The 40389-nt window shown below is 58.7% G+C and carries 34 protein-coding genes (1 of these 34 only partly in view); 18 read left to right on the top strand and 16 right to left on the bottom strand.

Annotated elements, in window-relative coordinates; translation table 11 throughout:
* Positions 1-44: 44 nt before the first annotated feature.
* Positions 45-845, bottom strand: coding sequence for a class I SAM-dependent methyltransferase (locus RBB47_RS15490; protein WP_305986730.1), 801 nt, complete (start codon positions 843-845; stop codon positions 45-47).
* Positions 846-993: 148 nt separating this feature from the next.
* On the opposite strand from RBB47_RS15490, the gene gloB reads away from it, so the two are divergent.
* The 3 genes from gloB to RBB47_RS15475 all read left to right on the top strand — a co-directional run bounded on the left by gloB (position 994) and on the right by RBB47_RS15475 (position 2616).
* A complete protein-coding gene (gene gloB / locus RBB47_RS15485; protein WP_305986729.1) occupies positions 994-1776 on the top strand; it encodes a hydroxyacylglutathione hydrolase in 783 nt (260 codons plus the stop codon).
* 123 nt (positions 1777-1899) lie between these two features.
* The gene (locus tag RBB47_RS15480; RefSeq protein WP_305986728.1) at positions 1900-2115 is read left to right on the top strand and encodes a hypothetical protein; all 216 of its coding nucleotides are present in this window, start codon (positions 1900-1902) and stop codon (positions 2113-2115) included.
* A 57-nt stretch (positions 2116-2172) separates the two neighbouring features.
* On the top strand, positions 2173-2616 hold the full coding sequence (locus tag RBB47_RS15475) for a cupin domain-containing protein (RefSeq protein WP_305986727.1): 444 nt from the start codon (positions 2173-2175) through the stop codon (positions 2614-2616).
* Between the two features lie 223 nt (positions 2617-2839).
* Here RBB47_RS15475 and ftsY read toward each other — a convergent pair whose 3' ends face one another.
* Genes ftsY through dapF form a run of 3 tightly spaced genes read right to left on the bottom strand, consistent with a single transcriptional unit; the run spans position 2840 to position 6331 of the window.
* Positions 2840-4129, bottom strand: coding sequence for a signal recognition particle-docking protein FtsY (gene ftsY / locus RBB47_RS15470; protein WP_305986726.1), 1290 nt, complete (start codon positions 4127-4129; stop codon positions 2840-2842).
* A 28-nt stretch (positions 4130-4157) separates the two neighbouring features.
* Positions 4158-5426, bottom strand: a complete 1269-nt coding sequence (gene mtaB, locus RBB47_RS15465; protein ID WP_305986725.1) for a tRNA (N(6)-L-threonylcarbamoyladenosine(37)-C(2))-methylthiotransferase MtaB — start codon at positions 5424-5426, stop codon at positions 4158-4160.
* Complete coding sequence (gene dapF, locus RBB47_RS15460) at positions 5423-6331, bottom strand: diaminopimelate epimerase (protein ID WP_305986724.1); 909 nt, start codon at positions 6329-6331, stop codon at positions 5423-5425. The genes mtaB and dapF overlap by 4 nt, the downstream gene beginning before the upstream one ends.
* A 78-nt stretch (positions 6332-6409) precedes the next feature.
* On the opposite strand from dapF, the gene RBB47_RS15455 reads away from it, so the two are divergent.
* Positions 6410-6694: a hypothetical protein gene (locus RBB47_RS15455; RefSeq protein WP_305986723.1), complete on the top strand. Its 285-nt coding sequence runs from the start codon at positions 6410-6412 to the stop codon at positions 6692-6694.
* A gap of 11 nt (positions 6695-6705) precedes the next feature.
* On the top strand, positions 6706-7188 hold the full coding sequence (locus tag RBB47_RS15450) for a hypothetical protein (protein ID WP_305986722.1): 483 nt from the start codon (positions 6706-6708) through the stop codon (positions 7186-7188).
* A 52-nt stretch (positions 7189-7240) separates the two neighbouring features.
* Here RBB47_RS15450 and RBB47_RS15445 read toward each other — a convergent pair whose 3' ends face one another.
* Entirely contained in the window at positions 7241-7780 is a 540-nt protein-coding gene (locus RBB47_RS15445) for a L,D-transpeptidase (RefSeq protein WP_305986721.1), read from the bottom strand.
* A gap of 192 nt (positions 7781-7972) precedes the next feature.
* On the opposite strand from RBB47_RS15445, the gene RBB47_RS15440 reads away from it, so the two are divergent.
* Together RBB47_RS15440 and RBB47_RS15435 are read left to right on the top strand one after the other, a co-directional pair.
* On the top strand, positions 7973-8656 hold the full coding sequence (locus RBB47_RS15440) for a response regulator transcription factor (RefSeq protein ID WP_305986720.1): 684 nt from the start codon (positions 7973-7975) through the stop codon (positions 8654-8656).
* 25 nt (positions 8657-8681) lie between these two features.
* The gene (locus RBB47_RS15435; protein WP_305986718.1) at positions 8682-9188 is read left to right on the top strand and encodes a Crp/Fnr family transcriptional regulator; all 507 of its coding nucleotides are present in this window, start codon (positions 8682-8684) and stop codon (positions 9186-9188) included.
* Positions 9189-9192: 4 nt separating this feature from the next.
* On the opposite strand, the gene RBB47_RS15430 is transcribed toward RBB47_RS15435, so the two are convergent.
* Both RBB47_RS15430 and RBB47_RS15425 read right to left on the bottom strand, forming a co-directional pair.
* Complete coding sequence (locus RBB47_RS15430) at positions 9193-10803, bottom strand: alkaline phosphatase family protein (RefSeq protein ID WP_305986717.1); 1611 nt, start codon at positions 10801-10803, stop codon at positions 9193-9195.
* Between the two features lie 77 nt (positions 10804-10880).
* Complete coding sequence (locus tag RBB47_RS15425; protein ID WP_305986716.1) at positions 10881-11558, bottom strand: glutathione S-transferase family protein; 678 nt, start codon at positions 11556-11558, stop codon at positions 10881-10883.
* Positions 11559-11690: 132 nt separating this feature from the next.
* Here RBB47_RS15425 and RBB47_RS15420 point away from each other — a divergent pair, with 132 nt between their 5' ends.
* From RBB47_RS15420 to RBB47_RS15410, 3 genes are all read left to right on the top strand, one after another.
* Positions 11691-12734, top strand: coding sequence for a TAXI family TRAP transporter solute-binding subunit (locus RBB47_RS15420; protein WP_305986715.1), 1044 nt, complete (start codon positions 11691-11693; stop codon positions 12732-12734).
* 63 nt (positions 12735-12797) lie between these two features.
* Positions 12798-15143: a TRAP transporter large permease subunit gene (locus tag RBB47_RS15415; RefSeq protein ID WP_305986714.1), complete on the top strand. Its 2346-nt coding sequence runs from the start codon at positions 12798-12800 to the stop codon at positions 15141-15143.
* Complete coding sequence (locus RBB47_RS15410) at positions 15127-16671, top strand: sulfatase (protein ID WP_305986713.1); 1545 nt, start codon at positions 15127-15129, stop codon at positions 16669-16671. Before RBB47_RS15415 ends, RBB47_RS15410 begins: the two co-directional genes overlap by 17 nt.
* Before the next feature lie 35 nt (positions 16672-16706).
* Here the strand turns inward: RBB47_RS15410 and RBB47_RS15405 are convergent, their stop codons facing one another.
* The 4 genes from RBB47_RS15405 to RBB47_RS15390 form a co-directional block, all read right to left on the bottom strand.
* Complete coding sequence (locus RBB47_RS15405) at positions 16707-18557, bottom strand: EAL domain-containing protein (RefSeq protein WP_305986711.1); 1851 nt, start codon at positions 18555-18557, stop codon at positions 16707-16709.
* Positions 18558-19001: 444 nt separating this feature from the next.
* Positions 19002-19607 carry a 3-isopropylmalate dehydratase small subunit gene (gene leuD / locus RBB47_RS15400; protein WP_305986710.1) on the bottom strand — a complete coding sequence of 202 codons (606 nt, stop codon included), beginning with the start codon at positions 19605-19607 and terminating at the stop codon, positions 19002-19004.
* 82 nt (positions 19608-19689) lie between these two features.
* Complete coding sequence (gene argC, locus RBB47_RS15395; protein WP_305986709.1) at positions 19690-20640, bottom strand: N-acetyl-gamma-glutamyl-phosphate reductase; 951 nt, start codon at positions 20638-20640, stop codon at positions 19690-19692.
* 89 nt (positions 20641-20729) lie between these two features.
* Positions 20730-21296 (bottom strand): peroxidase-related enzyme, encoded by a 567-nt coding sequence (locus tag RBB47_RS15390; protein ID WP_305986708.1) that lies wholly within the window; start codon positions 21294-21296, stop codon positions 20730-20732.
* 94 nt (positions 21297-21390) lie between these two features.
* Here RBB47_RS15390 and RBB47_RS15385 point away from each other — a divergent pair, with 94 nt between their 5' ends.
* Together RBB47_RS15385 and RBB47_RS15380 are read left to right on the top strand one after the other, a co-directional pair.
* A complete protein-coding gene (locus RBB47_RS15385) occupies positions 21391-26202 on the top strand; it encodes an NAD-glutamate dehydrogenase (RefSeq protein WP_305986707.1) in 4812 nt (1603 codons plus the stop codon).
* Positions 26203-26281: 79 nt separating this feature from the next.
* Positions 26282-27679, top strand: coding sequence for an MFS transporter (locus RBB47_RS15380; protein ID WP_305986706.1), 1398 nt, complete (start codon positions 26282-26284; stop codon positions 27677-27679).
* 40 nt (positions 27680-27719) lie between these two features.
* Here the strand turns inward: RBB47_RS15380 and purH are convergent, their stop codons facing one another.
* The 4 genes from purH to htpX all read right to left on the bottom strand — a co-directional run bounded on the left by purH (position 27720) and on the right by htpX (position 33839).
* Positions 27720-29336, bottom strand: coding sequence for a bifunctional phosphoribosylaminoimidazolecarboxamide formyltransferase/IMP cyclohydrolase (gene purH, locus RBB47_RS15375; RefSeq protein ID WP_305986705.1), 1617 nt, complete (start codon positions 29334-29336; stop codon positions 27720-27722).
* Between the two features lie 105 nt (positions 29337-29441).
* Entirely contained in the window at positions 29442-31199 is a 1758-nt protein-coding gene (locus tag RBB47_RS15370; RefSeq protein WP_371932794.1) for a heparinase II/III family protein, read from the bottom strand.
* Positions 31200-31349: 150 nt separating this feature from the next.
* The gene (locus tag RBB47_RS15365) at positions 31350-32726 is read right to left on the bottom strand and encodes an RsmB/NOP family class I SAM-dependent RNA methyltransferase (RefSeq protein WP_305986704.1); all 1377 of its coding nucleotides are present in this window, start codon (positions 32724-32726) and stop codon (positions 31350-31352) included.
* 150 nt (positions 32727-32876) lie between these two features.
* Entirely contained in the window at positions 32877-33839 is a 963-nt protein-coding gene (gene htpX / locus RBB47_RS15360; RefSeq protein WP_305986703.1) for a zinc metalloprotease HtpX, read from the bottom strand.
* A 167-nt stretch (positions 33840-34006) separates the two neighbouring features.
* Here htpX and RBB47_RS15355 point away from each other — a divergent pair, with 167 nt between their 5' ends.
* Together RBB47_RS15355 and RBB47_RS15350 are read left to right on the top strand one after the other, a co-directional pair.
* A complete protein-coding gene (locus tag RBB47_RS15355; RefSeq protein ID WP_305986702.1) occupies positions 34007-34270 on the top strand; it encodes a DUF1674 domain-containing protein in 264 nt (87 codons plus the stop codon).
* A gap of 20 nt (positions 34271-34290) precedes the next feature.
* The gene (locus RBB47_RS15350; RefSeq protein WP_305986701.1) at positions 34291-34806 is read left to right on the top strand and encodes a hypothetical protein; all 516 of its coding nucleotides are present in this window, start codon (positions 34291-34293) and stop codon (positions 34804-34806) included.
* A gap of 1 nt (position 34807) precedes the next feature.
* On the opposite strand, the gene RBB47_RS15345 is transcribed toward RBB47_RS15350, so the two are convergent.
* A complete protein-coding gene (locus RBB47_RS15345; protein ID WP_305986700.1) occupies positions 34808-35467 on the bottom strand; it encodes an SGNH/GDSL hydrolase family protein in 660 nt (219 codons plus the stop codon).
* Positions 35468-35639: 172 nt separating this feature from the next.
* Here RBB47_RS15345 and RBB47_RS15340 point away from each other — a divergent pair, with 172 nt between their 5' ends.
* The 4 genes from RBB47_RS15340 to RBB47_RS15325 form a co-directional block, all read left to right on the top strand.
* Positions 35640-36863: an aminotransferase class I/II-fold pyridoxal phosphate-dependent enzyme gene (locus tag RBB47_RS15340; protein ID WP_305986699.1), complete on the top strand. Its 1224-nt coding sequence runs from the start codon at positions 35640-35642 to the stop codon at positions 36861-36863.
* Positions 36860-39613: a DNA translocase FtsK gene (locus tag RBB47_RS15335; protein ID WP_305986698.1), complete on the top strand. Its 2754-nt coding sequence runs from the start codon at positions 36860-36862 to the stop codon at positions 39611-39613. Before RBB47_RS15340 ends, RBB47_RS15335 begins: the two co-directional genes overlap by 4 nt.
* Before the next feature lie 93 nt (positions 39614-39706).
* Entirely contained in the window at positions 39707-40360 is a 654-nt protein-coding gene (locus tag RBB47_RS15330) for an outer-membrane lipoprotein carrier protein LolA (RefSeq protein WP_305986697.1), read from the top strand.
* A protein-coding gene (locus RBB47_RS15325; RefSeq protein ID WP_305986696.1) for an ATP-grasp domain-containing protein crosses the window boundary here: on the top strand, positions 40357-40389 show its start. Its footprint extends 957 nt past the window's final position; only the first 33 of its 990 coding nucleotides appear in the window; its start codon is at positions 40357-40359; its stop codon lies beyond the right edge, outside the window. The genes RBB47_RS15330 and RBB47_RS15325 overlap by 4 nt, the downstream gene beginning before the upstream one ends.

Raw genomic sequence — 40389 nt, 5'->3', positions numbered from 1 at the left:
GGGGGTGGGCGGCACATCCGGGCCAAACGAACGGAACCGGCCACTCACGGCCGCTCCGTCGCCTCGCGGGACATCGACACGCTTTGCGGCCGCACTGCTCTGACCGGCTTCAAGCCGGTGGCCACGCCTTCTGGAATAAACACCGGCCGCAACACCCGCAGGCGGCTTCTCTTGCCATCGGCCGGAAGGCTTTGGAAAACGACCTTTTCCGCCTCGACGACGAGAACACCCCCAAAGACTGGCCAGATCCGACGGCCGATGCCTTCCCAGGTCCGGGCTGCCTTGAGGATTGTCCTTGCCTTGGAGGGCGGCATGAACAGGGCTTCCTTGTCTTCCACCACATTGAACTGGCAGCTCTTCAGAAGATCTTTCAACTGGCCGCCGGAATAGGGTCTGCCATAACCGAAAGGCGACAATTCCGACTGCGCCCACAGGCCGCGGCGGTTCGCAACGACCGCAATCAGCCGGCCCCCCGGTGCGAGCACGCGCCAGGCTTCCTTCAAGACCGCCTCCGGGTCCGAGCAATGATCGAGAGCATGCACCAGCATGAGCCGGTCGAACGAAACGTCGGGAAACGGCAGGGCGGAATCTTCCACCAGCGTACAGGCGCTATCCCGTTCCCTCGGCCACGGGACCGCTCCCTGAGGCGCAGGCATCGCTGCGATTGCCCGCTCAACATCCTCCAGGTAAGGCCGCATGAAAGGTCCGGCGTAACCCACGCCCAAGAGCCTCTGACCCTTCAGTTCCGGCCACATTTCCCGAATTGGCGCGCCGATCAGGCTTCTGAGCAACCGCCCGAGCGGAAGATCATAAAAAGCGCGCAAATGGACAACATCGAGATACATGAGGGCACGGACTCACAATCGGGTTCAATTTGGTTTGAGGCAGATTGCTCCTCTTTGAGGACCGAAAGCAGCGCTTCCCGTCTTGCCCTCCGGTTCTCTGTTTGCCACTGTGACAAACGACAAGTCAATCATTTCGGGAGCCTGCGTCATGGCCTTGAGCGACACGACCGAGATCCATCAGTTCACCTGCCTCAGCGACAATTTCGGTGTTCTCGTGCATGACAGCGACAGCGGCACGACCATCGGCATCGACGTTCCGGATGCAACGCCTTACGAAAAGGCGCTCTCGGAAACCGGTTGGGAGCTGACCCATATTCTGATCACGCATCACCATTTCGATCACGTTCAGGGCTTGGGTGAACTGAAGACCAAGACCGGTGCGACCGTTTATGGTCCGGCGCGTTCCCGGCAGAAAATTCCGCAAATCGATCGCCCCGTCGAAGACAGCGACCATGTCCGGTGTGGTCCTTACGAGATCAAGGCAATTGCGACGCCGGGACACACGCTCGATCAGATTTCCTGGTTCATTCCCGACATCAAGATGGCCCATACCGGGGACACTCTGTTTTCCCTAGGCTGCGGTCGGGTGTTTGAAGGCGACAAAGAGATGATGTGGTCTTCGCTTGCAAAGCTGATCCGCGAGCTGCCCGACGACACCACGATTTATTGCGGACACGAGTACACCGTGGCGAACGCAAAATTCTCGCTGACCATCGAGCCGGGCAACGCGGACCTGAAAAAGCGCGCGGACGAAGTCGCACTATTGCGCGCCCGCGGCGAACCGACACTGCCAACGACGATGGCGCTTGAGAAGGCAACCAACCCGTTCCTGCGCGCGGGCGAGGCGTCGGTTGCAGAGGCTCTCGGCATGGTCGGAAAGCCGGCCGCAGAAATCTTTGCGGAAATACGCACACGAAAGGACAACGCTTAGCGGCATTTCTTTGCCGATCGTTCCACCGGCAAAAATACTGAGACCGTTTCTGCGCGACGAACCTTAAATCGTTCCTTTCTGCCCCCATATGCAGGTGATTGTGATCATGTAGGGGCAGAATCCATGACACCCGCAAATACCGAGATATCCACCTCACGCACTGCCGAACAGCGCGCACAGGATGTCGTTCACCGCATTGTCAGCCAGGCCGAGGCAATTCCCATGCACCACGGCGGAGGCCATAAGTTGGACATGCAGGTTCTGTATGAAGAAGTGGTTGCCGCACTGCGCGAAACCATTGACGATCTTGCCTATTGTTCGGAAACAAATCCATCGTAATAGAGAGGCCACTTCAGGCCTGTCTCGATCCCTTCCGCAGACTGATCTAGAAATCCGATGTCCTTATCCCCGACCCTGACGGCAGACGAGGTCGTCGACCTTCTCAAGATGGACCCCCATCCAGAGGGCGGTTTTTATGTCGAAACTTTTCGTGACACCGTCACCGACAAGACCGGGAGAGCGGCCTCCACGCTGATCTACTTTCTCCTTCCGGAAGGTGTCCTGTCGCGATGGCACAGGGTCGACGCGGTCGAGACCTGGCACTGGTATGCCGGTGCACCTCTGGAGCTTTCCGTCAGTTCCGACGGCAAGGACAAGCAGGTTTTGAAACTCGGCAACGACCTTGCCGCAGGTGAGCGCCCGCAGGGCATCGTCCCTCGCCACGGCTGGCAACAGGCGCGCTCACTCGGCGCCTGGACCCTTGTCGGCTGCACGGTGGCGCCGGGTTTCCAATTCGACGGATTTGAAATGGCGCCGGAAGGGTGGGAGCCGGGAGACTGATTCAGTCGCGGTGTTTCTGATCCCAGTTCGGCAATGCTTGCACCCTCTCATCGTCACCCCGGACGACCGCAGGGAGATCCGGGGCCCACTCGTTCCTAGAGCGGCCGTAGGGATCAAAAACCGGTTTGAAGACCCGGACATTTATTGCGCCTGTTTGAACAGACGGACTGGAGAGTAGGCCCCGGCTCTGCGCTTCGCTGGGCCGGGGTGACACCAGAGCAAATCACGCAAGCCCTGCGATCGCGCTGGCAAAGTCCTTCGCGGAGAACGGTTCCAGATCATCCACGCCCTCACCAACACCGATGAAATGCACCGGCAGGCCGTGCTTGGCGGCGATCGCAACCAGAATGCCACCGCGGGCGGTGCCGTCGAGCTTGGTCATCACAAGCCCCGTAACACCCGCCACCTTGCCGAAGATTTCCACCTGGTTGAGCGCGTTCTGGCCTGTTGTGGCGTCCAGCGTGAGGAGCACCGTGTGCGGTGCGTCCGGATCATGCTTCTTGATCACGCGGATCACCTTTTCCAGCTCGTCCATCAGCTCGGCCTTGTTCTGAAGGCGTCCGGCGGTGTCGATCAGGAGAATGTCGACCTGCTTTTCGATCGCGTCCTTCATCGCGTCGAAGGCAAGGCCCGCCGCATCAGCACCCGTGTCGCGGGCAATGACTTCGGCACCCGTGCGCTCGCCCCAGATCTTGAGCTGTTCAACGGCCGCAGCGCGGAACGTGTCGCCCGCTGCGAGCATAACCGTCTTGCCTTCCGAGCGCAGCTTTTGCGACAGCTTGCCGATGGTCGTGGTCTTGCCCGTGCCATTGACACCGACCATCAGAACCACGTGAGGCTTCTTGCCGGTGTCCAGATCGAGCTCCTGCGCGACTGGCTCCAGTACTTTCTCGACCTCTTCCGACAGGATTTCCCGCACTTCTTCCGGTGAGATTTCCTTGTCATAGCGGCCGTCGGACAAGCGCTCTGTGATTGCCATCGCCGTATCGACACCGAGGTCGGCCTGGATCAGGATGTCCTCCAGCTCCTCCAGCATCGAAGCGTCCAGCTTGCGCTTCGTGAAGATGGAGGTGATGCCCTCGGTCAGCGAGGCGGAGGAACGGGACAGTCCGTTCTTCAGGCGCTGGAACCAGGAAAGTTTCGGTTCTTCGGGTGCCGGCTCCGGATCGGCCGGCGGCTCGATCTCCGGATCGGTCTCCGCATCCAGCGACACATCCGTCGGCAGAATGTCTTCCGGCGGCAACGGCTGCGTTCTGAAGGACGACATCTGAGAGCCGAGACTCTGAGCAGCATCCAACTGATAGGACGGCATCGGCTGGTTCAGCGACGCAACCGGCCTGACTTCCATCTCCGTGGACAGCTCCGGTTCGCTTTCGCCTTTAGGGGCATCGGCAGGGGTTTCAGATGGAAGTCCGTCACCAGCGGTTTCCTCAACGGCGGTCTCCACCTGCTCTTCCGGCTTGTCTTTGCCGCCGAAGAGCCGACCCAGAATTCCGCGTTTTTTCTCGCTCATATGACCGCCTTGATGAACCGGCAGCCCATCAGGCCGCCTCTGATAGTCCTTCGCCCAAAAGATGTCGACCGGTATGGCCGATGATACGCGTTTCGACAATCTCGCCAGCTTGTCCGCCTGCCAGTTCGACTTGGGTGAACTGCTCAGTCCGCCCGAGGCCTTCCTTCTCGATCAGAACCGGCCGGAGCTTGCCTGTCTCGCCGACAAGATGCTTTACGAGCGCCTGCTCTCCCTTGGCTCTCAGCCGCGCACCACGGTCCTTGACGACCGCACGCTCAAGCTGAGGCATGCGCGCAGCAGGCGTGCCCGGACGCGGCGAGAACGGAAAGACATGCAAATGGGTCAGCCCGCATTCGTCGACAATCTTCAGGGAATTTTGGAACATTTCTTCGGTTTCGGTCGGGAAACCGGCAATGATATCCGCGCCAAAGACCACATCGGGGCGCATCCGCCGGACGTCTTCACAGAACCGGATCGTGTCTGCCCTGAGGTGGCGGCGCTTCATCCGCTTCAGGATCATGTCGTCACCCGCCTGAAGGGACAGGTGGAAATGAGGCATCAACCGCTCGTCGCCGGCGATCGCCCGCATCAGGTCCTCATCGGCCTCGATGGAATCGATGGAGGAGAGCCGCAGGCGTTTCAGGTCCGGAACCATTTTCAGGATTTTGGCTGTCAGCGTCCCGAGCTTGGGCGTGCCCGGCAGGTCCGCACCGTAGGAGGTGATATCGACGCCGGTCAGAACAATCTCGTTGTAGCCGTTGCCGACCAGGCGCTTGATCTGGTCGATCACCACACCCATCGGCACCGACCGGGAATTGCCCCGGCCATAGGGAATGATGCAGAACGTACAGCGATGATCGCAACCGTTCTGAACCTGGACAAAGGCACGGGCGCGGCCGGTCAGACCGTCGATCAGATGACCGGCGGTTTCCTCGACGCTCATGATGTCGTTGACGCGGACACGCTCGGTTTCCGAAATGCCGAAGGCAACCACGTCCTGGTAGGACTTGCGCTCCAGCTTCTCGGTATTGCCGAGCACAAGGTCGACTTCATCCATTTCGGAAAAGGTTTCCGTCTCGGTCTGGGCGGCACAGCCGGTGACGATGACGCGTGCGTCCGGGTTGTCACGCTTGGCCTTGCGCACCGCCTGGCGCGCCTGGCGGACCGCTTCGCTGGTGACGGCGCAGGTGTTGATCAGGATCGCGTCCTTGAGACCGGCAGCCTCCGCTTCGCGCTTCATCACCTCCGACTCATAGGAGTTCAGCCGGCAGCCAAATGTGACCACATCTACGCTCATGAAGCCGCTCCGGCCTCCTCGGCATCTCCTGCGGCGGTTTTGTGCCACTCCAGCGTTTCAAGGTCGATTTCGCCCTCGAACTCGATTTCCGTGACACCCGTCATCAACACGTGGTCATCGCTTTCGCGCCACTCGATGCCGATGGGCCCGCCTGGCAAATGAATGGTTGTCTTGCGGCCTGTCTTGCCGTCGCGCGCGGCGGCAACGCCCGCCGCACAGGCAGCCGTTCCGCAAGCCAGGGTCAGGCCGACGCCGCGTTCCCAGACCTTCAGGCGGATCTGGTTGTCATCAAAGACATGTGCCAGCGAAATGTTGGCGCCTTCCGGAAAGATCGGATGATGTTCCAGAAGCGGACCGAACCGTTCCAGCTCATAGCCCTCGACATTGTCGACCCAGAAGATCGCATGCGGATTGCCCATGTTGACAGCAGCCGGCGTATGCAAAACCGGATCGTCGATGGGACCGATCTGAAGTTCGATGGCACGCGTGTCGGCAAATTCCTCAGCAAGCGGAATATCCTCCCACTGAAGCCGCGGCGGTCCCATATCGACGGTAACGCTCTTCGGACCGTCGGTATCGAAGGCATGCAGAAGACCGGCACCTGTTTCGATCGTCACCAGATCCTTGCCGGCCTCTTCCATCAGCAACCGGCCGATACAGCGGGTCGCATTGCCACAGGCCGACACCTCGCCGCCGTTCTGATTGTGAATACGCATGAACGCGTCGACGCCAAGCGAAGACCGCTCAACGGTGATCATCTGGTCGAACCCAATGCCGCTTTCCCGATTGCCAAGCTGCGCAATGACCTCCTGGGAGAGACGCAGCGGTTGTTCACGCACGTCCCAGACCACGAAATCGTTGCCGAGGCCATTCATCTTTAAAAAGGGTCTGATGTCAGACGCCATACCGGGTGCACTTCTATCGGGTTGATGAGGTTGAGATCGGTTTTTCGCGATCAATCGACACTATATGGCGGAAAATGCATGAAATTACCAGTGGGGCGCAATGTCAGAGCAGCCATGCGTGACAAGCAGTCGGTTGCTGCTCGATCGCGAAACCGCGTCGAAAGTGTCGTTAGCCTTCGCCTGCGCCATTCAGACATGGCTTTGTACCGAAACAAAACGGCCCGTCCGCGTCCTTTCGATTTATCATCTGATGGTGGCACCGGAGAATTTCAGCGCAAACAGGTTCAAAACATCTTTGTGATGGTGATTACAGCCACCGGACGCAATCTATGCCAGCTTCAGCTTATCAGAGTAACCAGCTGAGGACAGTCAAAATGCGCGACGTTACAGAACAGGAAGCTCAGCGATTAATCAGTTTTGCGACTGACCGTCTCGGGCGACAGGAAGGAAACGGCCAGTGCTGGACGCTGGTCAACAATGCTTTCTCGACTCTCGGTTTTCACAAGCCGTCTGCCACTTATAACTGGGGACGCGAAATCGAACAGTTGGCCAATGCCCGTCCGGGAGACGTGTTTCAATTCAGAAATTTCGAGGTCACCACCCGCGTTGAAAACGACGAGGGTTATGAGACCGAAACCCAGTCACGGGGCGATCCCCGTCACACGGCCATCCTGGAAAGCATCGACGCAAACGGTGTTGCAACATTTCTGGAATGTAATGTGAACGGCAGTTTCAACGTCCAGCGCAATCGCTTCCGTCTGAGCACTGCGGATCTGGACGACGGTGAAGGCACACGCACGACCGTGCGGGTCAGCGGCAGTTTCACCATTTATCGGGCCAGAAAATCCGGTGACTAGGGCACGGACCCCTTCACTTAACTGAACAACCTGAACGGCCGCGGGTCCGCGCTTAGGCGCGGATCGACATGCGAGCGCCCGGTCCGGTCATTTCCAGCAAAAGCTGCATGTGTTCCGGCGACACGGCGACGCAGCCTTCCGTCGGCGAATAGGTCTCGCGCGCGATGTGAAAGAAGATCGCGCTGCCCTTTCCTTTCACAGCGGGAAACATGTTGCAGTCCAGCACGACCACGACGTCGTAGAGCCGGTCATCGCGCCACATTTTCTCGTGACCGGCAGGAAAAGGCAGCGTGACCGGCCGGTTGTAAAGCCTGTGCCCCGGATCATCGCACCAGCCGGAGAGCGGCGTTAGCGGTTCAGCGGGCAGCTTTGTTTTTGGCGGCAGGCCTTTGTCCGGCCGGTAGTAGACATGAATCAGCTCAAACGTGCCGGCCGGCGTAGCACCGTCGCCCTCTTTTTTTCTCGTTACAATTCCCGACCTCCCGAGAGCACACGGAACCGTGATCGAACCAAGCCGCAGAATTCCTCTGGTTCGCTCACGGGGACTGGCGCGCACTTCCAGAGTTTCCGCCGGTTTTCCAGAATTAACCATGCACACGTTCCCAGTCCCGTAATTGCCAAAACAAGGCATTGATAAACCAGCTCTAAACCCCGCGTGAAGAAGATTTGACGAATGCCTGCTTGTGCGACGAGTATTTCCCACGCACATAGAGGCAGGAACACGCATGTGACGTTTGCACAAGTTGGCGTGATCAATTTGAGACTTTTGGCGAGGACCGTACCCATGACCGCCCGCACAATCCTGATTGTCGATGACGATACCGAACTGCGCGAAGCGCTGGTTGAACAACTCTCCCTTTATGATGAGTTTGAGACCATTCAGGCAGACTCGGCCACTTCCGGCATCGGCCTTGCCAAGGATGAACATGTCGACCTGCTCCTGATGGATGTCGGCCTGCCCGATATTGACGGCCGCGAAGCCGTCAAGCTGCTGCGCAAGAACGGCTTCAAGGCGCCGATTATCATGCTGACCGGCCATGACGGTGACAGCGATACGATCCTCGGACTGGAAGCCGGCGCCAACGACTATGTCACCAAGCCTTTCAAGTTCGCCGTCCTTTTGGCCCGCGTGCGGGCGCATCTCCGTCAGCACGAGCAGAGTGAAGATGCAACATTTGCGATTGGCCGGTATTCCTTCCGCCCCGCTGCGAAGGTGATGCAGGACGACGCCGGCGGCAAAGTCCGTTTGACGGAGAAGGAAACGTCGATCCTCAAGTTCCTGTACCGCGCTGGCGAAAAACCGGTCACGCGCGATGTCCTCTTGCACGAGGTCTGGGGCTATAATTCCGGCGTCACGACACACACGCTTGAAACGCATATCTACCGCCTGCGTCAAAAAATCGAGCGTGATCCGTCCAATGCCGAGCTTCTGGTCACAGAAGCCGGTGGATATAAGCTTGTGCCGTAACGTGTAATCAGCGTAAATCTTGGGCATGAGCCTTGCCCAAGACATTGCGATTCTCAAACAAATACCGATGCTTTCGGACTTCCAGGACGATCAGCTGCGTCTGCTCGCCTTCAGCGCCGAAAGCATGGAGTATCAGGACGGCCAGTGCCTGTTCGACGAAGGCGAACGGGCCGATGGTGGTCTGGTAATCACAAGCGGCAGTGTCAGCCTGAAAACCAAGGGCGAGGACGGCTTTGAAGAAGTCGACCAGGTCGGTGAGGGGACCTTGCTGGGTCAGACCGCGCTATTGACGGAAAACAAGCGTCCCTGCCGCGCGGAAGCCGTCGGGACCGTGACCATCATCCGCATCCGGCGTGCGCTGTTCAAACGCATGATCCAGGAATATCCAGAACTTGCCCAGCGCCTTTTTGAACAGCATTCGCTGAAGTACCGCGCTACGATTGCAGCCTTGCGGCCCATCGGCGAAAAAATGTCGGAACTGGAGCAGCTCAACGCTGAGCGGCGGGTCCGGGACGACGCCAAGGGCGAGTGAGTTTTCAGCGCGAGATGTGCGGAGGCATCTTTAAGCCGTCGGCCTCGAGTTCTTCCTGATCCCAATAGGCGATGTAGATCCCTTCCGGTTCCCGGGCGTCGGTCATTTTTTCGATGATCTCGGGGGCGCGGGTAATCCGGGTGTGGTGTTGGCGCGCCCAATCGAAATGCAGCGCTTTCAGGCGCTCGACCTCTCCCTGATGGTCGGAACTGTCGCCGAGATCGTATAGTTCCTGCGGGTCGGTGGCGAGATCGAAGAGCATCGGGCGCATCTTTTCGACATGGATGTATTTCCACCTCCCGTCAAAGACCATGACCAGCCTTGCATCACTCTGGTCAACATTGACGGCGCGTCTGGCGTCGCGGGTCGCATAGTCATATTCGGAGATACAATGGTCCCGCCACACGGTTTCCTCGTCGTGCAAAAGTGGCTGAAGCGATCTTCCCTCGAAGATATGCGGTTTCTCTGGGCCTCCGAAAAACTCCTGGAACGTCGGCGCGAGATCGATCCCTTCCACCAGCGCGTCCGTCGCCGAACCGCGCGTTGCATCCGCTTCGGCGCGAGGGTCATACACGATCAAGGGGATCCGGGCCGAGCAGTCATAAAACAGGTCCTTTTCGCCCAGCCAATGGTCGCCCATGTTGTCACCGTGATCGGAGCAAAAGACGATCATGGTGTCCTTGTCGCGTCCGCTTTCTTCAAGGTAGGCAAACAGGCGTCCCAGATTGTCGTCGAGTTCCTTGATGAGGCCCATATAGACGGGCGCAACGATATCCCGGACATTGTTGCGTGCGAAACTCCTGCAGATCCGCGTCTCCGCCCATGTCCGCATCAGGGGATGGCTATGCTCTTCGGCGCGGCGATTGACGGGCGGCACGTCGGCTGTCGAATAGAGATCGTTGTAGGGTGCCGGAGCCAGATAAGGCCAATGCGGCTTGATATAGCTGAGATGGCAGAGCCAGGGATTTTCCCCCTGTGATTCGATAAATTCGATGCCGCGCGTGGTTAGCCATGCGGTCTCGGAGTGCTCTTTCGGAACCCTTGCCGGCAGCGGCGCCGTCTCCAGCAGCCAACCGGACTTGAGCGTGCCATCCGGCGCGATGGCCGTATTGGCCCACTCTTCCCACGGCGTCTCACCGCCCATATTGTGGTCGCGCAGATATTGCTCGTAATCCTCGGCGTGCCGGTTCTTGTCCGTTGCTGCATTCGTACCGTCGTCGCGAACAAACACCTCGAAACCGCATTCACTCACCAGCGCACCAATTGTGCTTTCCGGCTCGATCCCGAGGCGTTTCATCCCCTCTTCGTCCGCCCGCATGTGCGTTTTGCCGACCAAGGTGCTGCGCACGCCGATGTCCCGCAGATGATCTCCGAGCGTCGGTTCTCCCACACGCAGCGGAAACCCGTTCCAGGTCGCTCCATGGCTTCTGACATAGCGGCCCGTGTAGAAACTCATCCTGCTGGGACCGCATATCGGTGACTGGACATAGGCTCGCTCGAAACGCACGCCCCTGGCGGCAAGACGATCGAGATTGGGTGTCTCGATATGCGTTGCTCCATAGCAGCTCAGATAGTCCCAGCGAAGTTGATCTGCCATGATCCAGAGTACGTTCATCTGATGTCCAACTTATCTGTATGAAATTGCAGCTACTCTAGGGTACGGGCTAATAAATGAAGCCGATTTGGCATGGACTATCGTGGAGCGACGTAAAGGCCTTCCGCCTTCAAAATCTCCACATTCCTGGCTTCACGCTCCATGGCCCTTTGAACCGCGGACCGCTTGTTGCTGAGCTCGAAATGCCGCTGGATATTCGCATATGTGTTGCCAGGATACCCGACGCCGGTGATCCGGCCCCACACCCAGTAAAGATATCCGTCCACGGCGGACCATTCATCACCATACCACCAGGGGCCGTCCGACAGGCGTGCATCGATCATGTCCATGACTTTGTTCATGGCATCAACGGCAACCGGCCGCACGATTTCAAAAGAGAGCGCCTTGTCTTCGATGAACTTGAGCGGCATGGCAACCCGCGTGACGATGGGATGCACTGTTGCTGAAAAAAACGAGAGATCGGCCGTTTGCCTGAAGGCTTCCAACGGCCCTGAGGTCTTCGGCATCAGCTTGGCGTCTGGAAACGCCGCATTCAGCCAGCTCAGGATGGCCACATTTTCCGTCAGCGGCTCATTGTCGATGAGCAGCATCGGCACTTTGCCCTTCGGATTGAGCTTCAGGTATTCGGGCGTGTTCTGCTGTTTGGCGGCTGTGCGCACCAGTTCTGTTTCGAATGGCACGCCGATTTCTTCCAGCGCGATGGTCGGCACGCGGGCGCAGGTATTTGGTGCAACAAAAAGCTTCAGTTCAGGCATTGAATCTATCCATAATACCTTTATTAATATCAGAACAAGGAAAAAGTCGATATTTTTGACCTCATTCTGACCCGCTTACTTAGGCGCGCCGGGCCATGGGTCAAATCAAACATCACCTTGGGAGGAACAAAAATGTCTCGAAACATCTTGATGGGTCTTGCCGCCACGCTGTGTCTGACGGCAAGTGTGCAAGCGCAGACGATCTTGACCGCTGAAACCGCAGCCCCCAACACAACGCCCGGAATCTCGGTTATTTCCCTTTCTGAAGCCGCCGCCAAGGCCGGGATCGCCGACATTCAGGTGACGTCGGGCCAGACTCTCACGAACTCGGTCCAGAATGTCGCCGAAGGCAAGACCGACATCGCAGCGGCGCCGTTCATCCTGCCTTTCCTGCTGTCCAAGGGTGTCGGGCCTTATGCGGGTCTCGGGGCGGAAAAGGGAGCGGAACTCGCAGACAATCTGGCGGTGCTTTACACCTACCGGATATCGGTGCAGGGCCTTTTTGCCTATGACAGCGCAAACATCAGCGGATGGGACGATCTTGAGGGCAAGACGATTTTCAATGGTCCTCCGCGCGGCGCGGCGCTCACCAATGCAAGACTTCTGATCAAGACCAATACCGGGCTTGAAGAAGGCAACGGATATAACGGCGTTCAGGTGAACTGGGGTCAGGCCGTCAAGACGATGCAAGACGGCTCGGCCGACGCATTTGTTCTGCCCATGTCCTTCCCGGACCCGCGCGTGACTGCCGGTCTTGCCTCGGGCAACATGACGATTTTCTCCGTCTCAAAGGATGTCTATGACAGCGAAGCCTTTGAGAACGTTGCCAAACTGCCGGGAACGGTGAAATTCTCGATGCCGGTTGCCGACATGGGATATGGTGAAGGCGTTTCGATCATTTCGGAAGACGACACCTTCCGCGGCCCGGGCACAGTGGGCGCCGACATCGTCAACAAGAGCATGGATTTCGACCTGGCCAAATCTTTGACAGCGGCCTTTATCGAAAACATCGAATCCATCTATCACGCAAAGGCCCCATTCATGCCCGTCACCTGGCATGGAGAGACCGACATCGCGGTGACGGACATGTGTGGCCCGAACCCGCTCAAGTATCATCCGGGAGCCGTCGCAGCCTGGGAAGAGGCCGGCTACTCTCTGCCTGACTGCGCAAAGTAAGTCGTTTCATATTCGGCTGGGCATTCGAGATGCCCGGCCGAAGGCAGGCGGGCGAGACGCGCGATGGCAGATGTTTTAAGCGAATCAAGCAGACGCGGTAGTTTCGCCCTGAGGCTGCTTTACTTCATTTCCCTGGCAATGGTTCTGGTGGGGCTTGTCAACTCTACGCCCGGGATTCCGGGATATGACGACCTGATTGCCAGCGTGACGGGGCAGGATGGAGCGAAGCTGCGCAAGTTCCCGTTCGAATGGTTCTACCCCCTTTTCTTCTCGCTGATGATGCTGATCGTGGTGCTGCGGCATTCCATGTGGCGCGACTGGCAAAACAAGAGCAAGGCCCGGCGCAATTTTGGACTGATGCTCGATTTTGCCCTCGTGATCATGGCCATCACGATCTCATTGACGTACCTGGTTGAAATCGAGTCCGTCTGTCTGGTCGACCGGATCACGGGCGACCGCGCACGGCTGATCGAGGAAAGCCTGGCAGCCGCGGCAGCGTTCAACGAAAGCCTCGGGCTTGCCGCCCCGACAACTGTCGAAGATCCTCAATGCGTCAACACGACCGGCGGCTGGCTTGTCCTGATCGTTGGCCTCGCGATTGTTGTTTTCCTGTCCTACAACGTCAAGGTCTGGGGCTTGCCGCTGGTGCTCGTCGCAATTCTGGTCGCGGCCTACACCATTTTGACTGTCCTGGTCTGGTATGTTTACGGCGCCGACGACATCAACAAGTATTTCGTCACAAAGCTGGCGGGCGAACCGCGCATGCTCGCCGACGGACGGCCGCGCGTCCACGACGTTCTGGTAAACAACTCGTCCGGTCTTCTGGGACGTTTCATGGACATCGTCCTGAACACGATTTTTCCGTATCTGGTTCTCGGCTCCCTGTTCGGGAGCTCTGCCGGCGGCCGCTCCCTGATCAAGCTCGCCTTTCGCTGGACCCGGAATTTGCGCGGCGGACCGGCACATGCGGCCATTGTCTCGTCGGCGGTATTCGGCACGATTTCCGGCGGGCCGATCGTCAACGTGCTGTCAACCGGCGTTCTGACCATCCCGATGATGTTGAAGCGCGGTTTTTCCAAGGTGTTTGCAGGTGGGGTCGAGGCAGCGGCATCGTCCGGCGGGTCGATCATGCCCCCTGTCATGGGCGTCGCCGCCTTCATTCTGGCCTCACTGACAGCAATCCCCTATTCCAGCGTGATCGTCGCTGCCATCATTCCGGCCCTGGCCTATTTCTACTGCCTGTTTTTGTCGGCAGTTTTCCAGTCGCGGAAGCAGAACATCACCGCAATTGGCGAAGTCACGGATGATATGATTCTGCACCGTCAGGATTACCTCAATCTCGTGATGATTTTCGGGCCGATCCTTCTGATCCTGTTCCTGTTGCTGACCCCCAAGGATGCAGTCGGATGCGGGCTTTTGGGTGGTCTTTTCGGCGCAGAGCGCGTCTTTACCGATGCCGGTTGCCAAGTGCAGAGCCTGAGCTGGCTACAGCAGACTATCCAGAATTCCGCCGGGTCGGCCGGCGCGGCAGGCTGGTGGGCAGTGATGCTGTTGCTCGGCCTGTTGTTCCTGGATCCGGAGGTTCGCGCCCGGCCGAGAAAAATCGTGGATGCCCTGTCGAATGCCGGCATTCTGATTTCCACGCTTTACCTGATGTTCCTGGCCGTATCGATCATCGACTTCTGCCTCTCCTTCACCGGGCTGCCCGTCTTCTTGTCGCTCGATATCCTGGCATGGCTGAACAGTCTCGACCTTGGCGGTAGTGGCTCGACGTTCATTCAGTTTGTCGCCCTGCTTCTGACGATGCTGCTGGCTGTTCTGCTCGGTATGGGCATGCCCGCCGTTCCGGCCTACATCAACGCGGCCCTCTTGATGGGGCCGGTGCTCGCGGGCCTCGGACTGTCCCTGTTCACATCGCACATGTTCATCTTTTACTTCGCCGTTGCCAGCGCGATCACGCCCCCCGTGGCCCTGGCGGCCTTCGCAGCCGCCACGATCACAAAGGCAGAGCCCATGTCCACGGCATTTTCCGCGGTAAGATCGGGGATCGTGATGTTCGTCGTGCCGTTCCTCTTTGCCTTTTATCCGGAACTGCTTTTGATCAGCGAAGCCGTTCTCGATCCGCAGGCAACGGGCGGCAGTGTCTACCTCGACGGCTATGACGGCCAACTTCACGTAGGCGCAATGGTCTTGCTTTTGGGGCGATTGCTGGTTGCGCTCTACCTGTTGTCCTCGGCACTGGCGGCCTTTGACCGAAAGCCGTTGGCGTCCTGGGAAATAGCGGTCCGTTTGGGATTGGCAGTGCTCCTGATGTTCAAGACAGAAGCGGTCTGGATTGGCGGAGCGGTTGCCACCGTTCTTTATCTGATCTTCCACCACCGGCCGATGTCCCATGCCAAAGCGACCTGACTTCATCGTCTTCATGACAGATCAGCACAGGGCCGATTATCTGGGCTGTACCGGCCATCCGGTTCTCAAGACGCCGCACATCGATGCGATTGCGTCAGCGGGAACGATCTGGGACCGGTTCTATGTCGCAAGTCCGGTTTGCATGCCGAACCGCGCGAGCTTCATGACCTGCCGAATGCCTTCAAGTCATGGTGTTCGACTGAATGGACTGCCGCTCGACACGCGGAACGTGACCTTCGTCGACCTGTTGCGGGATGCTGGTTACAAAACAGCGTTGATCGGAAAAAGTCATCTTCAGACGTTTTCCGGGCAACCGGCTTCGCTCAATCGACCGGAAACACGTCCCGGGTTCCATCGCGCGTTGGGGCCTCTGTCAGAAGCCACCCGCCACAAGCTGGCAGAATATCGCTCAGAAGACCCCAACAACGACGAATACAAGACGCCGCTGCCGTTTTACGGCTTCGACCATGTGGAACTCGTCACCCGGCATGGCGACCGGTGCCTCGGGAACTACCGTAACTGGGTGCTGGAACGGGACCCGGATGTCGACCGTTTGCTCGGCCGTCAAAACCAATTGCCGCACGACTATGTTTGTCCTCAGGCGATCCGGACCGCCCTTCCCGAGGAGCTCTATTCCACAAGCTACATTGCTGAGCGCGCCAGCGCCTGGCTGGACGCGAACGCAGGAGGTGATCATCCTTATTTCCTGATGGTGTCATTTCCCGACCCCCATCACCCCTTCAACCCGCCCGGCCGCTACTGGGATATGTACAGTCCATCCGACATGGAAACCCCCGCGGTTTTTGGACTGAACGACTGGGCGCCTCCGCCGCACGTTTCAAGCGTGCTTGAAGATCGCGAAACCGGTCGTGCGAACCCCTCGACTTACGCGGTGCTCGGGGTGAACGAGCAGGAGGCACGCGAAGCAAGAGCGCTTACGTGCGGCATGATTTCAATGATCGACGAAGCCATCGGGCGTGTGCGGTCCGCAGAAGGCGCAACGGACGCGGTGACCGTCTTTACGACGGATCACGGCGACCACCTGGGCGACCACAAGATGCTGTTCAAGGGACCTGCCGCCTATGAAGAGCTGACGCGGGTTCCCTTTATCTGGTCGGATCCGGATAGCTCCGGACCTGAGCGGACGGACGCGATTGGACAGACCCACGACATCGGCACAACCATTCTGGAGCGTGCGCGCGTTGAGCCGGCCATCGGCATGCAGGGACGGTCGCTTCTCTCCGGAAGCCGGGACGCGGCATTCATTCAATACGACCATCAGAAGATCAATCGGGGCCTCGGTGTTTCGCCGCGCATCCATACTCTGCGCGACCGGGACTGGAGGCTTTCGATGATCGATGGCGTGGATTGGGGAGAAATGTACAACCTTCGGGAGGATCCGAACGAGCTTCGGAACCTCTGGGACAATCCCCAGCACGCAAAACAGCGCGCCGAACTGATCGAAAGGCTGGCGCGGCTGGAAATTGCCAATTGCGACCGGATGCCTTTCCCGACCTCACAGGCCTGATTGCCGGAATTTCGGCGTTGATCAGGGCTGCCGGCTTACGCGGACAGTCCGGAGCGGCGCATTCCGTGTTCTGCCGCATTCGGCGACCAGAACAAGCCCCTCGTCTCAATCAACTTGTTATGCAGGTCGCTCGCAGACATCGGCTTTCCGAAGTGGAAGCCCTGCAGATAATCACATTCCATGTCACATGCTAAACGCGCGTGCATTTCCGTCTCGACACCTTCGGCAACAATGCTCATGCCAAGGCTTTTGCCGATACCGATAATGGAGGCCACCAGCGCACGGGCGGTCTCATTTTCGACGATCGGCTGAATGAACTGCCGGTCAATCTTCAAGACGGCAGGTCTGATCTTCAACAGCCCCTGCACGGAGGCATGACCCGTTCCAAAATCGTCAAGCGCAACGGTGACACCGAGCTCCCTGAGCTCGTTCAGGGTCCAGTGCACGACATCGCCAATTCGCTCCAGATAGACCGACTCAAGGATCTCGATTGCGAGCCTTTCCGGATTGATGCCGGATCGTTTGATGTCGTGAATGAACGTCGGATCCGCCAACCGGCCTGAAGAAACATTCACCGAAACGCGGGGAACGTCGACGCCGGAACGGTCGAATTTCGCAAGCATGTCAGGCAGGTAGCTGAATGTAATCTCGTCGATCCGTTTCAAGATCCCGATGCTTGCAGCGGTATCGAGAAACGCCGCAGGCGACAACAGGCCCCTTGTTGGGTGCGCCCACCGCACAAGGACCTCAGCGCCTGTGATCCGGCCCGTGACGGCGTCTATTACCGGCTGGAAGAACGGCAAAAACTCACGTTTCTCGCAAGCAACAAGGAGGTCCGAGACCAAACGCTTTGACGCAATTGCTTCGGCGTGCATCTCTTGCGTAAAAAATGACCACCGTCCTCTGCCTTGCGATTTTGCGTGATAAAGCGCCATGTCGGCATCGGCGACCACTTGTTCCGGTATCTCCATTTTCGCATTCGCGATTGCAACACCAACGCTTGCGCTGCAAAAGGTCGACTTGCCCTCAAAGGCAAATGGCGCATGCATCTCCTGAACGATCGCATCGGCAAGACCGCTGATATTCAAGGCGCTGTCGCCCAGTGGCTTCAGGACGACAAATTCATCACCGCCCAGACGCGCGATTAGATCGGCCTCATCTGTCAGCCGGCGCAACATGTCGGCGACAGAAATCAGCAGTCTGTCTCCCGCGTCGTGACCGAGTGTGTCGTTGACGGACTTAAAGCGGTCCAGGTCGATGTAGAACACCGCGAAGTCCGATCCGCCATTTTTGAGATTTCCGATCCAGGACTTGAGCTCGACCTCGAAATGCCGCCGATTAGCAAGGCCCGTCAGCGGATCTTCCTTCGATTCCTTCACGACTGATTTTGCAAGTTCATGAAGACGCGCGTTCTCCTTTTCGAGTCGAAGTATCGTCTCGGCAAAGTCAGCGATCTGCCCTGGCCCCACGGTCTTCGCTTCAAGGTTCTGGCGCATGACGGGTTCCAACGGCCGATCTTCCAACTCAAGGAGGGAACACAGCCACCATCGATCGCCGGTCGCAGGGTCTGACAGCGGTGTCCAGCTCATCTTCTGCCAATATTGTTCCCCGGACTTTCGATTGTTGAGGACCCTTACGGAAAACTGCTCCCAATTCATCAGTTTCTCGATGATGTTGAGATGGTCTCCCTGCTCCATGCTGCGTCCGATCAGGACGGTTCCGCGCCGTCCAAGGATCTCGTCGAAGCCATAGCCGGTGATTTTGGTGAAGGCCTTGTTGCACCACTGAAGTTCCATGATTGCGCCGTCTTCATCACACGCCAATGCAAGCGCCAGCCCTTCGGAGCACTTGTCGGTAACTTGGTCGAGTATTTGCGTCGGAATCATGTACGACCCTCAAAACATCATTCACTTAGAAGAACATCAAGAGATTAGACAATTGCTAATTTGTATCGAATGACAGTTCTCAGGTTGTACTCTAGGTCAGAATACAAGTATTAATATGCTATTTGCGCTATTTGTCTTGCGCAGCGACTTCTCACAACGACTGTAAGTCGGCTTACTTCCTGAAAAAAGGTGAAAAAACCGTCAGCGACTGTTCAAAGGTTCACTGGCAGAGTCAGGCTTACTTGCAATTTGGGTGGTGCACTATTCGGCATGTTGTCATGGCCCTGCCATTTCTGAAGCCACGTGCGGTAACGCGGCTTTGTTCCGGTCCAAGGCAAACGAATATGCCCCGCATCCGTCAAGACGGTACGGGGCACATTGCATGGGATCCCACGGAGACGTCAGGCGGAAGGCGCTGTCATCAAACCCGCCGACTGCTTCAAATTAGACCCAGGGACGGCTGTCGCCGAGTTTTCCCTCGTAAGTGTCGATCTGCTCTTCCTTCGCCATGGTCAGGCCGATGTCGTCGAGACCATTGATGAGGCAGTGTTTGCGGAAGTGGTCGATCTTGAAGGCGATATCGCCACTTTCAAGGCCGCGGATTTCCTGGTTTTCAAGATCGATCGTCAGCGTGAAGTTGGCGCCGCGCTCGGCTGCGTGCAACAGGGTTTCGAGTTCGTCTTCCGAAACCTGGATCGGAAGAATCCCGTTCTTGAAACAGTTGTTGTAGAAGATGTCGGCGAATGACGTGGAAATCACGCAGCGGATGCCGAAATCCAGAAGCGCCCAGGGCGCATGCTCGCGGGACGATCCACAACCGAAATTGTCGCCTGCAATCAGGATCTTGGCATCGCGATAGGCGGCCTTGTTCAGAACGAAATCGACATTTTCCGAGCCGTCATCGTTGGTGCGCATTTCGTGAAACAGTGCGGATCCGAGACCGGTTCTCTTGATGGTCTTCAGAAACTGTTTCGGAATGATCATGTCCGTGTCGATGTTCACGATCGGCATGGGTGCCGCGACACCGGTCAGCGTCTCGAATTTTTCCATTTTTCTCTCCCGAAAGGTCAGTGCCGCGCGATCACCGCGAGCCAGGCAGTCTAGGGTATGGACTCATAAATGAAGCCGTACCCTACGCCGCAAGGCTCGTGGTCTGATCGACGCCGAGCATCAAGTTGAGGTTCTGGACAGCCGCGCCTGACGCGCCCTTGCCCAGATTGTCGTAGACCGCGATGATCGCCGCTTGCGCACGCGCATCATTCGCGAATACATGCAGTCGCAACAGGTTGGTGTCGTTGACGGCCTGCGGATCCAGGAATTCGGCACGTTCCAGGGCCTCGAGCGGCGCCACATCGACGAAACTGTTGTCCGTTTCCGCGTAGTGGTCGGCCAGCGCCGCGTGCAATTGCTCGCCAGTGGGAACCTTGTCCAGACCGGCCAGGTTCAATGGCACCACCGTCAGCATGCCCTTGTAGTAGTTGCCGACAGACGGCGTGAACAACGGCGCGTTTTCCAGCAGCGCATATTTCGTCATTTCCGGCAGGTGCTTGTGATTGAAGCCGAGCGCGTAAGGCGCAAACACATTTGCGTCGGCGCCGCCGCCTTCATAATCGGCGATCATGCCCTTTCCGCCGCCGGAATAGCCTGAAATGCCATGGAAATTCAGCGGAAAGCCGCTTGGCAGCAGATCGGCGGCGACAAGCGGGCGCACGGCGGCAATCAGCCCCTGCGGCCAGCATCCCGGATTGGTGACGCGCATCGCCGATGCAATGACGTCGCCCTGGTTCGGTTCCATTTCGGCAAAGCCGTAGGTCCAGCCGTCGGCGACCCGGTGTGCGCTCGACGCATCGATCACGCGGGTGGTATCGTTTTCAATCAACGCGACACTTTCCTTTGCCGCCGCATCCGGAAGACAGAGGATCGCAATATCAGCCTCGTTGAGAAAACCGGCCCGGGCGCTGGTGTCTTTCCTGCTTTCCTCGGGGATGGAGATCAGTTCCAGATCGCGGCGCATGGCAAGGCGCTCGCGGATCTGCAGACCCGTCGTACCGGCTTCACCATCTATGAATACGCGCGCAACCATCGCCCGCTCCTCTCCACTCGCTGAGCAAAATCGAGAGCGTCATACACCCAATCGGCGTTCTTGTCACCGATTGCGAGCAGGACCAGACCTCAACGGGCCCTTGAGTGATACTCATCATTCGGTCGCATGTCGCTTGCGGCGGCCACCCGGTTGCTCATGTTGAAGAAGGCCGCTACGGAGGCAATGTCCCATATGTCCCGGTCACTGAAGCCGGCATCGCGCAGCGCCTGCCGGTCGCTTTCCAGTATTTCCGCCGGCCTTTCGGTAAGCTTGACGGCAAAGTCGAGCATGGCCCGCTGGCGTTCACTCAAATCGGCGACGCGGTAGTTCATTACCATCAGTTCGCCCAGGGCCGGATCGCCGGACAGTTCCCGCACAGCCGAACCATGCGCGGTCAGGCAGTAGAAACAACGGTTGACGGCGGATACCGCAACGGCAATCATCTCCCTCTCAAGCTTGGTGAGACCACAATCCGCCAGCATGAGGTCGTTATACATGTCGGTGAATGCACGCAATTTCGTTTCATCAAAGGAATACGCCTTGAGCACATTGGGGACCAAACCCAGCTTCTCCTCGCACAAATCGAAATAGGCCAGCGTTTTTTCGCTTAATGATTCATTTGAATCGATTTGCAAGGCCGTGACTTTACTTGACAATTTGCCCCTCCCGTCATGAAGATTTTTATGTCGCTGCAATACAAAATCATATCAAGCAGCTGAGCCACAACTAAGATCGCCTAGGGGGATAAAAATGCCGGACAAACACGACGTCGAGAAACTCAAACTCATCGACGCGGTCCACGACAGCCTCACGGAGGAAGATCCTGCCCTGGCGGAGTTTGCCAGCGCGTTCTTTGACAGGGCGGCGGCGGAAGATCTTGTCGCCTATTCGGCGGAGGAACTGACCGGCTTCGTCAAGGAGGCCTGGCTGGATTTTCAGGTTCACGACCTCGGCACGCACCGGGTCAGCATCACCAATCCCACAGCTGCCAAAAAGAACCCCAAGATCGACAGCCTGACGGTCATCGAGATCGTCAACGACAACATGCCGTTCCTCGTTGATTCCGTGATGGACGAGCTCCAGGGCAGCAAGCTTGAAGTTCATCTTGTCCTGCACCCCATTTTCATTGTCGAACGGGACGAGTCCGGCAAGCTGATCTCATCTGTCGCCCGCAAGAAGCCGCCCAAGCGCAAGGACCGCCAGGAAAGCCTGATCCATATCCATGTAACGCGGATCGATTCGGAAGAAGCCCGTAACGCACTGCAGGAACGTCTCGACAATGTTCTCAGTTCCGTGCGCTCGGTGGTCAATGACTTCAAGCCGATGCAGGAACGGCTGGCAGAGGCGATCGATACCTTCAAGACGACCCAGATCCCGGGAAGCAGCGACGATCTGTGGGAAGCCATCCACTTTCTGGAATGGATGGAAAACAACAACTTCATCTTCCTCGGCATGCGCGAATACCGCTTCGAAGGCGGTGTTGACGAAGGCGAATTGTCGCCGACGGAAGGAACCGGCCTCGGCCTGTTGACCGATCCCGATGTCCGTGTCCTGCGGCGCGGATCCGAATACGTTCAGATCACGCCCGAAATCCGGGAATTTCTCAAGAATCCGGAACCGCTCATTATCGCCAAGGCAAATGTCAGGAGCACCGTCCACCGCCGCGTCCACATGGATTACGTCGGTGCCAAGATTTATGACGATGACGGCAACCTGACCGGTGAGTTGCGCATCGTCGGCCTGTTTGCCTCAACGGCTTACACTGAACCGACCAACACGATCCCGTTTCTGCGCCGGAAAGTGGCAAGCGTTCTGGCGCGCGCGGGCTACGGTTCGGAAAGTCACTCCGGCCGGGCGCTCAGAAACGTTCTGGAAGCCTTCCCCCGCGACGAGCTCTTCCAGATCGACAGGGAACGGCTCTACGACTTCTCCATCGCGATCCTGCAACTGGACGAGCGTCCGCGCATCCGGGTGCTGTCCCGTCCGGACAAATTCGACCGGTACGTTTCCATCCTCGTTTTTGTGCCGCGTGACCGTTACTCGACCGAAGTCAGGATCAACATCGGCACCTATCTGGCGTCAGTCTACGAAGGCCGGCTGTCCGCATGGTATGTGACCTATCCGGAGGGACCGCTTGCGCGGGTGCATTACATTGTCGGGCGCGACAAGGGCGAAACACCGACACCCCCGCAAGAGGAACTGGAAGCTGCCGTCGCGGACATGGTCCGGACATGGTCGGACAGTGTTCGAGATGCCCTGAACAAGGAATTCCCGCCCGTTCAGGCGCGGCAGCTGACCGAACGCTACGCATTGTCGTTCCACGGCGGCTACAAGGAAGTCTACAACGCCCAGTCCGCCGTCTCCGACATCGTCAAGCTCGAAACGCTGGCGGGCCTGGATGATACGACGATTACATTCCACCGACCGCAAGGAACCACGAACCAACGTCTGGCGCTGAAGGTCTATCATTGCGGCGCCCCCATTCCGCTGTCTGCCCGCGTTCCGCTTCTGGAAAACATGGGCTTCAACGTGATCAACGAGCGGACCTACCGGGTAACACCTGCAGATACCCCGCTGTCCTATCTCCATGAAATGACACTGGAAAGCCAGACCGGCGAAGACTTCGATCTGCCGCAGGAATTGCAGGTCAGGCTTGAAAGCATGTTCATGGCCATCTGGAAGGGCCGTGCCGAAAATGACGGCTACAACCGTCTGGTCATGACGGCCGACCTCGCCTGGCGCGACGTCGCCGTGGTGCGGGCGTTGTCGAAATACCTTCGCCAGACCGGTATTCCCTTCTCCGAAGACTATATGTGGCGGACGCTCAACAACTATCCGGCGATCGCGGCAAAACTGGTGGAGCTGTTCCACCTGCGCTTCAACCCGGATGTCACCGAAAAGGACCGGGAGCTGGGCTCCGAGCGGCTTGCAGGCGAGCTTACCGCCGACCTTGAAGACGTCTCCAGCCTCGACGACGACCGCATCCTGCGGCGTTTTCAAAACGCCATCAGCTCGATCCTCAGAACGAATTTCTACCAGCTCGACAAAAACGGTCAGCCAAAGCCAACCTTCGCGTTCAAGATCAACAGCCGGGAGATCGACGATCTGCCGCAACCGCGGCCCTTCCGGGAAATCTTCGTTTACAGCCCGCGGGTCGAAGGTGTGCATCTGCGCTTCGGAATGGTCGCACGAGGCGGACTGCGCTGGTCTGACCGGCCGCAGGACTTCAGGACCGAGGTGCTGGGACTGGTCAAGGCCCAACAGGTCAAGAATGCGGTGATCGTTCCCGTCGGCGCGAAAGGTGGCTTCGTGCCCAAACAACTGCCGCCGATGAGCGACCGGGAAGCGTGGTTCAAGGAAGGAACGGAAAGCTACAAGATCTTCATCAACGCGCTCCTTGATGTCACCGACAATCTCGACGAGGACCGCGTTCTGCCGCCCGAGCGGGTGCAGCGTTTCGACAGCGACGATCCCTATCTGGTGGTCGCAGCGGACAAGGGCACGGCAACGTTCTCAGATACCGCCAACGGTATTTCCGAAGGCCGACATTTCTGGCTGGGCGATGCCTTCGCCTCCGGCGGCTCCGCCGGGTACGACCACAAGAAGATGGGCATCACGGCGCGTGGCGCCTGGGAGGCGGTCAAGCGCCACTTCCGCGAAATGAACCGGGACATTCAGACCGAGCCCTTCACCGCGGCCGGTGTTGGTGACATGTCGGGTGATGTCTTCGGCAACGGCATGCTGCTGTCCAAGGCAACAAAGCTCGTGGCGGCATTTGACCACCGCGACATTTTCATCGATCCGGATCCCGATCCGGCCAAGACCTGGGATGAGCGCAAGCGGCTGTTCGACATGGGCCGCTCGTCGTGGAAGGACTACAACACCGACCTGATTTCCAAGGGCGGCGGCATCTTTTCCCGACAATTGAAGTCCATTCCGCTGTCTCCGGAAATCCAGGGCCTGCTCAATCTGGAAAAATCCAATGCGACGCCCCAGGAAGTCATGATGGCGATCCTGAGGATGAACGTGGACCTGCTCTGGTTCGGCGGCATCGGCACCTACATTCGAGCAACCACCGAGACAGACGCCGACGCAGGGGACCGCGCCAACGACCCGATCCGGATCACGGCACCTCAGGTCGGAGCAAAGGTAATCGGCGAAGGCGCGAACCTGGGCCTGACCCAACTCGCCCGCATCGAATTCAACAAGAAGGGCGGACGCTGCAACTCCGACGCGATCGACAATTCCGCCGGTGTGAATTCCTCCGACATGGAGGTCAACATCAAGATTGCGCTCGGCGCCGCTATCAAAACGCAGAAGCTCTCCCTTGAAAATCGGAACGAGCTGTTGGCGGAGATGACTGACGAAGTCGCGGATCTCGTTCTGAGGAACAACTATCTTCAAACCCTCGCAATCTCCATGACGGAACTGCGCGGCATGGAGGACTTCGGCTTTCAGGTGCGCATGATGCGCCAGCTTGAGCAGGCGGGACTTCTGGACCGTGTCGTGGAAGAGCTTCCCGACGAAGCGACCTTGCGGGAAATGCGCAAGGCCGGACAATTGCTGACCCGGGCCGAACTCGGCGTCCTTTTGGCCTATGCCAAAATCACGCTTTACGACTCGCTGCTTGAAAGCACGGTCCCGGACGACGCCTATCTGGCAAGAGAACTGTTCCGCTATTTCCCGGATCAGATGGCCACAGCCTACGAGGACGAAATCAACGGCCATCGCCTGCGCCGGGAAATCATCGCGACCATGCTCGCCAACTCCATGATCAACCGGGGCGGCGCAACGTTCCTCACCCGGTTGATGGACCAGACGGGTGCGACGCCGACCGAAATCGCACAAGGATTTGTCGCGGTGCGCAACAGTTTCGACCTGACCGACCTTAATTCGGAGATTGATGCGCTCGACACGAAGATCGACGGCGGCCTTCAGCTCGATCTTTACACCGAGGTCCAGTCGCTGCTTCTGGAACGCGTCGTCTGGTTCAAGCGGAACGTCAATTTCGACAAGGGCTTGTCAGCGGTCGTGGAACGGTTCCGGACCGGCATCTCCGACCTGCGCAGCCGTCTTGAAACATTGATACCGGAAGAACCCGCGGCGATCCTGAACGAGCGTGCCGCGGAGTTTGAATCCAAGGGCGTGCCTGCCTCGCTCGCCAGGCGGATCGCCTGGCTGTTGGCCGAACAGGCCATACCCGACATCGTAATCGTTGCCGAGGAAACGGAGGCGGATCTCGAGACGGCGGCAATGGCCTACTATCAGGTCGCTCACCATTTCAAGATCGGCAACATGCACGAACTCGCCAGCAACCTGGAGGTTCGCGACTATTACGACGGACTGGCGCTCGACCGCGCTCGCGCAACCCTGTTCTCGGCACACCGGGCGATCGCCAGTGCTGCCATCAGGGCCGGAAGCTTCGCGAACTGGCTTGAGGAACACGAGGGCGAAGCCGCAAGCCGGCACGGCGCCGTCATGGAAATTCTCGACGGTGGCCTCAGCGTTTCCAAGTTCTCCGTCGCGGCCGGCCTGCTTGCGGAAATTTGCGGCACTGCGTAGTGCCCAAAGCATGCTATGAGTGAACGAGGCCGGCAGTCCCGCTGCCGGCTTCTTTGTTGCCGACAGCCAAGGATCTGAAATGGCATCTGTTTCTGGTGCTTTGCCTCAAAAAACGGACCGGCGAGCGATTGTTTCCTGGGCTCTGTTTGACTGGGCGGCACAGCCGTTTTTCACCCTGATCACAACCTTTGTCTTTTCACCCTATTTCGCCTCGGTTCTGGCCAAGTCTCCGGAACAGGGACAGTCGCTTTGGGGCTTTGCCACCGCAGCCGCGGGTCTCGGGATTGCGCTGATGGCACCGATCCTGGGATCTGTTGCCGATGCCACCGGGCGGCGCAAGTTATGGATCTTTGTTCTTTCGATCCCGTTCGTCATTTGCTGCTGGATGTTCTGGTACGCCGCCCCAGGAGGGTCGAACAGCATTGCCATTGCCCTGATCGCCTTTGCAATCGGCACTTTGTGCATCGAAATTGCGACAGTCTTCAATAACGCGATGATGCCCTCGCTCGTGCCACATGAGAAGATCGGCCGCCTGTCGAGTTTCGGTTGGGCAACGGGCTACGCCAGCGCGCTGGTCACCCTTGCAATCGCACTTTTGCTTTTTTCAGCGAACGCGGACACCGGGAAGACGCTCGCCGGCATTAGTCCCGTTCTCGGTCTGGATCCGGCGACACAGGAAGGAGACCGGGTGACAGGGCCCTTTTCGGCTGTCTGGTACGTGATCTTTGTGTTGCCGATGTTTTTCTTCGTTCCCGATGTCGCTGCAAAAGAAAAGATCGGACCGGCGGTTCGAAGAGGACTGTCTGAATTGGCCGCCAGTTTCAAGCAGGCCAGGGCAAACAAGAATATCTTTCAGTTTCTTGTCGCCAACATGATCTTCAAGGACGGGCTGGTCGCCCTGTTCGCCTTCGGCGGTATTTATTCAGCCGGACAGCTTGGCTGGGGGTCGATCGAAATCGGCATATTCGGGATCATCGTGATCATCACGGGAATTGGCGGCCTCTTGCTGGCCGGCAGTCTCGACGACAAGTTCGGCGCAAAACCCGTTCTCATTGTGTCACTGGTCGTTCTCATGGTGTGCGGTCTCGGCATGGTCTCCATCGACAAGACGACCGTGTTCTTCTTTATTCACACCGAGGCAGCGCCGGCCGGGGCGCAATTCGCGTCTCTCCCGGAACAGATGTTCATTGGACTTGGCGCCGTAATCGGTGCCGCTGCGGGTCCCTTGCAGGCGTCTTCCCGCAGCCTGTTGATACGGCTGGCGCCGCGCGAACACATGACCCAGTATTTCGGCCTGCTGGCTCTTTCCGGCAAGGTGACCAGCTTTCTGGCTCCGCTCGCCGTCGGCATCGTCACGGCGCTGTCCGGAAGCCAGGCCGGCGGCATGTCGGTCGTGCTTGTCTTCTTCGCGGTTGGCCTGGCGCTGATGATCACGGTGAAGGAAAGAACAGCGCCGGCCTTTTCTGAAGCCTCGTGACGCCAAACCCAGTCGCTGACGTCGCAAGAGTGCCGAATTATCAGTGACGGAAGTGGCGCATGCCTGTCAGAACCATGGCAAGACCTGCTTCGTCCGCAGCCGCAATGACATCGTCATCGCGCATGGAGCCGCCCGGCTGAATGACCGCCGTCGCACCAGCTTCGGCTGCCGAGAGCAATCCGTCTGCGAACGGAAAGAACGCGTCCGAAGCAACCACGCATCCCTTGGTCAGCGGCTCGCTCAGGCCCGCTGCCTCCGTTGCATCCAGGGCCTTTCTGGCGGCAATCCTGGCCGAATCCACCCGGCTCATCTGCCCGGCGCCGACACCGACGGTCGCCCCGTCCCTGGCATAGACGATGGCATTGGACTTTACGTGCTTTGCAACCCGGAACGCGAATTTCAGGTCCGCCAGTTCCTGCGCGCTCGGTGCACGCTTGGTCACCACCTTCAGGTCGAGATCGTCGACCACACCATTGTCCCGGGACTGAACCAGAAGGCCGCCGGCGACCGACTTTACGAACAGCCCTTTGGCGCGGGCATCCGCAAGACCGCCCGTAACAAGAAGCCGCAGGTTTTTCTTGGCTGCGATCACCTCGCGGGCTGCTTCGTCAGCGTCCGGCGCAATGATCACTTCGGTGAAGGTTTTGACGATTTCTTCGGCGGCCTCCGCATCCAGCGTCCCGTTCAGAGCAACGATACCGCCAAAGGCCGACACCGGATCACAGCGCAGTGCTTTTTCATAGGCCTGCCTGAGGCTCGCCCCTTCCGCAACACCGCAGGGATTCGCGTGCTTGATGATGGCGACGGCGCTGGTGCGGGCCGGATCGAACTCGCTGACCAGTTCGAAGGCTGCATCCGTGTCGTTGATATTGTTGTAGGAGAGCGTCTTGCCCTGCAGCTGCCTGGCGGTCGCAACACCTGGCCGGTTTTCACCGGTCTTGTAAAAACCCGCCGACTGATGGGGGTTCTCGCCATAGCGCATGACCTCGGCAAGCGAACCGCCAACGGCGCGATGCGCCGGCGTGGCGTCCTCGAGCTGATCGGCCATCCAGTTGGAAACGGCGGCATCATAGGCAGCCGTGCGCGCAAATGCTTTCAGGGCAAGCCGCTTGCGAAGAGCGACCGGCGACTGGCCGTCATTGGCGTCCATTTCCTCGATCACCGCGCCATAGTCGGCCGGATCGGTTACCACCGTGACATAGGCATGGTTCTTGGCCGCAGCGCGGGTCATGGCCGGCCCGCCAATGTCGATGTTTTCAATCCCCGTTGCATAGTCGGCGCCGGAAGCGACCACGTCTTCAAACGGATAAAGGTTGCCGCAGAAGAGATCGATGCCGGTGATGCCATGTTCGCCCATGGCCGCCACGTGATCCGCATCATCCCTAATCGACAGCAGGCCGCCATGGACCATCGGATGAAGGGTTTTGACGCGTCCGTCCATGATCTCCGGAAAGCCTGTGACTTCGGAGATGTCCAGAACCTCAAGCCCCGCCTCCTTGAGCGCCTTGTAAGACCCGCCCGTTGAGACGAGTTCCACGCCGCGGTCGGAAAGCGCCTTTGCAAATTCGACAAGTCCAGTCTTGTCGAATACGGAAAGGAGCGCGCGTTTGACGGGCACCAGTTCGGGAACCGGTACGGCTTTGGACACAATGGCCATGAGTTTGCCTCGCAAGTGGGAACGATCGGGGAGTTCGACGTCGCCCTACCACGTCTTCAGGCAAATCGGAAGGTTCGAGGGAGCCTGATTTCTGTGCGTCCCTGGCTATTCCTCAAACGGCAGTTCGCCGAGATCATCGAAATCGCTCGTGCCGCGCCGGCTTAGCTTGGCTGTCGCGGTCTTTCTGAACTGCCACCCGACCGCAGGCACCTCGAGCAACGACCCGGATATCACGATCTGGTCCGTTTTCCTGTGTCCGAAGACATCCGACAGATAAATGCTCTCTTCCAGCGCGATTTCACAGCCCGGCGCCTCGAACTCCCAGGCTTCGCCATCGCGGCAAACCAGAAGAACCGCCGAACCGCCACGCAGCATCGACGTTCTGAGACCGGGATGCAGATGGAAACGAAGAGCATAGCGGTGCTCGGGGTCGACGGGCTCGACGGCCCGCAACGTGTCGATGCCATCGAGGACGGTGCCGTCACCGGACAGGCGTACGTCCCGCTCATGCACGACGTTGAACTCAGGGACATAGCCGTCATGCGACGCAGTGATGCGGCAACCTGCCTGATCGTCTTCCCGTTCCATCGAGACGGTGGAGGGGCCAGACAGGATCGGTGCGCCAAGCAGTCGCCCGAACGGCCTTTCTGCCAGGAAGCGGCAGGACGAGGTGTCCTCGATCGTGATGGTGGAATGCGCTGCGGTCGAGCGGCTGACCTTGCGCCAAAGTGGGTTGGATTTCGCCGAGACGCCGCAATTGACAACGATCCTGTTCGCCGCGGACGAAAACTCAAAGGACAGGCAGCCGGCATGGGCATCGCCTGAAACGGCAAGGGCCGGGACTGGCCCCGTGTCCATCAAGACGACGGAACTCGCCCCGCTGAGCCGCTGGTAACCCGAATGCGGCGCGTTGAGCGGCGGCGCTCCCCGTGCATCATCATAGGCGAGGATTGTGGCCACGAGATCATTCGGCGTGGAGCCCATGCCATTGAAATGGCCGAGCGTGCCGTCGCCATGGCGGAAGAAGCGCAGCAGTGGCATCATCCTGTCGACGGATTGCAGCATGGCAGGCGGCATTTCGAGACCCTGCGCGACAAAGGCCTGCCTCACTGGCAGAAGGTCCGCCAGAATGTCGATCAGAGCCTTCGGGTTCCGTGAGATGTGACCGCCGTCCGGAAGGATCTGCCGCGTCAGTTCGTGCTCCAGCCGGCGAATGCTCTGACGCGCAAATCTTCCTTGTCCCGCCATGGAAATACAGGCGGACGCCACCGCCAGCGATGCCCTGAGGCGAACGACACCGTCTTCGGTTTCATTGATGGTCTGGCGAAGATAGCGGACCTGACGCGCGAGGGACTTGACGAATCTGCGGTAAAACTCGTGATCGCCGTCCTGCAGGATGAACGGCGAGTGTGCCAGCCAGGACAGGATCCTCTGGGTCACGACCGGAGCCTCCCAGCCGATCGAATGGCGGCGGCCGCAAAACTTCATCCAGTCCTCGACCAGGACGCGGGCGTTCTGGCGCGCGATCTGGCTGTCGGACGCCCTCAGATCCCTGAGCCAACCGAAACTGTGAAGCTCCCGCTGCCATTCGTCATGAACCGCGTTCATCTCGAAGGGCGAGCGCCCTTGCGTCTCCACGAGATGTCCGGAAAACAGGAATCGGCCGCCGTATATGTCTGCGGCGTTGGTTTCATCGGCCGTACGAAGATCCTGGGGCGCGATAAGCAGGCGCGCGGGCACAGCCGAAAACGGCTGCAGGCGGAAGAACGGACCGCCATGCATCCATTTCAGGGTACGGTGCCAGACATGCAGGGCCACGAGTCGCCAGATTCGGCTTCTCTCGTTGAGGCTTGCAATATTCACCAAACCATCCCCAATACTGATGGCCTACGCGCAACTATCGTGAATTCTCCGGTACTTAGAGCTTCTCTATCGCTTTCTATTCAAAAAAACGGATCATTAAGGTTAGCATTTCGTTGACGCAAAGATTGCTAGGGAACGGTTTAAGCTACGTTAAGACCGCCTGAATCGGGCCGCAAAGAAGCCGTCCATGCCAACGTCCTCAGCGCCGCTGCCCGCGGCGTGGCACGGCAGGCAGCGCAAATATCCATCTGCCGTGACACAGTGATCCAGGCCCCCGATCTCCTCGGCCTGGACAGGCACACGTTCAATCTTGCCGGCCTGACGCTCCAAAAAGGCGTTCGCCTGGTCTTCACCTTCGGCGGTCTCCAGCGAACAGGTGCAATAGACGATCAAGCCACCGGGCTTGACCCAGCCAAGCACCCGGTCGAGCAGATCCTTCTGAATTTCGCTCAGTTTTTCGATGTCATAGGGTTTCTTGATCCAGGCGACGTCCGGGTGGCGCCGGATCGTTCCGGTTGCGCTGCAAGGTGCATCAAGCAATACCGCATCGAAAGGCGCTTCCGGCTCGAAGGTTCGGATGTCGGACGCGACCGTTGTAACGTTCAGTCCGAGACGTGACATGTTTTCTTCCAGGCGCTTCAGGCGGCCCTTGGATATGTCCACTGCGGTCACGTCAGCCCCGGCAGCGGCAAGTTGAGCCGATTTACCTCCAGGTGCTGCACAGAGATCGGCAACTCTTAGCCCTTCGATGTCGCCCAACAGCCGCGCGGGCAAGGCCGCCGCCGCATCCTGGACCCACCAGGCACCTTCCGAAAATCCTTCGAGCGCGTCGATCGCCCCTTTTCTGGTGAGCCTGACACTTCCCTTGCCGACAAGGCGGCCACCCAGTTTGTCGGCCCAAGCCTCCGGATCGGACTTTACGCTCAGGTCCAGTGCCGCCTCAGCCCGATGCGCGCGCGCGATCGCGCCCGCTGTCTCCAAGCCGTAACCGTCCTTCCAGCTCTCCCAAAGCCAATCGGGGGTGTTCAAAATGTCCGGATCGAGATCGTCAGTGATGTCGTCCCTTTCGCGCCCGAGACGCCGCAACACTCCGTTGACCAGCCCCTTGTAAGGCCGCGCCCGGCGATCCAGTCCCGCATGATCAACCGCGAGCGAGACGGCGGCGCGGTCCGGGACGTCGAGAAAGAGCATCTGGGCAATCGCAACATGCAGAATATCCAGCACACGGCCGGTTTTTTCAGGTATCGGCCGGTCAAGCAACCGGTCCAGTATTTCCGAGATCTCGCCGCGATGGCGTAGCGCTGCGCCAACGATAGCCCGCACGAGCGACCGGTCGTTGCCGGCCAGCGACCGAAACCCGGAGTGACCGGAGCCGACGTCCAACTCGCCATCGAGAGGCCGCTTCTTGTGAACGACATTCCCGAGAATGTCGGCGGCCACCTTGCGGGCGGCAAATCCCGGCTTGTCCTGTCGGCCGGCTTCCTGACTTTCAGAATGAACAGGTTTTTTGTTTGCGCGACTGCTCAAAGAGTGTTCCTGACGATTGACCGCGCTCTTGCGGTGAAAGCCGAGCGCCGCAGACCGGGCTTCCGGCTGCGGCGCAATGTATGCATTCTAAGTCCAAGACAGCGCTGGGGAAAGAAGTTTGTTCTTCAGACGCCTGTGCCTGGTATATCGCTAGCCCCACGGCCCCTTCGGTCGTTGCGGCTCGCTGGTTTGGGTTCTGCTGCCTGCACCTGCCCACGGCCCGGAGCGAGGGGTCGAACTGCCGGCTCCGAACGAACCGCGCCCACCCGTGCCAAGTCCTGAATCCGAGAGCTTCCGCAGCTCATCGATGCGGTTCTGCGTGTTCGGGTGCGTGGAGAACAGATTGTCCATCCGCTCGCCCGAAAGCGGGTTCATGATGAACATGTGCGCCGTTGCAGGATTGGCTTCCGCATCCGGATTGTGGATGCGTTGCACACCTCCGGCAATCTTGCCGAGCGCGGAGGCCAGCCACATCGGTTCACCGCAGATCTGCGCGCCCATCCGGTCAGCGGCGTATTCGCGCGTCCGGGAAATGGCCATCTGCACGACCATGGCTGCCATCGGCGCGACGATCATCATCAGGAGCATCCCGACAATGCCGAGCGGATTGTTCCGGTTGCCGCCAAAGAAGAACGCGAAATTCGCCAGCATGGAGATCGCACCGGCTATCGTTGCCGTGATCGTCATGATCAGCGTGTCATGGTTTTTGACGTGCGCGAGCTCGTGCGCCATCACTCCGGCAACTTCTTCCGGCGTAAGCATGTTCAACAGGCCCGTTGTCGCGGCAACGGCGGCATTCTCCGGGTTTCGCCCGGTGGCAAATGCATTCGGCTGCGGATTGTTGATGATATACACCTTGGGCATTGGCAGATCGGCATTTTGCGCAAGCCGCTGCACCATGCGGTAGAAATCCGGCATCGACCGTTCATCCACTTCCTGCGCATGGTGCATGCGCAAGACCATCTTGTCCGCATTCCAGTAGCTGAAAACGTTCATGGCCGCGGCAATGGCCAGGGCAATCATCATGCCGGCCTGTCCGCCGATCATGAACCCGATACCCATAAAAAGGGCGGTCATCGCCGCCAACAGCATCGCTGTACGAATGTAGTTCATTACCGCTTCTGTCCGTTTCCTGTCCTTGTCTGACCGGGCGATGATTTCCACCCGGTGAACTCAAATACCGTCTGAAGATGGGTATTGCTGACAATCTTGGCAAGCTTACCCTATATTGCGTGACAGAACCGTAATTCGCACCTGCAGCAACCTCCCGATGGGCAAACATGAGTGAAGATCAGAACAATCCGACAGAAGCCTACAGCCAGAGCGAAGCTTCGTCGCTGAAAGCCGAGACCGAAACCGTTCCCGCCAAACGGTTCGAAGATCTTCCTCCGGCTGCCCAGCGCGCACTGAAAGAAGCCGAGGAACGGCGAAAGCAGATTGATGCGAAGGGGGACGCCATGCCGGACGAAGTCAACGGACGCGGCGGCCTGGAACCGACACGCTACGATGACTGGGAGATCAAGGGGCTCACAGTCGACTTCTGAGTTTCGACGGACACTTGACGATGCAAAACGGCCTCGAAAGGACACTTTCCTCCTGGGACGGCAAAGCCACCGCTCCGCTCGAACAGGCGTATGAAACTTATCGGAACGAGCCGCACTTTCTGGAACACTTGGTCGATCTGTGCGAAGCGCCGACCTGCCAGCGCGGCGCCACCTGGCTGTTGAAGCATCATTTCGACCGGAAGGGTCAACTCTCAGATGAGCTGGCCGCCCGTCATCTGACCGCAATTCCTCTTTTCGATCACTGGGAGACAAAGCTTCATTTTCTGCAATATTTTGAGCACCTGCGCATATCTGCAGATGCCAAAGTACCGCTCAATCGATTTATCGAGAGCGAGGTGACATCAGCTAACAAGTTTGTACGCGCCTGGGCGTGCTACGCGCTGGCGATCTTCGCCTTGAGGTTTCCCGAACACAAGGAACACGCCCTTGATACGCTGAAGCAAGCCGGGAACCGTGAAACGGCAGGCTCGGTCAAAGTGCGCATCCGCAAGGCGTTGGAAAAACTCGACAAGTAAGTCAGCCGCCAGCCAGTTTCCTGACCTCGGCCGCGATGGCCCTTGCCAGATCCGCCTGCGGTGCCGCCTCGAAATGAACTGCATCGAGCGCGCCTGCAGAAATCACCGTAGCGGCATCGAAAAACGCGGTCCCGTACTGTTCGGCCAGTTGCGCATAGACGCCCGCAAGGCGCTTCGATTGCACGCCGCCATGCTCGTTGGAATAAAGACCGCCATATTCAAGACCCGAGAAGTCGCCAAGCGGGGGCGGCGACATCAACAGGACCTTCGGCGCCCGGCCTTCTACATCATCCGTTGCCCGCTTCGCCTCGAACAACACCCGGCCCATGGCAAGCCCGATGGCTTCGGCGCTCATGTTGAACCGGTCCTGAAGGTCGTTGGAGCCAAGCATGATGATCAGGATATCAATCGGCATATGCGTCTTGCGCACGGTCGCGAGATGCGCCAGGCCATTCTTGTCGCCGCGGGTCGGGTCTTCAAAGACGGTCGTGCGTCCGTTGACACCCTCTTCGATCACGTAAAACCCGGAACCGAGTTCTGCCTGCAAAAGCCGGGTCCAGCGAACGTCGTGGCCATACCTGGTTTTGTCGACGGGATTAAAGCCCCACGTGAGCGAATCGCCGAAACAGACAACGGACATCGGGTCCTTTTGCGACGTCATGAAAAACCCTTCACGAACAATATGAAATCAGTTCGGTGGACCATAGGAAAGATGCGAAGGTCAGGCAATCGTTTCGCGGGATCTGCGGCTTTGCGTGCTTGGTTAATCAGAGATTTACCAAGGGGACGATAGGGTCAGGTCAAAGTACTGCGTAACCACTGCCGGATTTTGAATGACTGCCAGCCCCAGAGCCTATACGCGCGGCGCTGTCCTGCCGAGCTCCAACCCTTTTCAGCGCCTTGCCGAACTTCTGGACGGCGAGAGCCCGGGTCTTGATCCGGTCATCATGACGATCGGTGAACCCCAGCATGCGATTCCCGATTTCACAGGGGATATCCTGGTGGAAAATGTGGCCGATTTCCGGCGTTATCCGCCAATCGTCGGATCTCCCGAATTTCGGCAGGCAATCGCTGGCTGGCTCGACCGGCGCTACGGTCTGGACGGCATGGTCGATCCCGAGCACGGGGTTCTTCCATTGAACGGGTCCAGGGAAGGCCTTTCCTTTGGCGCAATCGCCGCAAGAGATCAGCTCGGCAAGGGCCTCGACCATCCCGCGGTGATTCTGCCGAACCCGTTTTACCAGACCTACGCGGCAGCGGCCCATGTTGCCGACGCCCAGGCAGTTCTTCTGGATGCAATTCCGGGCAACCACTTTTTGCCCGATCTCGACAGTCTTGACGCCGCACTGCTGGACGAAACGGTTGCCTTCTACATTGCCTCGCCGACCAATCCGGAAGGGTACCCAGCAGACATCGCCTATTGGCAGCGGTTGATTGCGTTGGCGCGCAAGCACCGGTTCTACATTTTCGCTGACGAATGCTATTCGGAAATCTACCGGACCACGCCGCCGCCGGGCATCCTGGAAGCCGCAAAGGCGATGGGCACCGATTTTTCCAATATCATCGTCCTGAATTCTTTATCCAAACGCTCCAATCTTGCCGGACTTCGCTGCGGGTTTGCAGCCGGTGACCCCGGCTTCCTGCGCAAATGGGCAAAGTTCCGCGGCCTGGCCGCGCCGCAAGTCTCGCTCCCGGCACAGGCCGTTGCAGTGCGGGCCTATCAGGATGAGGAGCATGTCGCGGAAAACCGGCGGCTCTACAACGAGAAATTCGAAGCTGCCGAAAGGCTTCTCGGCCCGATCATGGGCCCGGTCACCTCCCAGGGTGGATTCTTTTTGTGGCTCGATGTCAGCCGATGGGGTGACGGCATCGGCGTTACGAGCCGCCTTTGGCGCGACATCGGCGTCAAGGTCGTGCCGGGAGGGTATCTGGCCTCCGATCAGGCAGACGGCACCAATCCGGGGCGCAATTTCATTCGCGTCGGGCTGACGGCTCCGCTGGAGCAGACTGAAATCGCACTTGAACGCATGGCAAACTGGTTTGGAGAGAACGCATGAGACGGGCGAGTGCAGTGCGCGGCAACGGCCGCCGGTCTTCAATTGACCTTCTGGACACGGAAAGTCCGATCAAACGCTTCTTGCGGCGAAACATAGTCGGTGCATCGGGGCTCGCCATCATCGCGATCGCTGCGATGCTTGCGGCATCACTCGCGACATGGTCGGTCAGCGATCCGAGTCTCAACCACGCGACTGGCGGACCTGTACGCAACGCGCTTGGCACCCCGGGGGCCGTCGTCTCCGATATCCTGATGCAGACGATCGGTCTTGCAACCGCTGTTTTCCTGATCCCGCTGGTGTTGTGGGGTTGGCGCCTTTTGGCCGGCCATGCCCTCGGCATTGGCCGCAAACGTTTGTTTTACTGGGTCATCGGCTCGTGCTTGTCCGCCGGTGCTCTGGCCGCACTTCCGGTTCCCGACAGTTGGCCGCTGCCGACGGGACTCGGAGGCTTCTTCGGTGACACCGTGCATCAGATTCCGGCGGTGATAACCTCCAATATGACATCAGGTGCCGCGACGATCGTCGGCGGTCTCGGTCTGGGTGTTCCGGCGATCTTCTTTTTGTTGTCGGCCGCCGGCTGGCTCGGCAGCAAGGATCCGTTAGAGAGCGACGCCAAGCCTGCGCGCGCTCCAAAGGGACACGGCAAGTCGATTGAGGAAGACCTTGGACTTGACGACGAGGAAAGCGAATCCAGGCTTTCGTTGTTCTTCGGAGCCCTTGTCGGGCAGGCAGCTCATTTCGGGCTGCAGGGTGTTGCGCAGGTTCGGCGGCTGACAGGCCTCAAGCGAAATCGTCGCGTTGGCGACGAGGATTATTGGGACGAGGACGACGAAGGCGATTACGAACCGGAAGACGACAGACAGGGCAACCGCCTGTCGGCTTTCCGCCGCGCGCTTACCGGCCGGCTGATGCCGGAAGATGACGACGGGCTCGATGAATTTTATGAGCGCGGCCGGCACCCCGACGATGAAGACCCTGAGGATCATTTTGACGACGAGCCATATGACGAGGAAGGGGAGCGTTTCGAGCCGGATGATCTCCTGATCGACAAAGGGCCCGTTGCCGGGCAGCCCGTAACTCCGGTTGGAATAGCTGCTCCGGGCTCCGCGTCAGCACCCGCTGCGCAGGCGGCACCACAGGCGGGCCGCGTAATCCCGCCCGCGCCCCGTCCGAAACAAAGCAAACGTGCCATCGAGGAAGCGCAACCTTCGTTCCTCGGAGCGCCCGAGGAATACGAACTTCCTCCCCTGCGCCTGCTTTCTGAGCCAAAAGCCAGCGGTAAGGTGCCCGGATTATCAGCTGACGCTCTGGAGCAGAACGCCCGCATCCTGGAAGGCGTTCTGGAAGATTTCGGTGTCCGCGGCGAGATCATCGAGGTCCGCCCGGGTCCGGTGGTCACGCTTTACGAACTGGAACCTGCGCCGGGCATCAAGTCATCCCGGGTCATCGGTCTTGCCGACGACATTGCCCGCTCCATGAGTGCGATTTCGGCCCGTGTTGCCGTCATTCCGGGCAAGAACGCCATCGGTATCGAACTGCCGAATGCCCGCCGCGAAACAGTGTTCCTGCGCGAATTGCTCGCAGCGCAGGATTTCGAGAAGTCGAAGTCCAAACTGGCGCTTGCGCTCGGCAAGACCATCAACGGCGAAAGCGTCGTCGCGGACCTTGCCCGCATGCCGCACCTGCTTGTTGCCGGTACCACCGGCTCGGGTAAGTCGGTCTCGATCAACACCATGATCCTGTCGCTGCTTTACCGGCTGACGCCGGAGCAGTGCAAGCTGATCATGATCGATCCGAAAATGCTCGAACTCTCCATTTATGACGGTATTCCGCATCTTCTGACCCCCGTGGTCACCGATCCCAACAAGGCGGTTGTCGCCCTGAAATGGACGGTCCGCGAGATGGAAGACCGTTACAAGAAGATGTCCAAGATGGGCGTCCGCAACATCGACGGTTACAACACCCGCATCAAACAGGCGCTTGAGAAGGGCGAGAGCTTCACCCGCACGGTCCAGACCGGCTTCGATCGCGAGACCGGCCAGCCGATCTACGAGGAAGAGGAACTGCCGCTCGAGGCGATGCCGTACATTGTCGTGATCGTCGACGAAATGGCCGATCTGATGATGGTTGCCGGCAAGGACATCGAGGGCGCGATCCAGCGCCTTGCCCAGATGGCCCGTGCCGCCGGCATCCACCTGATCATGGCGACCCAGCGGCCCTCCGTGGACGTCATCACCGGTACGATCAAGGCCAACTTCCCGACCCGTATCTCATTCCAGGTCACCTCCAAGATCGACAGCCGCACGATCCTTGGCGAGATGGGAGCCGAACAGCTGCTCGGAATGGGTGACATGCTGTTCATGGCGGGTGGCGGACGCATCCAGCGTGTGCACGGCCCGTTTGTTGCCGATGACGAGGTCGAGGAAATCGTGAAGCACCTGAAACTGCAGGGTACCCCTCAGTATCTTGAAGCAGTCACTGAGGAAGAAGACGAAACAGCAAGTCCCTATGACGGCGGTGGCGGTCTGGCCGGCGGCGGCGAGGGCAATGAGCTTTACGATAAGGCAGTTGCCATCGTGCTGCGCGACAAGAAGGCATCCACCTCCTACGTGCAGCGCCGGCTGTCGATCGGATACAATCGTGCCGCCTCATTGATCGAACGCATGGAACAGGAAGGGCTGATCAGCGCCGCCAACCATGCGGGAAAACGCGAGATCCTTGTACAAAATGGCGTTGAGGAAGAGTTTTAGGTCGCAAATGTCAAAGCTTTGCCACACACTCTACATAGCTGTTTGTAGCTAGAGTATACTCTTAACGCGTAAAACAAACTGGGACATTGCATCATGCTGAAACGCTTTGCTCTTCGCCTGGCCAGATGCCTGGCTATTCCGGCTCTGGCAGCAGCAGTGACACTGACCGCGCTGCTTCCTGCACAAGCGCTGACGTCGCAGGAGCAAAAGACGCTCAAGGAACTAAGCACCTATTTCAACTCGGTGAAGACCATGCATGGTGACTTCATCCAGTTTGGACCGGATGGCAGTCAATCAGACGGCAAGTTCTATATGGCCCGTCCCGGCAAGGTCCGCTTTTATTACAACAAGCCCTCGGTCCTCGACATCGTGGCGGACGGCGAGTCGGTTTCCGTACGTGACCGCAAGCTGAACACTCAGGACATCTGGCCCCTCGGTCAGACGCCGCTTCGTTTCCTCTTGTCTGATTCGATCGATCTTGAGAAAGACACGAATGTCACCAACGTTCTCGTTGAAAAGGACCTGATCACGGTCACGATTTTCGACAAGACCAAGTTCAATTCCGGAACGCTCACGCTCATTTTCGATTCGGACGACTTTGCCCTCAAGCAATGGACTGTGACCGATCAACAGGGCTACGACACCTCCGTTGCCGTTTACAACGTCGTGTCCAACGCACCGACCAATCCTGACCTTTTCAAGATCGACTATCTGGCAAACGCCCGTCAGCGCAAGGGTCAGAATTGACCGACAGCCATGGATCCCCGGAACCTCAC

It is taken from the genome of Roseibium sp. MMSF_3544 (assembly GCF_030732845.1).
Classification (GTDB): Bacteria; Pseudomonadota; Alphaproteobacteria; order Rhizobiales; family Stappiaceae; genus Roseibium.
This window is presented reverse-complemented; position numbering and strand designations above follow the sequence as displayed.

Bases quoted from the DNA above. Each gene is read 5' to 3' on its own strand.
- RBB47_RS15490 (WP_305986730.1), bottom strand. From the start codon at position 845: ATGTATCTCGATGTTGTCCATTTGCGCGCTTTTTATGATCTTCCGCTC.
- gloB (WP_305986729.1), top strand. From the start codon at position 994: ATGGCCTTGAGCGACACGACCGAGATCCATCAGTTCACCTGCCTCAGC.
- RBB47_RS15480 (WP_305986728.1), top strand. From the start codon at position 1,900: ATGACACCCGCAAATACCGAGATATCCACCTCACGCACTGCCGAACAG.
- RBB47_RS15475 (WP_305986727.1), top strand. From the start codon at position 2,173: ATGTCCTTATCCCCGACCCTGACGGCAGACGAGGTCGTCGACCTTCTC.
- ftsY (WP_305986726.1), bottom strand. From the start codon at position 4,129: ATGAGCGAGAAAAAACGCGGAATTCTGGGTCGGCTCTTCGGCGGCAAA.
- mtaB (WP_305986725.1), bottom strand. From the start codon at position 5,426: ATGAGCGTAGATGTGGTCACATTTGGCTGCCGGCTGAACTCCTATGAG.
- dapF (WP_305986724.1), bottom strand. From the start codon at position 6,331: ATGGCGTCTGACATCAGACCCTTTTTAAAGATGAATGGCCTCGGCAAC.
- RBB47_RS15455 (WP_305986723.1), top strand. From the start codon at position 6,410: ATGAAATTACCAGTGGGGCGCAATGTCAGAGCAGCCATGCGTGACAAG.
- RBB47_RS15450 (WP_305986722.1), top strand. From the start codon at position 6,706: ATGCGCGACGTTACAGAACAGGAAGCTCAGCGATTAATCAGTTTTGCG.
- RBB47_RS15445 (WP_305986721.1), bottom strand. From the start codon at position 7,780: ATGGTTAATTCTGGAAAACCGGCGGAAACTCTGGAAGTGCGCGCCAGT.
- RBB47_RS15440 (WP_305986720.1), top strand. From the start codon at position 7,973: ATGACCGCCCGCACAATCCTGATTGTCGATGACGATACCGAACTGCGC.
- RBB47_RS15435 (WP_305986718.1), top strand. From the start codon at position 8,682: ATGAGCCTTGCCCAAGACATTGCGATTCTCAAACAAATACCGATGCTT.
- RBB47_RS15430 (WP_305986717.1), bottom strand. From the start codon at position 10,803: ATGAACGTACTCTGGATCATGGCAGATCAACTTCGCTGGGACTATCTG.
- RBB47_RS15425 (WP_305986716.1), bottom strand. From the start codon at position 11,558: ATGCCTGAACTGAAGCTTTTTGTTGCACCAAATACCTGCGCCCGCGTG.
- RBB47_RS15420 (WP_305986715.1), top strand. From the start codon at position 11,691: ATGTCTCGAAACATCTTGATGGGTCTTGCCGCCACGCTGTGTCTGACG.
- RBB47_RS15415 (WP_305986714.1), top strand. From the start codon at position 12,798: ATGGCAGATGTTTTAAGCGAATCAAGCAGACGCGGTAGTTTCGCCCTG.
- RBB47_RS15410 (WP_305986713.1), top strand. From the start codon at position 15,127: ATGCCAAAGCGACCTGACTTCATCGTCTTCATGACAGATCAGCACAGG.
- RBB47_RS15405 (WP_305986711.1), bottom strand. From the start codon at position 18,557: ATGATTCCGACGCAAATACTCGACCAAGTTACCGACAAGTGCTCCGAA.
- leuD (WP_305986710.1), bottom strand. From the start codon at position 19,607: ATGGAAAAATTCGAGACGCTGACCGGTGTCGCGGCACCCATGCCGATC.
- argC (WP_305986709.1), bottom strand. From the start codon at position 20,640: ATGGTTGCGCGCGTATTCATAGATGGTGAAGCCGGTACGACGGGTCTG.
- RBB47_RS15385 (WP_305986707.1), top strand. From the start codon at position 21,391: ATGCCGGACAAACACGACGTCGAGAAACTCAAACTCATCGACGCGGTC.
- RBB47_RS15380 (WP_305986706.1), top strand. From the start codon at position 26,282: ATGGCATCTGTTTCTGGTGCTTTGCCTCAAAAAACGGACCGGCGAGCG.
- purH (WP_305986705.1), bottom strand. From the start codon at position 29,336: ATGGCCATTGTGTCCAAAGCCGTACCGGTTCCCGAACTGGTGCCCGTC.
- htpX (WP_305986703.1), bottom strand. From the start codon at position 33,839: ATGAACTACATTCGTACAGCGATGCTGTTGGCGGCGATGACCGCCCTT.
- RBB47_RS15355 (WP_305986702.1), top strand. From the start codon at position 34,007: ATGAGTGAAGATCAGAACAATCCGACAGAAGCCTACAGCCAGAGCGAA.
- RBB47_RS15350 (WP_305986701.1), top strand. From the start codon at position 34,291: ATGCAAAACGGCCTCGAAAGGACACTTTCCTCCTGGGACGGCAAAGCC.
- RBB47_RS15345 (WP_305986700.1), bottom strand. From the start codon at position 35,467: ATGACGTCGCAAAAGGACCCGATGTCCGTTGTCTGTTTCGGCGATTCG.
- RBB47_RS15340 (WP_305986699.1), top strand. From the start codon at position 35,640: ATGACTGCCAGCCCCAGAGCCTATACGCGCGGCGCTGTCCTGCCGAGC.
- RBB47_RS15335 (WP_305986698.1), top strand. From the start codon at position 36,860: ATGAGACGGGCGAGTGCAGTGCGCGGCAACGGCCGCCGGTCTTCAATT.
- RBB47_RS15330 (WP_305986697.1), top strand. From the start codon at position 39,707: ATGCTGAAACGCTTTGCTCTTCGCCTGGCCAGATGCCTGGCTATTCCG.